General features: G+C 67.1%; 42 protein-coding genes (1 of these 42 running past the window's edge). 28 read left to right on the top strand and 14 right to left on the bottom strand.

The genetic code is table 11. From position 1 onward, the window contains the following. Positions 1-135 precede the first annotated feature (135 nt). The gene (locus BM172_RS00005; RefSeq protein WP_051548405.1) at positions 136-633 is read right to left on the bottom strand and encodes a lipocalin-like domain-containing protein; all 498 of its coding nucleotides are present in this window, start codon (positions 631-633) and stop codon (positions 136-138) included. A gap of 304 nt (positions 634-937) precedes the next feature. Here BM172_RS00005 and BM172_RS00010 point away from each other — a divergent pair, with 304 nt between their 5' ends. Beyond that, entirely contained in the window at positions 938-2,221 is a 1,284-nt protein-coding gene (locus BM172_RS00010) for a DUF4034 domain-containing protein (protein ID WP_177218757.1), read from the top strand. A 51-nt stretch (positions 2,222-2,272) separates the two neighbouring features. Here the strand turns inward: BM172_RS00010 and BM172_RS00015 are convergent, their stop codons facing one another. From BM172_RS00015 to BM172_RS00025, 3 genes are all read right to left on the bottom strand, one after another. Next, positions 2,273-3,259, bottom strand: a complete 987-nt coding sequence (locus BM172_RS00015) for a VOC family protein (RefSeq protein WP_026634081.1) — start codon at positions 3,257-3,259, stop codon at positions 2,273-2,275. A gap of 133 nt (positions 3,260-3,392) precedes the next feature. Beyond that, positions 3,393-4,328, bottom strand: a complete 936-nt coding sequence (locus BM172_RS00020) for a GlxA family transcriptional regulator (RefSeq protein ID WP_026634082.1) — start codon at positions 4,326-4,328, stop codon at positions 3,393-3,395. An 89-nt stretch (positions 4,329-4,417) separates the two neighbouring features. Beyond that, positions 4,418-4,879, bottom strand: a complete 462-nt coding sequence (locus tag BM172_RS00025; protein ID WP_197022834.1) for a RidA family protein — start codon at positions 4,877-4,879, stop codon at positions 4,418-4,420. A 202-nt stretch (positions 4,880-5,081) separates the two neighbouring features. Here BM172_RS00025 and BM172_RS00030 point away from each other — a divergent pair, with 202 nt between their 5' ends. The 5 genes from BM172_RS00030 to BM172_RS00050 all read left to right on the top strand — a co-directional run bounded on the left by BM172_RS00030 (position 5,082) and on the right by BM172_RS00050 (position 12,309). Further along, entirely contained in the window at positions 5,082-7,490 is a 2,409-nt protein-coding gene (locus tag BM172_RS00030; protein WP_090423512.1) for a DEAD/DEAH box helicase, read from the top strand. Beyond that, positions 7,487-8,311 carry a ribonuclease H-like domain-containing protein gene (locus BM172_RS00035; protein WP_026634084.1) on the top strand — a complete coding sequence of 275 codons (825 nt, stop codon included), beginning with the start codon at positions 7,487-7,489 and terminating at the stop codon, positions 8,309-8,311. Before BM172_RS00030 ends, BM172_RS00035 begins: the two co-directional genes overlap by 4 nt. Positions 8,312-8,496: 185 nt before the next feature. Then, a complete protein-coding gene (locus tag BM172_RS00040; RefSeq protein WP_026634085.1) occupies positions 8,497-9,513 on the top strand; it encodes a sterol desaturase family protein in 1,017 nt (338 codons plus the stop codon). Positions 9,514-9,572: 59 nt separating this feature from the next. Further along, positions 9,573-11,441 carry a glycoside hydrolase family 2 protein gene (locus BM172_RS00045; RefSeq protein WP_197022835.1) on the top strand — a complete coding sequence of 623 codons (1,869 nt, stop codon included), beginning with the start codon at positions 9,573-9,575 and terminating at the stop codon, positions 11,439-11,441. A gap of 103 nt (positions 11,442-11,544) precedes the next feature. After that, positions 11,545-12,309, top strand: a complete 765-nt coding sequence (locus tag BM172_RS00050; protein ID WP_026634087.1) for a class I SAM-dependent methyltransferase — start codon at positions 11,545-11,547, stop codon at positions 12,307-12,309. Here the strand turns inward: BM172_RS00050 and BM172_RS00055 are convergent. Then, positions 12,287-13,222, bottom strand: coding sequence for a DoxX family membrane protein (locus BM172_RS00055; RefSeq protein WP_197022836.1), 936 nt, complete (start codon positions 13,220-13,222; stop codon positions 12,287-12,289). The two genes, BM172_RS00050 and BM172_RS00055, sit on opposite strands and share 23 nt — an antisense overlap. Before the next feature lie 207 nt (positions 13,223-13,429). Next, the gene (locus BM172_RS00060; protein WP_051548406.1) at positions 13,430-14,758 is read right to left on the bottom strand and encodes an alginate lyase family protein; all 1,329 of its coding nucleotides are present in this window, start codon (positions 14,756-14,758) and stop codon (positions 13,430-13,432) included. 368 nt (positions 14,759-15,126) lie between these two features. Here BM172_RS00060 and BM172_RS00065 point away from each other — a divergent pair, with 368 nt between their 5' ends. The 9 genes from BM172_RS00065 to BM172_RS00100 all read left to right on the top strand — a co-directional run bounded on the left by BM172_RS00065 (position 15,127) and on the right by BM172_RS00100 (position 27,592). Further along, complete coding sequence (locus tag BM172_RS00065) at positions 15,127-16,380, top strand: efflux RND transporter periplasmic adaptor subunit (protein WP_026634088.1); 1,254 nt, start codon at positions 15,127-15,129, stop codon at positions 16,378-16,380. 89 nt (positions 16,381-16,469) lie between these two features. After that, on the top strand, positions 16,470-17,234 hold the full coding sequence (locus BM172_RS00070) for an ABC transporter ATP-binding protein (protein WP_035322754.1): 765 nt from the start codon (positions 16,470-16,472) through the stop codon (positions 17,232-17,234). Further along, on the top strand, positions 17,231-19,669 hold the full coding sequence (locus BM172_RS00075) for an ABC transporter permease (protein WP_026634090.1): 2,439 nt from the start codon (positions 17,231-17,233) through the stop codon (positions 19,667-19,669). The genes BM172_RS00070 and BM172_RS00075 overlap by 4 nt, the downstream gene beginning before the upstream one ends. Then, complete coding sequence (locus tag BM172_RS00080) at positions 19,670-22,126, top strand: ABC transporter permease (protein ID WP_026634091.1); 2,457 nt, start codon at positions 19,670-19,672, stop codon at positions 22,124-22,126. Between the two features lie 71 nt (positions 22,127-22,197). Beyond that, positions 22,198-23,589 (top strand): sigma-54-dependent transcriptional regulator, encoded by a 1,392-nt coding sequence (locus BM172_RS00085; protein ID WP_051548407.1) that lies wholly within the window; start codon positions 22,198-22,200, stop codon positions 23,587-23,589. Further along, entirely contained in the window at positions 23,579-24,949 is a 1,371-nt protein-coding gene (locus tag BM172_RS00090; protein WP_231504141.1) for a sensor histidine kinase, read from the top strand. Before BM172_RS00085 ends, BM172_RS00090 begins: the two co-directional genes overlap by 11 nt. 62 nt (positions 24,950-25,011) lie before the next feature. Then, the gene (locus tag BM172_RS21935; protein WP_143096400.1) at positions 25,012-25,311 is read left to right on the top strand and encodes a hypothetical protein; all 300 of its coding nucleotides are present in this window, start codon (positions 25,012-25,014) and stop codon (positions 25,309-25,311) included. A gap of 151 nt (positions 25,312-25,462) precedes the next feature. Beyond that, positions 25,463-25,957 (top strand): hypothetical protein, encoded by a 495-nt coding sequence (locus tag BM172_RS00095; RefSeq protein WP_035322875.1) that lies wholly within the window; start codon positions 25,463-25,465, stop codon positions 25,955-25,957. Between the two features lie 852 nt (positions 25,958-26,809). Then, complete coding sequence (locus tag BM172_RS00100; RefSeq protein WP_197022837.1) at positions 26,810-27,592, top strand: SDR family oxidoreductase; 783 nt, start codon at positions 26,810-26,812, stop codon at positions 27,590-27,592. 80 nt (positions 27,593-27,672) lie between these two features. Here the strand turns inward: BM172_RS00100 and BM172_RS00105 are convergent, their stop codons facing one another. Beyond that, on the bottom strand, positions 27,673-28,587 hold the full coding sequence (locus tag BM172_RS00105; RefSeq protein ID WP_035322757.1) for a LysR substrate-binding domain-containing protein: 915 nt from the start codon (positions 28,585-28,587) through the stop codon (positions 27,673-27,675). 228 nt (positions 28,588-28,815) lie between these two features. Between BM172_RS00105 and BM172_RS00110 the strand changes: the two genes are divergently transcribed. Continuing rightward, entirely contained in the window at positions 28,816-29,346 is a 531-nt protein-coding gene (locus tag BM172_RS00110) for a GlcG/HbpS family heme-binding protein (RefSeq protein ID WP_026634096.1), read from the top strand. 60 nt (positions 29,347-29,406) lie between these two features. On the opposite strand, the gene BM172_RS00115 is transcribed toward BM172_RS00110, so the two are convergent. Next, the gene (locus BM172_RS00115) at positions 29,407-30,438 is read right to left on the bottom strand and encodes a sialidase family protein (RefSeq protein ID WP_231504142.1); all 1,032 of its coding nucleotides are present in this window, start codon (positions 30,436-30,438) and stop codon (positions 29,407-29,409) included. Positions 30,439-30,584: 146 nt separating this feature from the next. Continuing rightward, positions 30,585-31,448 (bottom strand): DMT family transporter, encoded by an 864-nt coding sequence (locus BM172_RS00120; protein WP_026634098.1) that lies wholly within the window; start codon positions 31,446-31,448, stop codon positions 30,585-30,587. A gap of 121 nt (positions 31,449-31,569) precedes the next feature. On the opposite strand from BM172_RS00120, the gene BM172_RS00125 reads away from it, so the two are divergent. Next, positions 31,570-32,961, top strand: coding sequence for an aminotransferase-like domain-containing protein (locus tag BM172_RS00125; RefSeq protein WP_026634099.1), 1,392 nt, complete (start codon positions 31,570-31,572; stop codon positions 32,959-32,961). A gap of 54 nt (positions 32,962-33,015) precedes the next feature. Here the strand turns inward: BM172_RS00125 and BM172_RS00130 are convergent, their stop codons facing one another. The 3 genes from BM172_RS00130 to BM172_RS00140 form a co-directional block, all read right to left on the bottom strand. Next, positions 33,016-35,061, bottom strand: a complete 2,046-nt coding sequence (locus tag BM172_RS00130) for a M13 family metallopeptidase (protein WP_051548408.1) — start codon at positions 35,059-35,061, stop codon at positions 33,016-33,018. Positions 35,062-35,113: 52 nt separating this feature from the next. Then, a complete protein-coding gene (locus tag BM172_RS00135) occupies positions 35,114-35,593 on the bottom strand; it encodes a VOC family protein (protein ID WP_026634100.1) in 480 nt (159 codons plus the stop codon). Positions 35,594-35,740: 147 nt separating this feature from the next. After that, positions 35,741-37,333, bottom strand: a complete 1,593-nt coding sequence (locus tag BM172_RS00140) for an alpha/beta fold hydrolase (protein ID WP_177218758.1) — start codon at positions 37,331-37,333, stop codon at positions 35,741-35,743. Positions 37,334-37,505: 172 nt separating this feature from the next. Here BM172_RS00140 and BM172_RS00145 point away from each other — a divergent pair, with 172 nt between their 5' ends. After that, complete coding sequence (locus BM172_RS00145; RefSeq protein WP_197022838.1) at positions 37,506-37,958, top strand: RidA family protein; 453 nt, start codon at positions 37,506-37,508, stop codon at positions 37,956-37,958. Positions 37,959-37,969: 11 nt separating this feature from the next. On the opposite strand, the gene BM172_RS00150 is transcribed toward BM172_RS00145, so the two are convergent. Continuing rightward, positions 37,970-39,694: an IlvD/Edd family dehydratase gene (locus tag BM172_RS00150; protein WP_026634103.1), complete on the bottom strand. Its 1,725-nt coding sequence runs from the start codon at positions 39,692-39,694 to the stop codon at positions 37,970-37,972. Between the two features lie 329 nt (positions 39,695-40,023). Next, positions 40,024-40,962: a LysR family transcriptional regulator gene (locus tag BM172_RS00155; protein ID WP_026634104.1), complete on the bottom strand. Its 939-nt coding sequence runs from the start codon at positions 40,960-40,962 to the stop codon at positions 40,024-40,026. Between the two features lie 166 nt (positions 40,963-41,128). On the opposite strand from BM172_RS00155, the gene araD1 reads away from it, so the two are divergent. The 10 genes from araD1 to BM172_RS00205 all read left to right on the top strand — a co-directional run. Beyond that, the gene (araD1, locus tag BM172_RS00160) at positions 41,129-42,136 is read left to right on the top strand and encodes an AraD1 family protein (protein WP_026634105.1); all 1,008 of its coding nucleotides are present in this window, start codon (positions 41,129-41,131) and stop codon (positions 42,134-42,136) included. Between the two features lie 38 nt (positions 42,137-42,174). After that, the gene (locus BM172_RS00165) at positions 42,175-43,134 is read left to right on the top strand and encodes an ABC transporter substrate-binding protein (protein WP_026634106.1); all 960 of its coding nucleotides are present in this window, start codon (positions 42,175-42,177) and stop codon (positions 43,132-43,134) included. Then, entirely contained in the window at positions 43,134-44,651 is a 1,518-nt protein-coding gene (locus BM172_RS00170; protein WP_026634107.1) for a sugar ABC transporter ATP-binding protein, read from the top strand. The genes BM172_RS00165 and BM172_RS00170 overlap by 1 nt, the downstream gene beginning before the upstream one ends. Positions 44,652-44,657: 6 nt before the next feature. Next, positions 44,658-45,734: an ABC transporter permease gene (locus tag BM172_RS00175; protein WP_428844748.1), complete on the top strand. Its 1,077-nt coding sequence runs from the start codon at positions 44,658-44,660 to the stop codon at positions 45,732-45,734. Beyond that, positions 45,731-46,744, top strand: a complete 1,014-nt coding sequence (gene yjfF, locus BM172_RS00180) for a galactofuranose ABC transporter, permease protein YjfF (protein ID WP_026634109.1) — start codon at positions 45,731-45,733, stop codon at positions 46,742-46,744. The genes BM172_RS00175 and yjfF overlap by 4 nt, the downstream gene beginning before the upstream one ends. Next, complete coding sequence (locus tag BM172_RS00185) at positions 46,741-48,141, top strand: MFS transporter (protein WP_026634110.1); 1,401 nt, start codon at positions 46,741-46,743, stop codon at positions 48,139-48,141. Before yjfF ends, BM172_RS00185 begins: the two co-directional genes overlap by 4 nt. Beyond that, entirely contained in the window at positions 48,138-50,102 is a 1,965-nt protein-coding gene (locus BM172_RS00190) for a glycoside hydrolase family 127 protein (protein ID WP_026634111.1), read from the top strand. Before BM172_RS00185 ends, BM172_RS00190 begins: the two co-directional genes overlap by 4 nt. A gap of 258 nt (positions 50,103-50,360) precedes the next feature. After that, positions 50,361-53,135 carry a TonB-dependent receptor plug domain-containing protein gene (locus BM172_RS00195; protein ID WP_051548409.1) on the top strand — a complete coding sequence of 925 codons (2,775 nt, stop codon included), beginning with the start codon at positions 50,361-50,363 and terminating at the stop codon, positions 53,133-53,135. Continuing rightward, the gene (locus tag BM172_RS00200; RefSeq protein ID WP_177218759.1) at positions 53,135-57,451 is read left to right on the top strand and encodes an Ig-like domain-containing protein; all 4,317 of its coding nucleotides are present in this window, start codon (positions 53,135-53,137) and stop codon (positions 57,449-57,451) included. The genes BM172_RS00195 and BM172_RS00200 overlap by 1 nt, the downstream gene beginning before the upstream one ends. A gap of 4 nt (positions 57,452-57,455) precedes the next feature. Further along, positions 57,456-57,671, top strand: partial view of a family 43 glycosylhydrolase gene (locus BM172_RS00205; RefSeq protein ID WP_026634114.1) — the beginning only. The gene runs 1,368 nt beyond the window's last position; 216 of the gene's 1,584 nt are visible here — the first part of the coding sequence; the start codon lies at positions 57,456-57,458; its stop codon lies off the right edge, out of view.

Below are 57,671 nucleotides of genomic sequence, written 5' to 3' on the forward strand. Positions count from 1 at the left end.
GCCGGAATCCAGTGGCCGCGGTATTGGATGGTCGCGGATGGGCTTTCGCGGAAATCGAACCTGATCGTTACTGGATTCCGGCCTGCGCCGGAATGGCGGGTTTTGCGGGCGTACCGCCTGCCTCGGTTTTCTTTGTCAGCGCGGCATCCGCTTCCATCCGGTCAGCGGGATATCGCCGTTCGGGCGCGGCGGCACCTTGTAGCTCAGCTTGTCGCCGCTCAGCACATACGCGCGCACCTGGGTGCTGCCTTCCCAGTTCGGGAAGGTCGAGCCTTCGATATGGAAGGTCAGCGTGCCTTTCGCCGCATCCATCTCCACGGTGCCGTAGTGCGAGCTCGTGCCCATCAGGGCGGCGCGGATTTCCTCCGGCGTAGCCGTGCCCTTATCGCCGCCGGCGAACTTCGGCCTGGCGCGGTCGAAGATGAAGAGCGAGTAGTGGCCTTGATGGTCGATCTGGAGCAGCCCCTTGGGCGCATCGCCGTAGTCGTGCGCGCGGGTGCCATCGGCGTGTTGCACGTCGGCGAAATCGAGGGTCCAGCTGCCTTCGATGGCGGCGATGGATTCCTTGGCGTGGATAGCGCCGTGGGCCAGGAGGAGCAGGCTGGCGAGGAGCACGTTCTTTGACGGTTTCATGCGGGCATGGTCCTTGGGGAGGGCGTGCGACCAAGGGTAGGGCGCTGCCGCCGCCCGCGAAACGCGCCGGCGCCAATTTCAGCGATTGAAAAAGCGCATGATTAGTTTTTGCCGAGAGGAAATCTGCCGCATCGAATGCTCCGCGACGGCGCCAATAGCGTTACCCTAGGACGGACAGGGGCGACGAACCGTACGAAACCGACGGCTGCACGCGAGTTGCTGCGCGGTAAACAAGTCGGCGGGCGATAGGGAATCGCCAGGCATTTCATCCATGGAAAGGAGCAGGGATATGCGGTTGCTATGCTTGAACGTGCTGGCGATGGCCTCGATCGGAATGGCCATCCAGCCGGCACTGGCGGAAGGACTCGATGTAAAGCCCGTCACGCCAGCCGTATCGGCCACGGCAAAGCAAGCTTCGCCGTCGTTCTCCGATGCGGAAGTGCATGACTTTCTCGAAAAGGCGCATCGCGCGGAAACCATCAGCGACCCATTGAAGCGCTGCATCGCCTATCCCGATCCGCCGGGGAGCCACTGGTCCGCGGAGGCGACGCGAGCCTACTGCGTCTATCACATGCAGACGTTCGTGTCCTACGAGGACGCGAAGGCATGGGTCGAATCAGGTAAAGCGGCCAAACTCGACGCCTATCTGAGCGACGCCGCGAAGAAGCAACTGACCCGAAAAGAATCGGCAGGCTTGCTCGATCACATCTACTTTGGACATTTTTCCGACGCCTCGCCGGAAACGCGCGCCATGATCGACTCGTGGATGCGCCAGCGCCCGAAGAGCGCGTTCGCCCTGGCCGCCAGCGGCCGCTCTTATCTGGCGGCGGCGTGGCAGGCCCGCGGCACCGATTACGCCAGCAAGACGCCGCGCGAGAATTTCGAGCGCATGAATGCATGGCTCATGTTCGCCCGCAGGGACCTGGAACAAGCCATAGCGATCGATCCTCGGGTGTTTCCAGCCTATACGGCGATGATCAATATCGGCATGGCACAAGGCGATGACGAGTACGCCGGGCAGGCGGCCCGCAAGGGCCTGGCGTTGCAGCCGGCCAACTACTCCATCTACGGCCAGCTCATGGGGCTGGCCCAGCCGAGGTGGGGCGGCTCGCTCGACGAGATGAGCCGCATTACCGCGGAGGCGCAGACACATGCAAAAGATAACGGGTTATTGATGTTGCTGCTGCCATTGCGGGCCGCGTACGAGGCTAAACTCACCGATTGCAATTGCGCCGATCCGAACGCCTACCGCACGATCCTGGATCAGATGCCCGCCGGTGAGCTTCTCTCCGGAGCAGCCTATGCTGTCGATGCCGCCGACAGGAAGGACTTGGCGGTCGTGTACCAATCCGAAGTCATTCGCTTCTACCCCTGGGCAGATCTTGAGAAGGCGAAGCGGGTCCGCCACCTCATCGCGTTCGGGGAAAGGGCATGGGCCAGGATGGATGCCGACAAGTTGTCGACCCAGCCCTCATCCGGCCGGGACATCCTCAAGATATTGAATAACGACTACATGACCCTTGGCGATTTCGCAGCGGTGAAGAGAACCTTCCTGCGAATGGACGAATTGCGAGCCAAGGAGCAGTGAAGGACCCGCACCCGCTTGGATGCTCCCATGCGGGCGCCAGGATCCGCGGACTTACGAGCCCATGGCAGGACAGGGCGAAGCGCCTGCCTTCATCGCATGAAATTCGATCGACAATCCCAGATCGTCCACCGTAGGAGCGAGCACAGATTCGCCGGACAGCCCGCGATACGTCGCCAGCTTGCGCTCGTAACCACGCTCGACCCAGCGCTGCGCGCGTCCGAGATCGGTCACGCCGAAGCTCACGCCCAGGATGCGCGGGCCGGCCGCCATGGCCTGTGCGGCCAGGCCAGCGCCATCGGCTTGCAGTGCAAGCAGCGCTGTCGGTCCGACCGGAACACAGAAGCCTTTGGCGCCGAGTTCGGGCAGTTTCACCGGCACTGCGTGGCCGAAGCCCATCTTTTCCAGTTGCTGGCGATCGGCATCGGCATCGGCTGATACCAGCCAGATCGAGGTGAGTTCGCGCGCGCCGTTGGGATGCTCGCGCGTCACGCGGTGATCGCCGCTGTTGCCGGGATCGAACTGGTCGGGCGCGTAATCGGCCTTGTAGTCGATGAAAAAGGTATTGCTCGACAGCGGTGCCTTGTCGAAGGCGAACAGGCGCCAGCCGGGCTTGGCGCTGTCGGGGCCGGAGAAGAACGGCGTGACCGCGTAGTGCTTCGCCTGCAGCGAGCTGCGGATGGCGTCGAGCGCGGAGCTGCGGAAGCCGAACGCGCGCGAACCAGGGCCGCCCTTCAAGGCCTGCTGGTCTTCCTTCATGCCCGGATCGAATTTCGGATCGGGCCGGGTGATGCCGAGCACTTCGATAAAACTGCTGTCCGCCAAGCGCACGTAACGGTTGGCCACGCCGTCGGGATCGCGTCCGGGCCGCACCTGGAAGCCCAGTTTGACCGCCATCACCGATGTGACCTGGTCGATTCCGTGTCCCCACAGCAGGATGTGGTCGAGCCGCGTGGCGGTGGCCGGCGCGGGTGCTGCCGCCGCGGATGCTGCGAGACCCAGACCCAGCAGACAGGCCGAAACGAATGGAAGCGGGCGCATGCGTATCCTCATTGAAAGAGTGCATTGACCAGGCGGCGAGCCGGCCAGGGGACTTTGGTGCGGCCTTTTATGGGCGTTCCGGTCATTCCCTCGCAAGGACAATTTCCGGACAAAAACGGCCAGTCGGTCGCGCTCAGGCGCCCGCGCTGCGGCGCAGCGACTGCGGCGACATGCCGAAGCTGCGCACGAAGGCGCGGCGCATGCGGCTGGAATCGCCGAAGCCGGTCGAGGCGGCGATATGGTCGAGGTTGAGATGGCTGGTCTCGACGGCGACGCGCGCCGCCTCCAGCCGCAGGCCCTCGACCACTTTGGCCGGCGTCGCGCCGATCTCCGCCACGAAGGCGCGGGCGAAGTTGCGCGGGCTCATCGCGGCACGCTCGGCCAGGCGCTCGATGGTCATCGGTTCGGCCAGGCGCGTGCGCATCCAGCCGATCAGCTCGCCGAAGCGGCCGGTCTTGCCGCCTTGCTCGACCAGCACCGAATACTGCGACTGCCCCACGTGTCGCCGCTGGTGCACCACCAGCTGCTGCGCGACGCGGCGCGCGATGCCGGGGCCGAGGTCCTCCTCGACCAGGGCCAGCGCCAGGTCGATGCCGGCGGAGATGCCGGCCGAGGTCCACACATCGCCATCCCTGACGAACATCCGGTCGGCGTCCAGCCGCACGTCCGGATAGAGCCGCCGGAAACGCTCGGCGGCAGCCCAGTGCGTGGTTGCGCGCCGGCCATCCAGCAGCCCGGCCTGGGCCAGGAAGAACGCGCCGGAACACACGCCCGCCGCACGCCGCCAGGCATCGCCGCCGAGCAGTGCCGCGATGTCGGACTGACCGGCCTCGACCTGCGCCAGATTGCCGCCCGACACGATCACCGTATCGAACCGCCCCGGCCCGATCGGCGCGGCGGCCAGGGACACGCCCGACGAACTGCGCACCACGCCGCCGCCCGGGGCCAGCACGCTGAGCGCATAGCTGTCCGGCCGGAAACGCTCGGCCATCTCGAACACCGCGACCGGACCGGCGGCGTCGAGCAATTGGAATCCCGGGAAGACGACGATGGCGATTTCGCGTCGCATGGCGGCAGTCGCTTGGGCTGGCTTCAAGGCCGGGAAAGTGGCGCAAGGGTGCGGCAGGCGTCAAGCCGGAGGCCCGCCGCCCCGGTCCGTCATTTCGCGCGCTTGATCGCGACGCCGGTGATCTCGAAATGCGCCCCGGCCAGCAGCTTGCTGCTGCCCGTGAAGGTGCGCGCCGGGAAGCCGTTCTTGAAATAGGTGCGGTAGACCGAGTTGAAGGCCGGGAACAGGGTGATGTCCGTGCACAGCACGTCGATCTTGACCAGGTCGTCCATCGTCATGCCGGCGGCTTCGACAGTCCGCTTGAGATCGTCCATGGCGAGGCGGACTTCCGCTTCGGCCGACTTGGGCACCTGGTCGGTCTTCGCATCCACGCCGATGTACCCGGACAGATACAGGGTATCGCCGACCAGCACGGCATCGCTGAAGGGCAGGCCGGTCATGTCCGCCGGCGTGCGGCCGAGCACGATGTGCTTGCGGCCATCCTGCGCGAACGCGGGCAGGGCGGCCATCAGCAGGACGATCGAAGCGACCACGTGGGTACGGAGTTTCATCGCTGCATTCCTCGGGGAAAACCGGCGTAGGGGAAAACCGGCGTAGGTTGGGGTGAGCGCAGCGAACCCCAACGTGGCGTTCGCGATGCGAGGTCTGTTGGGGGTCGCGGCGCTCACCCCAACCTACGGCAATCCGGGGCGGGTCTCAATCCGTGAGACAGCGGGGCATTCGAATGCCAGCGCTTTCCCTGGAGGACATCCCATGCGCGCCCCACTGCCGGCCATCATCGCGGACGAGGACGACGGACGGCTGCTGCAGCTCAGCGGCGCGGAACTGGCCGGCCGGCTGGTCCAGCGCTATGGCGAGCGCGTCACCGGGCACTTCGTCATGGAGGGCAGGGACGGGCGTTACGTACCGCTGCCGGACGATCTGCCCGCACCGGTAGCCGCCGCGCTGCGAACCCGTGGCGTCGCGCGGCTCTACGAGCACCAGGGCCAGGCCTGGGCGGCGACGGCGCGCGGAGAACACATCGTGGTGGCCACGCCGACCGCGTCCGGCAAGTCGCTGTGTTTCACCCTGCCGGTGCTGACCTCGGTGATGACCGCCGGCAAGAAGGCGCTGTATCTGTTTCCGACCAAGGCGCTGGCGCAGGACCAGGTGGCCGAGCTGCTCGAGCTCAACGCCGCCGGCGAGCTCGGCGTGCGCGCCTTCACCTTCGACGGCGACACACCGGGCGATGCCCGCCAGGCGATCCGCCTGCACGGCGACGTGGTGGTCAGCAATCCGGACATGCTGCACCAGGCGATCCTGCCGCATCACACCAAGTGGGCGCAGTTCTTCGAGAACCTGCGCTATGTGGTGATCGACGAGGTGCATACCTATCGCGGCGTGTTCGGCTCCCACGTGGCCAATGTGCTGCGGCGCCTGCGCCGGGTCTGCGCGTTCTACGGGGTGACGCCGCAATTCATCCTGTGCTCGGCGACGATCGGCAATCCGGCGGAGCATGCCCGCGCGCTGATCGAGCAGCCGGTGACGCCGATCCTGGAAAGCGGTGCGCCGACAGGCCCCAAGCACGTGTTGCTGTGGAATCCGCCGGTGGTCAATGCGGATCTCGGCCTGCGTGCCTCGGCGCGCAGCCAGACCAACCGCATCGCGCGCACCGCCATCCGCGCCGGCCTGAAGACCCTGGTGTTCGCGCAGAGCCGGCTGATGGTCGAAGTGCTGACCAAATACCTCAAGGACGTATTCGACCACGACCCGCGCAAGCGGCCGCGCATCCGCGCCTATCGCGGCGGCTACCTGCCGACCGAACGCCGCCAGGCCGAGCGCGACATGCGCGCGGGGCAAGTCGACGGCATCGTCAGCACCTCGGCGCTGGAACTGGGGGTCGATATCGGCGCGCTGGACGTGACCATCCTCAACGGCTATCCGGGCTCGGTGGCGGCCACCTGGCAGCGCTTCGGCCGCGCCGGCCGCCGCCAGCAGCCGTCGCTGGGCATCCTGGTCGCCTCCAGCGAGCCGCTGGACCAGTACCTGGTGCGCCATCCGGAATACTTCCAGGACGCTTCGCCGGAGCATGCGCGGATCGCGCAGGACCAGCCGCTGATCCTGCTCGACCATATCCGCTGCGCGGCGTTCGAACTGCCGTTCCGTGCCGGCGACGCCTTCGGCGGGCAGCTGGTCGAGCCCTGGCTGGAAGTGCTCGCCGAAGAAGGCGTGCTGCATCGCGAAGGCGAGCGCTTCGAATGGATCGCCGACAGCTACCCGGCCAATGCGGTGTCGCTGCGCTCGGTGGCGGAAGGCAACTTCGTGGTGGTGGACCGCACCGGCGGGCGCCAGGCCATCATCGCCGAGGTCGACTACAGCGCGGCGCCGCTCACGCTCTACGAAGGCGCGATCCACATGGTGCAGTCGGTGCCTTACCAGGTCGAGCGCCTGGACTGGACCGGGCGCAAGGCCTACGTGACCCGCACCGAGGCCGACTACTACACGGATGCGATCGACTACACCAAGCTGAAAGTGCTGGACGGGTTCGACGTGTCGGTGTCGGGGCGCGGCGAGTGCCATCACGGCGAAGTGCACGTCGTGCGCCGCGTCGCCGGCTACAAGAAGATCCGCTACTACACGCACGAGAACATCGGCTACGGCAATGTCAACCTGCCGGACAGCGAGTTGCATACGACGGCGGTGTGGTGGGCATTGGCGCAACGCACGCTGGACGAGGCATTCGAACGACGCCAGGATGCGCTGGATGGCTTCCTGGCCGCGGCGACCGCGCTGCATACCGTGGCCACGGTGGCGGTGATGGCCGAAGGGCGCGATCTGCAGAAGGCCGTGGGCAGCGGCGACGGTGCCTGGTTCGCGACGCCGGACAGTTCGGGGCATGCGCGGGTGCGCACCGGTTGGGGCGATGAAGGCGTGGACCCGCACGCGCCATTCATCCCGACGCTTTATCTCTACGACGCTTTTCCCGGCGGCGTCGGCCTGAGCGCGCCGCTGTTCGACCGTCGCGCCGAACTGGTCGATCGCGCACGCCAACTGATCGGACAATGTGACTGCCGGCTGGGTTGTCCTGCCTGCGTGGGCCCGGTGCTGGCCTCCGACGAAACGGCGGCGCGCTCGATGAAGGAGCTCGGCACCGCGGTGCTCGATCTGCTGGCCGATCTATGACGGACCTTGCCGCCCGCCTGCGCCGGCTGCGCGGCCAGGCAGGTATCGCCGTTGGCGCTGCCGCGACCATGGCACCCGCGCCGCGCGTGCCTGTCGATCTCGCGCGCCTGCTCGCGGTGCGCCGGCCTGGATCGATGCGTCAGCGCAGCGGCACGCTCGCGCCGACGGGCCTCGGCCGCGAACTGGCGCCGGGTTTGTGGCTTGCGGAGGAAACGACGGATTGGCCACCGCTGCCATCCTGTTTCGACGCATCGTTCGCCAAGCTGTCCGAGCCGATCGATCCCGAGGATTTGCTGTTCCTCGATACGGAGACGACCGGGCTCGCCGGCGGTACCGGCACGCGCGCTTTCATGATCGGCGTGGCGCGCTGGAAGGGGCGGCAGTTCGTGCTGAGCCAGTTGACCATCACCACGCTGGCCGGCGAGGCGGCGATGCTCGAGCAACTGCGCGCATGGGTCGGGCCGGCGACTGTGCTGGGCACTTACAACGGCAAGAGCTATGACGCGCCGCTGCTGGCCACGCGCTTCCGTCTTGCGCAGCAGGCCAGCCCGCTGCAAGGCCTCAGGCATATCGACCTGCTGCATCCGGTGCGCCGGCGCTGGCGTGCGCAGTGGCCCAACTGCAAGCTCGCCACCGCCGAGCGGCAACTGCTTGGCGTGGTGCGCGAGGACGATCTTCCGGGTGCGCAGGCGCCGGCAGCGTGGCTGCGCTTCCTTCGCGCGGGCGATCCGGTGGATCTCTATCGGGTGCTGAAGCACAACGCGCAGGATCTGCGCAGTCTGGCCGGCGTGCTCAACCACATCATTGCGCTGCCACCGTAGGTTGGGGTGAGCGCAGCGAACCCCAACGTGGTGGTCACGTGTGAGGCTTGTTGGGGTTCGCCTGTGGCTCACCCCAACCTACGGCAGTGCTTGTGTGATGATTTGGATCGTGACAAATTGCGCGGGGCAAGAGGGCCCCGGCCCCCGCATAGCGATCCCGAAGCCGTCACCGAAGAGGGGCAGCAATGGATATCCTCACTTGGCTGCACCGCCAGTTGTCCGACTTTTTCGGCCTGGAGCCTTTGCTGAAGCTGTTCGCCGCCGGTGACTACCGAGCCTTGCTCAGCGTGGAAGGTTTCGCCGGACTGCTCGCCCCGATCATCCCGCTGCTGCTGATCTTCGAGTTGCTGCGCGGCGTCCTCCTGCGTCGCACGCGGCGCGAGGATTACCAGGTCCCGCTGCTGGTGATGGTGCTGAACCGCTTTATCGGCAGCTTTCTTACCATCGCCATGGTCGGTTTCTGCATCGGCCTGTTCAACCGGTTCGCGCCGTTCCAGGCGGGACTCACCTGGTACGGACTGCTTTACGGCTACCTGGTGTGGGAGCTGGCGCACTTCGTCTACCACTTCCTGGCGCACAAGGTGCGGCTGCTGTGGTGCCTGCATTCGACGCACCACGCGCCGGTGGCGATGAATCTTTCCGTCAACTATGCGCACATCTTCCTGGAAGCCCCTTACGCGGACTTCGTGCGCACCAGCATCTGCATGCTGCTGGGCGTCAGTCCGCCGCTGCTGGTCCTGATCATGATCATCGACGGCTTCTGGGGGCAGCTGATCCACCTGGGCGAGCACGTCCTGCCCGAGGGGAAGCTCGGGGCGCTGCACCGGGTGCTGCTGACGCCTTCGCACCATCGCGTGCACCACGCGCGCAACGTGCTCTACATGGACACCAATTTCTGCAACCTGCTGCCGATCTGGGATCGCGTGTTCGGCACCTACATGGAGGCGCAGAAACAGGTACGGATCGAATACGGCATCACCCGCCCCGTGAAGCGCTTCAGCGTGATCGACGCGTATCTGGGCGAGTTCTGGCTGCTCGGGCGCGACGTATGGCGCGCGCCCGGACTGCACAACAAGCTGCTCTACCTGGTGATGCCGCCGGGCTGGAGTCACGACGGCGATCACCATACCGCCAAGGCGGCCAAGGCGGCGCTGCAGGCAGAACAGGGGACAGCGGTGCTGGTCGTGGAGAAGCAGGCTTAGCCACGACCAGTGCAACGGCGGCGCACGACGCCGCCATTACATCGAGGAGGGAAGTGCGGATGACGGGCAGCATCGCAAGACGGCGCGCGCGCGCCTGGGTGAGCATGTGCATCGCCATGAGCATGGCCGCGACGGCGCTGGCGGCGCCGGACCAGGAAAAAACCTGGAGCGGCAAGCAGGCGCCGCTGGCCACGCCATGGACGGCCGAGGTCTCTCCCGGCAACGCCTTGCCCGAGTACCCGCGTCCGCAACTGGCGCGCCCGTCGCTGGAGCATCCGCAATGGATGAGCCTCAACGGACTATGGCAGTACGCCGCGGACGACGGGCGGGGCAAGCCGCCGTTCGGCCAGGCGTTGAAGGAGCAGGTGCTGGTGCCGTATCCGATCGAGTCGGTGCTCTCGGGCGTGCAGAAGCATGCGGACTACATGTTCTATCGCCGGACGGTGGAGATCCCCGCCGCCTTCATCGCAAACGGCCAGCATGTGCGCCTCAACTTCGGCGCGGTGAGCCATGCGGCGACGGTGTACGTCAATGGCACCCAGGTGGCGCAGCACACCGGCGGCTATACGTCCTTCGGCGCGGATATCACAAAGGCGCTGCGGCCGAAGGGGCCGCAGGAAATCGTCGTCGCCGTGCATGCGCCGGTGGATGCCGTCAACATCATGGTCGGCAAGCAGCGGCTGAAGCCTGACGGCATCTTCTATACCGCGGCCTCCGGCATCTGGCAGTCGGTATGGCTGGAGCCGGTGCCCGCCACCAGCCTGGCGCAGCTGAACTTTACCTCGGCGCGCAGCCTGGATGCGTTCACCGTCAGTGCGAAGCTGCATGGGGGCAACGGCGATGCCATCCTGCATGTCACCGCCTACGCGGATGGCAAGGCGGCCGGCGAGGCCAGCGGACCGGCCGGGCAGCCGTTGCGCCTGGCCATCGCGCATCCGCACCTGTGGAGCCCGCAGGATCCTTTCCTGTACACCTTCAAGGCCACGCTCACGCAGGGCGACCAGCGCGACGAAGCGACCAGCTACGCCGGCCTGCGCAGCATCGCCGTGGAGAAGGTGGGCGGGCGCAACCGCATCGTGCTCAACGGCAAGCCGACCTTCCTGCTGGCCACGCTGGACCAGGGCTACTGGCCGGACGGCATCCATACCGCGCCCACCGACGCGGCGCTCAAGTTCGACATCCAGAAGACCCGGGACCTGGGCTTCAACACCATCCGCAAGCACATCAAGGTGGAACCGGCGCGCTGGTACTACTGGGCCGACCGCATCGGCCTGATGGTGTGGCAGGACATGCCGGCGCTGCCGACCGACCGCAACGACAAGCTCAGTGCCGCCGACAAGGCCAGTTTCCGCGCCGACGTCTCGGCGATCGTCGAGCAGCTCGCCGGCACCACCTCGATCATCGGCTGGATTCCGTTCAACGAAGGCTGGGGCCAGTGGAGCATCCCGGCCGCCGCCGAGCTGGCGAAGCAGATCAAGCAGCTCGATCCCTCGCGCCTGGTCGACGCGCGCAGCGGCGCCAACTGCTGCGACATGAAGGGCGATCCGCATGCCGGCGACGTCTACGACGTGCATGACTATCAAGGCCCCGGCCTGCCCAGCCCTGATGCGGAGCGCGCCGCCATCGACGGCGAGCATGGCGGGCTCACCCTGGGCGTTCCCGGCCACGTCTGGCCGAACACCGCGATCAATCCCTACGGCGCGGTGAAGGACCGCGATGCGCTCAATGACGGCTACGTCGCCAACACCGCGGTGCTGCGCGACAAGGGCGTGCCGAAGGGCATGTCCGGCAGCGTCTATACGCAGATCACCGACGTCGAGGGCGAGCACAATGGCCTGTACACCTACGACCGCAAGGTCGAGAAGGTGGACGAGGCGAAGGTGCGCGCGATCAACGAGGCGACGATACGCGCGGGTGCACAGCCTTGAAGATGGCGCGGTGGTGGGTACGGAGGGCGCGATATCCTGTGCGCCACGCCGTGCCGCCACCGCAGGTTCAACCGCCGCAGTGAGGCCGCACAGGATCTCCGCCATGTCCTTCCATCGCGCTGACTTCTACGACGCCGAGCTGCGGCGCCATCATGGGCATTTCCGGGCCGCGCTCGATATTGCTCCGGGCGATCGCGTGCTCGATATCGGCTGCGGCGCAGGCCAGTCGACCCGGGACGCCGCACGCGCCGCCAGCGACGGCAGTGTGCTCGGCGTGGATGTGTCGGAAGAGCTGCTCCAGGTCGCCCGCGAACGCACCGCGCAGGATGGCCTGCGCAATATCGCGTTCGAACTGGGCGACGCACAGACCCATGCTTTTCCCGGTGCGCATTTCGACCTGTGCATCAGCCGGTTCGGTACGATGTTTTTCGCCGATCCGGTCGCCGCGTTCGCCAACATCGGCCGGTCGCTGCGGCCTGGCGCCCGCCTTGTGCTGATGCTGTGGCAGGCGCGGGAGCGCAACGAATGGGCCACCGCCATTCAGGACGCGCTGGCACCGGGCAGCGCGCCAGCCGCGGCGGCGGCGTTTTCGCTCGCCGATCCGGCGGTCGCCACCGATCTCCTGAAAGCGACCGGCTTTGCGTCGATCACCTTTACCGACGTCCACGAACCGGTCTTCTATGGCCCGACGGTCGATGCGGCGTACGAAGCCGTCGTCGGGCTGTTCGTCGGCAAGGATGCGCCCGCCGGTGCCGACACCGACAAGACGCTGCAGCGATTGCATGCCCTGGTCGAGGCTCACCTGGCCCAGGACGGCGTGTGGTTCGATTCGCGCGCCTGGATCGTCACGGCGCACAAGGCGGCGTAGCCGGTGTTTTCCATGCCGGCGAACGGGTGTCCAGCCAGGGCACACCGCTGTAGGACTCCGCCACGACCCAGGCACCGCCCGTAATGACGGCCGAAATCAAAAATGCGGTCAGCGCGGTACGGTCCACCGGCATGGCGAACAATTTGGGCGCCCATACCAGCAGCGTGATCACGCCCAGCATGCATGCTTCGAGGCTTGCCGCCAGGCGGGGAAAGACGCCGAACAGCAAGCCCAGGCACGCGGCGATGCTGCCGGCGCCGGTGAGATAGGCCCAGCTCAGCGGCGAGGGCAGCCAGGCAGGGACGAGCTCTACGGTCTGCGGGCTGTAGAAGAAGTGGGACAGGCCGATCATCGGCAAGGACAGGGCGAACAGCACGCGAGCGTTGCGAATGCCCTTGGCGCCCGCGAGGAGAGCCCCGTTACCCGCCAGCCTTGCATGGAGCACCCAGGCGCCGGCCAGGATCACCGCGATCTCGCCGAAGCCCAGCCAGGTCGCTTCCATCTGCGGCACCATCACCACGGCAGGGAGCTTCAGCAGCAGCGCCCACAACGCCATATAGATGAAGAGCATCACGGCAGCGGGCTGGGCGAATGCACGAAACAACAGGCCGAGTCCGGTTCCCAGCTCGATCACGGCAAACGCATACGCCAGCAGTTGTTCGCCCGGCATGTGCTCGATGGGAATGCGCTGCCACACCAGGGCGACGTCCCCATAGACCAGCCCGATGACGCCGAGTGCAGCCATGGCGATGGCGAAAGTGACATAGGCCGGGCTCAAGAGCGTGGCATTCGTGTCGGCCGCTGCCGTCACCTTGCCGGAGAACGCATTGCCGCCGGCGTGAATCGATCGCTGCATACCTGTCTCCCCGTGGTGCGCGTCGATGACGCGGAAAGATGGCAGGCCCGGCTGCACCGGCCCGCCCTGGCCGGGTTATAGGCGCAGAGGGCTTGGCGTTATAGAGCCAATTGGCGCGGTTTTATGGTGTCGCCAGCGTCAATGTGGTGGCGAGCATATTCAAATCAAAGATTTACGCTGCCATAAAAAGAATGCCGGGCCTGTTTCAGCCCGGCATTCGATCCACAAGGGGAGCCTCGAACCGACTCCCCTACGGTGCTTCGCTCATTGCTGGAAGGAGCAGGTCTTGACCACCCCGGCCAGCGGATCGCTGAACACGGCATTCGAGCAACTGATCGACTGGCCGACAGCGACTTCGCGGTAATGCCAGACGCCACGCGCGCCATACGCCACCAGGCCCGTGCCGCTCGTAACCTTGCACGCCGCGCCCTCTTTGGCGCACACGGCAAAACCGTTCGGCGCGCCGCCGGTACCCCTGGGATTGAGCAGGCGGATGGCGTCCTGGGTAAACAGCAAAGTGCCGAATCCATTGTTGTCGGCATAGGGCGTGCGTCTCTCCGGCTGCAGATGCAGCGCGACCTGGCGCGTGTAGGGCGCGGACAGATCCTTGCGGCGCGCGTAATGGTTGTAGACCATTTCGTAGATCGGGCGGAATGCCCCGCGCTGATCGCTCGAAATGGTGTTGTGGCGGTACTTGCCGGTGGTATCGACCATCGGCACGAACGGCACCGTGTTGCCCAGGTTGTAGGAGGCGACATATTCGAAGCCGGCCAGCAGGCGGTTGTTCTGCGCGGCATAGAGATCGAAACCCTGCGCCCATGCCACTTCGGCCACCTCGGCGAGATTGCCGATGCCCAGCTGCGTATGCGCCTGGTCGCGCCCGCTCTCCTGCGTCTCGCCGCTGGTGTTGATCACATAATTGGTCAGGGCGCCGTCGGACGAGCCGTTGTAGTAGTAATCGAGCGAACGGTTGAACAGGCCCCAGTCGTCGGTGAACACGCCGATCGCCATCATGGCCTTCATGCAGCTGGAATCCCAATTGCCGTTCGCATAAGGCGCGAAATCCTTGATCACCGGATAGAACACATTGCGGAACATCGCTTCCGCGGCGGCGATGTCGTGCGCCGACCAGCCGGCCTTGGTATAGCGGATCAGTTCCGCCGCCGCCGCGAACTTGAAACCGTTCAAGCCGGCCGCCAGCGGCGCATCGTGCCCCTCGATGGACTTCAGGGTGCCCGACCACGCGTTGAGGATGCCAATGGCCTTCGTGGCATAGCGGGCATCGCCGCTCAAGGCCCACATCAGCGACTGCTGGTAGGCGGCGTTGGCGTCGTCGTTGAACTCGCCCATGCATTGCGCGGGCGTATCGCGTACCACCTTCGCGCAGTGGCCGCCGCGGATCTGATAGGTGAGGGACGAATAGTGGTCGTTCTTCAGCGCCAGGTATCCGGCGGACCACGGCGCCTGCTGCAGATGTGCCTTGATGCGCGCGAGATCTTCGCTGGTGTGCATGACGCCCGGATGGGCGAATGCAGCGGTCACGCCCGTGGTGGTGGCCGGCACCGGGGCCGCGGGTTCGGCCGCATGGGCCATGCCACAAGTCGCCGCCGCCATGACCAGAGAGGCGAGGATTCGAAGGGGAGGGAATGCTTTCGGGAGCATGTCGACTGTCCGCGTGAGGGGAAGAGCCTATGTGCTGCAGGTTACGGCGCCCGTCACGGTCATGACGGGGCGGCGAGGTGTCATTTGAGGCCGGGCCTGCAAGCACAAGACGTCCATCACCTTGTGGGGCCGGGTGCCGGCACAGGCCGTGTGAAATACCGGCGTCCGTTCGCGGACGCCTCGATCCGGCAGCGGACAGCGCCGCGCCGCGTCCGGCTTGGGTGGTGCGCGCCGGGCCCTGATCCACAAGGTTTTTCGGGGCGATGACCCATTGGCACACCGCTTGCCATACGCCTTGCATGGATATCGCAAACCCGATCTATGGCATCCGCAGACGCCGCCGCCTGAAGCTGCTGGGCAGCGGCGCGGCAATGGCAGCCGTCGGGTTGGCCGCGCTGGTGTGGCGACTGGGCCCGGCCTTGCCGCTGGCCGAGCGCGGCAGCCTGTGGATCGATACCGTGCAGCAGGGCGACATGCTGCGCGAGGTGCGCGCCACCGGCAGCCTGGCGCCGCGCGAGATCCGCTGGCTGGCCGCCGCCACCCCGGCCCAGGTGGAACAGATCCTGGTCTGGCCGGGCACGCCGGTGCAGCCGGATACGGTACTGATGCAGCTGTCCGATCCGACCGTGGAAGACGCCTTGCGCAATGCGCAGGCGCAAGTTGCTGCGGCCCAGGCCGAGGTGGCGGCCAGGCGCGCCGAGCTGGAATCGCAACTGCTCGACCAGCGATCCGCACTGGCGCAGGCGCAATCGGACTACGCCTCGGCCAAGATCAAGGCCGATACGGATGCCATCGCGATCGAGCAGCACCTGATCCCACGCGTGCAGTTCGAGCAGGGCAGGATCGCCCTGAAGCAGCTGCAGGAGCGCACCCGGATCGAGCAGCAGCGCGTGGCCGCCTTCGTCGCCAGCATGCGGGCCCAGATCGAAGCGAAAGAAGCAGCGCTGGCACAGCAGCGCAGCAATCTCCAGCTGCGCCAGCGCCAGGCCGATGCGCTGCAGGTGAAGGCCGGCATCGCCGGCGTCCTGCAAGAGGTGGCCGTGCAGGAGGGCGCCCAGGTGGCCGCCGGCGCCAACCTCGCGCGCGTCGCCAAGCCCGACGTGCTGATCGCCCGATTGCTGGTGCCGGAGGTGCAGGCCAAAGACGTGGCGCTGGGCATGCCGGTCAGCGTGGACACGCACAACGGCCTGGTCGAAGGCAAGGTCGAGCGCATCGATCCGGCCGTGCGCAACGGCAGCGTGCAGGTGGACGTGGTGTTGGCCGGCAGGCTTCCGCCCGGCGCGCGGCCCGATCTCTCCGTGGATGGCCGTATCCGCATCACCGAACTGCATCACGTGCTGTCGGTAGGCCGTCCCGCGCTGGCCAAGGACGACGGCGACCTCAGCCTGTTCCGCCTCGATCCCGACGGCAACACCGCCACGCGCGTGCCGGTACGCATCGGTGTCGCCTCGGTGGATCGCGTCGAGGTTTTGCGCGGCCTGAAGGCCGGCGACCAGCTGATCCTTTCCGACACCAGCCAGTGGGACAAGTACGACCGCATCAAACTGAAGTGAATCTCGACATCCGACTCTATCATCCGGCCCTCCGGGCCACCTTCTCCTGGAAGGAGAGGGAAACCGAAACTCCCAGCGTGGATCCAGCCATGACCGACACCGCCAACGTGATCACCCTGCGCGACCTGCGCAAGGTATTCCAGACCGATGAAGTGGAGACCCATGCGCTCAGCGATGTGCATCTGAGCATCGCGCGCGGCGAGTACGTTTCCATCTCCGGCCCTTCTGGTTGCGGCAAGACCACTTTGCTGTCGATCCTGGGACTGCTCGATACCGCCACTTCCGGCAGCTTCGTGCTGAACGGCCACGACGTCGCCACGCTCAACGCCGCGCAGCGCGCGCGCATCCGCAATGCGGAGATCGGCTTCATCTTCCAGGCTTTCAACCTGATCGGCGACCTTTCGGTGCAGGAGAACGTGGAACTGCCGCTCACCTACCGCAGCAGCATCGGCGCGGCCGAACGCCGCGCGCGCGTGCAGGAGGCGCTGGAGCGCGTGGGTATGGCCCATCGCATGCGCCATTATCCGGCGCAGCTTTCCGGCGGCCAGCAGCAGCGCGTGGCGGTGGCGCGCGCGCTGGTGGGGCGGCCGGCGATCCTGCTGGCCGACGAACCCACCGGCAACCTTGATTCGCGCAACGGCGAGGCGGTGATGTCGCTGCTGGACGAACTGCACAAGGGCGGCGCCACCATCTGCATGGTCACCCACGATGCGCGCTATGCGGAGCTGGCGCAGCGCAAGGTGCGCCTGTTCGACGGGCGCGTGGTCGACGAGGAAACGTTCGACCGTCTGCGGCGCGAGGACGAATCGCGGCTGGAGGCGCTGATCGGCCAGCGCATCGAGGTCGGCGCATGAACGTCTGGCTGGCCGAGCTGTGGCGTGCATGGCGCGCCAGCCTGCGCCGGCCCGGGTTCCTGTTGCTGGCGGCCGGCGTGCTGGCCCTGGGCATCGGCGCCTGCGCGGTGGCCTTCGTGCTGGTCGAGCAGGTGCTGCTCAAGCCCTTGCCGCTGTCGCAGCCGGAGCAGTTGATGGCGGCGGGCAAGCTGCGCCAGGGCTGGCCGCCGCGGATCTCCACGCGGCAGTACGCGGCGCTGCAGAAGCTGGATGGCGTGCAGTCGATCGGCCTGATGGCGTTCGCCACGCCGACCGTCAACATCATGAGCCGAGGCATGCCGCAGCGCGCGGCGGTGACCTATGCCGACCCGGGCCTGCTGCCCACGCTCGGCTTGCAACCGCAGCTCGGGCGCAACTTCATCGCGGGCGAGGAAGATTCGCGCGGGGCGCAGATCGTCATGCTCTCCCATGATTTCTGGGAGAGGCAATATGCCGGCGATCCGTCCGCCATCGGCCAGATCCTGAAAGTCGAAGGCACGCCGCACACGATCGTCGGCGTGCTGCCCGAAGCGTTGTCCCTGTCCAGTTACGGCGGCGACATCATGCTGCCGGCCGACCTGGGTCCCGATACCGCGGGCGACCAGCATCTCTATATCGCGGTCGTCCGCCTCGCCGCCGGCGCCAGTCCCGCCGCGGTGAACGCGCAGGTCGCGGCGCGGCTGCGGGCGGAGGCCGAGAGTTCCGGTACGGATCCCGCCCATCGTGCGCGTTTCGGCGTCCTCGGCTATCAGGCTTCGCTGCATGTGGGGGGCGCCCTCGTGCTGGTGCTGTTCCAAGCCGGTGCGCTGCTGGTGCTGCTGATCGCCGTCGTCAACGAGGCCAACCTGCTGTTCCTGCGCGCACTGGCGCTGCAGCGCGATACCGCCGTGCGCAGCGCCCTGGGTGCGCGGCATTGGCATCTTGCCTCGCCCTTGCTGGCCGAAGGCCTGCTGGTCAGCCTGTTCGGCACCGGGCTGGGCGCCTTGCTGGCCATGCTCGGCATCGCGATCGTGCGCAGCATCATTCCGCCCCAGCTCACCGGCGGCGAGCTGCACCTGGGCGTGCAAACCCTGTTGTTGATGCTGCTGGTGTCGCTGCTGGTGACGCTGGGCTCCGCGCTGCTCGGCATCTGGCGCGCACGCGCCATGGTGTCGTTCAACGACCTGCGCGAGGGCGGTCGCAGCGGCGGTACGCAACAGCAGGGGCGGCTCAATCGCGTGCTGGTGACGGCGCAGGTGATGCTGACGGCCGTACTGCTGTGCGCCTGCGGGATCTTCCTGCAGCAGGCCTGGAAGAATGCCCATCTTCAATGGGGCTTCGACGGCGCCAATGTGGCGACGCTGGCGCTGGCGCCCGTACAGGCCGACTACCCCGATGTGCGGTCGGTCAGTGCGTTGTCGCAGCGCCTGGTCGAGCGCATGCGCCAACTGCCGGGCGTGCTCGGCGCGGCCGCCAGCACCAGTTTGCCGGTGAATGATTTCTTCGGAACCTTCGGCACGCCGGCCCATGCGCCGGGCAACGAAGTGATAACCGTTCTGTATCGCGCCGTAGGAACGGACTATTTCCGCCTGTTCGGCATCCGCGCGCAGCGCGGACGCCTGTTCAGCACGGAGGACCGGCGCGGCAGCGAAGCCGTGGCGATCATCAGCCGAGCCATGGCCGAACGGCAGTACGGCGGCAACGCGCTGGGACAGCAGGTGCAGATGGACGACGCGGCTCATCCGGGCAGGCCGTGGACGGCGCGCATCGTGGGCGTGGTGGACGACACCTACCCCCGCTCGGACCGGGCCGGCGATCCACCCCCGACGGAGCTGTACGTGCCGCTGGAGCAAATGCCCGACGCGCTCCTGGCGAGCCTGCGCGTCAACGGCTCGATGCAATTTGCGCTGCGCGTGCGCGGCGATGTCTCCGGCTACGCCAAGGCCTTGCGCGAACTGGTCGCCACGGTGGCGCCGGAGCAGCCGATCGACGACGTGCGCAGCATGCGCTCGATCGTCGAGGAGAACATGAGCGGCTCGATGACCGGTATCTGGATCTGCGGCGTGCTGGCGGCGATGGCCTTGCTGCTCGCTGCCGCAGGCTTGTATGCCGTGATGTCGGTCGCGGTGACGGCGCGCGAGCACGAGCTGGGCGTGCGCGCCGCGCTGGGCGCGTCGCCGGTGCGCCTGGCGGCCGCGGTGCTGCGCGGCGGCATGGTCCAGGTGGCGGCCGGCCTGGCTTCGGGGCTGCTGCTGGCGGCGGCCTTTCCGCGCCTGTTCGCGGCCTCGTTCGCACAGCTCGGTACGGACGTATCGATCGGCCCATGGGTGGCGGGCGGCGTCTGCGCGGTACTGCTGACTTTCGGACTGCTTGCCTGCTTGATGCCAGCCGTTCGCGCTGGCCGGGTCCAACCGATGCGCGTATTGCAGGGGGACTGAATGAATATCTTGCTCATCGAAATTTGGCGCGCATGGCGCTCCAGCCTGCGCCGTCCCGGCTTCCTGTTGCTGGCGGCCGGCGTGCTGGCGCTGGGCGTGGGCGCGACCAGCGCCGTCTTCACCCTGATCGACACGGTGTTGCTGCGCTCCGTGCCGTATGCCGAGCCGCATCGGCTGGTGGCGTTGGGGCCGATGGCGCAGGGTTACGTATGGAACATCTCGCCGCAGCAATACCAGCAGCTGGCCGGCCTGCCGGGCATCGGCTCGATGGGCATCTTCACCAACACGCCCGCCGCCACCAATATCGCCGGCTTCGGCGGGCCGGTGCAGGTAACGGCCATGGAGTTCGATCGCAGCCTGCTGCCCACGCTGCGCGTGAAGCCGTTGCTGGGACGCAACTTCGTCGCGCAGGAAGACCAGCCGAACGGTCCGCGGGCCGTGCTGCTCTATCACGGCTTCTGGCTGAGCCGCTTCGGCGGCAATCCGGCAGTGATCGGCCAGACCATGGAAGTGGAGGGCGTGGCGCGCACCATCGTCGGCGTCCTGCCGGCGGACTTCAACCTGAGGCCGGCCGCGATTGCCTTGCCCATGGCCATCCGGCCGAACACGAAGTCCGACGGCGGCAACTACACCGCGGTAGCGAGGCTGGCGCCGGGCGCCACCACGGAGGCATTGGCCGCGCAGGTGAATACCCGGCTGCATGCGTTCTATGTGGCCCAGGGCGATGCCGTGTACAGCAGCGACCTCTGGCTGCGCACACAATTCGGTGCGCAGGACTTCGGCATGGCGGAGTATCAAGACCAGCGGGACATGGCACTGATGTGGCTGGCCTGCGCCACGCTGCTGTTGCTGATCGCACTGGTCAACCTCACTAACCTGATGATGCTGCGTTCCATAGGACGCCACCACGACGCCTCCGTGCGCGGGGCCCTTGGCGCGTCGCCGTGGCGGGTGGCGCTGCCTGCGGCGGCCGAGGGCGTGCTGATCGGCCTGGTCGGCATCCTGCTCGGCCAGGCGCTGGCTGCCCTGGGCCTGCTGGCCTTGCGCACCTGGGCGCCGGCCGGCGACTTGATGGCAGCACTGGCGCGCACCGGCGGCACGAATCTCGACGGAACTTCGTGGGCATTGGCGGTGGCGGTCGGACTGTTCGGTGCGCTCGCCGCGACCTTGCTGAGCTGGCGGCATGGGCGAGCGACGCGGTCCATGGAAAACCTGCGCGACGGCGGCCGTGGCGGCTTCGGCCGACGCAGCGGCCGGCTGGGGCGCGCGCTGGTGATCGCGCAGGTGGCGCTGGCTTCCCTGCTGTTGTGCGCGACGGGCATCTTTCTGCGCAGCTTGCTCGACAACGCCAGGGTGGACCTGGGTTTCGATGCGCGCGGCGTGCTCATCTTCGATCTGGCGCCGGTCAAGGCGACCTATCCGGACGCGGCCTCGGTGCAGGCCTTGTCGCAGCAGGTCGTCGATCGGCTGCGCCTGATCCCAGGCGTGCGCCAGGCCGCCGCTGGCACCAATCCGCCGACCGGCGATTTCACCCAGCAATGGAACATGGGCGCGCTGCATCTGCCGGGCGGCGAGGAGTTCGCCGCACAGCTGCACGCCGCCGATCCGGACTTCTTCGGCGTGTTCGGCATACGCCTGCTGCAAGGCCGCGTGTTCACCGACGGCGACCGGCGCGGCAGCGAAACCGTCGCCATCGTCAACCAGAAGTTTGCCGAGCTGCATTATCACGGCCACGCCTTGGGCCAGACCATCCAGCGCCTGTCGGGCCCGGACATGGTCTCGGCACGCATTGTGGGCGTGGTCGCCAGCACTTATCAGATGGGCCCGGAAGACCCGCGTGGAGCGACGCCGGTCCTGTACCTGCCGATGGCGCAGATCCCCGAGGACGTGCTGCGCTCGTTCCGCATCTACGAACCGTTGCGCTTCGCCGTCAAGGTAGAAGGGGCGCCCGAAAATTATCGCGCGGCGGTGCAGCGGGCCGTGGCCGAAGTGGCGCCGCGCCAGCCGATCGATCACATAAGCAGCATGGCGTCGATCGTGCGCAACACCACCGTCGGCGCCGAGTTCAACCTCATGCTGATCGGCCTGCTCGGCACCCTGGCGCTGCTGCTGGCGGGCGTGGGCATGTATGCGGTGATGACGGTGGCGGTCGTCGCGCGCGAACACGAATTCGGCGTGCGCGCGGCGCTGGGCGCATCGCCGCGGCGCCTGCTGTGGCTGGTGCTGCGCGGCGGCATGCTGCAGATCGTGCTTGGCCTGTCGGCGGGCATCGTATTGGGCGCGGCCGGCTCGGGCCTGCTGCGTGCGGTGCTGGAGCAATTGGGGCGCAGCGTGCTCGATCCGTGGGCGATGCTTGCCGCCTGCACCGTACTGGTGACTGCCGGCGTACTGGCCTGCCTGTCGCCGGCGTGGCGCGCGGCCAGGGTGGCGCCAGTGCGCGCCTTGAAGGGCGAGTGACTTCGGCGGCGGGCCACAGGCCTTCGCCTTCGACGACGATGGATCGCTACACTGAAGGAATGAGCAAAGACATGTCGCGCGAATCGACACCCACCATCCTGCTGGCCGACGATCAGGCCGATGTGCGCGAAGCCTTGCGCCTGTTGCTGAAAGCCGAGGGCATCGCCAGCGTGGGCGTGGCCGATCCGGCCGCCGCGCTGGAAGCGGTGCGCAAGCGCGAGTTCGCCTGCGCCCTGATCGACTGCAATTACTCGCGCGACACCACGTCGGGCGAGGAGGGGCTGGATCTGCTCGAGCGCCTGCGCCAGCTCGCGCCGGAGCTGCCGGTGGTGGCGATGACGGCGTGGGGCAACGTGCCGCTGACGGTGGCCGCCATGCGCCAGGGCGCTGCCGATTTCATCGAGAAGCCGTGGGACAACGCGCGGCTGCTCAGTGTGCTGCGCACGCAGATCGCGCTGGCCGAGGGGATGCGCCGGCAGCGCCGGCTGGAAGCGGAAAACAGCCTGCTGCGGGGGGATGCGGGCGAGACCTTCATGGCCGAATCGCCGGCGATGCGCCGCGTGCTCGCCCTGATCGAACGCATCGCGCCCAGCGACGCCAATGTGCTGGTGCTGGGCGAGAACGGCACCGGCAAGGGCGTGGTCGCCCAGCTGCTGCACCAGCGCTCGGCGCGCGCGGAACGCTCGCTGGTCAAGGTGAACATGGGCGGCATCGCCGAAAGCGTGTTCGAGTCGGAGATGTTCGGCCATGTGCGCGGCGCCTATACCGACGCCAAGAGCGAGCGCATCGGCCGCTTCGAACTGGCCGACGGCGGCACGCTGTTCCTCGACGAGGTCGGCAACGTGCCGGCGGCACAGCAGCCGAAGCTGCTGCGCGTACTGGAGGACGGCGAGTTCGAGCGGCTGGGTTCCTCGCGGACGCAGAAGGTGGACGTGCGGCTGGTGTCGGCCACCAATGCTGACCTTGCCGCCGACGTGGCAGCGGGCCGTTTCCGCAAGGATCTGCTGTATCGCCTCAATACGCTGGAAGTGCGCCTGCCGCCGCTGCGCGATCGTGCGGAAGACATCCTGCCGCTCGCACGCGCCTTTCTCGCCCGCAGCGCGCAACGCTATGGGCGCCAGGGTTTGCGACTGGCGTCTTCGGCCGAGCGCGCCCTGGCCGGCTGGCGCTGGCCCGGCAACGTGCGTGAGCTGCAGCACCTGATGGAGCGCGCCGCGCTGCTGGCCGAGCATGACGAAGTGGGTGCATCCGCGCTGGCCTTCGGCGAGGCCGCGGCACAGCCGCCGGCGGACCTGGACGGCATGACGCTGGAGCAGGCCGAGGCGCATCTGGTGCAGCGCGCGCTGGAGCGCTACGACGGCAATCTGCAGCGCGCCGCCGATGCGCTGGGCATCACCCGCCAGTCGCTCTACCGGCGGCTGGACAAGCACGACCTGCGCGACGCGGCCATCGATGCCGAGTGAACACGCCGCGCAGCGCGCCAGCCGCATGCCGCGCTTCGAGCAGCGCGTGCTGCTCGGCAGCGTGCTGGTGGCGCTGCCTGCACTGCTGGCAGCGCTGACGCTGGTCCTGGTGCGCTGGGAGGAACCGCGGCGCTGGGCCTGCATCGCCATCGCCATCGTCGCCACCGCATGGCTGGCGCGCTGGCAGTACCGGCGCGTGGTGTTTCCGCTGTACACGCTGTCGGGGCTGCTGGAAGCGCTGCGCCAGGGCGACTACAGCCTGCGCGGCGTGCAGGGCGGCGTGCTGGGCGACGCAATCTACGACATCAATGCCTTGGCCGAGCGGCTGCAACGCGAGCGGCTGGAATTCGAGGAATCCTCATACCTGCTCGGCAAGACGCTGGCGGCGCTGGACAGTGCGGTCTTCGTGTTCGACGACGGCCATCGATTGCGCCTGCTCAATCCGGCCGCGCAGCGCCTGCTGGATGCCGAGCGTCACCAGCTGTTCGGCCTGAGCGCCGCAGAGCTCGGCCTGGCCTCGCTGCTGGAAGGACCGGCTGCGCGGGTGCTCACGCATGTCTTTCCGGGCCGCAACGGGCGTTTCGAGATCCGCCATGCGCCGCTGCGCAGCGGCGGCCGCGGCGGCCAGCTGCTGGTGGTCAACGACGTCAGCCGCGTGCTGCGCGAAGAGGAGCGCGCCGCGTGGCAGCGCCTGCTCAGGGTGCTGGGCCACGAGGTGAACAACTCGCTCGCGCCGATCCAGTCGATGGCAGGCACGCTGGCCACCCTGGCTGCGCGCGAGCCGCTGCCCGAAGACTGGCGCGAGGATTTCCGCGGCGGGCTGGAACTGATCGGCCACCGCGCCGAGGCGCTCGGGCGCTTCCTCTCCAGCTACAGCAAGCTGGCGCGCCTGCCACCGCCGCAGCCGCGTGCCGTGGAGCTCTCCACGCTGGTGGCCAAGGTGGCGAAGCTGGAGCAGCGGCTGGCGGTCAGCGTCGAAGCCGGCGAGCCCTTGAGTCTGCAGGCCGATCCCGATCAGCTCGAGCAGGCGCTGATCAATCTGCTGCGCAATGCCGTGGAGGCGACGCTGCCGCATGGCGGCGTACGGCTGCGCTGGAAGCAGGATGGCGAGCGCGCCTGCATCGAGGTAGAGGACGACGGTCCCGGTCCGCCGCCCAGCGACAATCTGTTCGTTCCGTTCTTCACCACCAAGCCCGGCGGCTCCGGAATCGGCCTGGCACTGGCGCGGCAGATCGCCGAGGCGCACGAGGGCGGGGTGGCGCTGCTTGCGCGCGAGGATGCGCGTGGCGCGGTCGCACGGCTGTGGTTGCCGGTGAGGTCGCCGGCGGGCACTGCAGACCCTGGCGACAGCGTCGAGTAAGCATTTATCGACGGCGGATGGGCGGGTATTTCGCCGCTGATTATCGAGAGCAGGGTGCGCGCATGGCGGCGGACTATTCCTGGCGTCTCGATATGCGGATTATTCACGCCATTTCCACACAGTTGCGTGATAGCTTCGAAAAGCTATCGGGGAATCCAGGAATTCATTTCAGTCGGCCAGGATCGGCCTCAGCTGCGTTGCGTCATGGCGCCGGATTTTCCGGCGCTTCATTGGCATTTTTATTGGCTGGCTTGACTCTCTGGCTTCGTGCCGGCGTGTTTCCACGTGCCTTTTTCCCAGCAATCGGGCGGCGGTTCGATTGGCGGCGGGTCTTGTGCGTCCATTTTCAGATGGACGAATGAGGCGGTCGGTACGCCGTGCTTTTTAATAATCGAATCTCAGCGAAATAAATGCCGTCCACTGCATCTCTTCAACAAGGAAGGAATCCATATGCGCATTAAAACTCTCCGTCTGGGTTGTCTGTCGGTGTGCGGCGCGCTGTCGCTGGCTGCCATGTCGTATGCGGGTGCCGCGTTCGCGGCGCCGGTCACCGGAACGGCCAAGGTCAGGCTGACCCAGGTGTTCGCCACGCTGCAGAACGGGCAGCCCGATACCAAGCCCGAAGATATCGCCGCCTGCCGCAAGCAGGTGTCGTCGCCGAACTCCCGCTATCTCGGCATCACCGTCAGCACGCGTTATTCGGTCGATCCGCAATCGCTGATCATGAGCGCCGAATCGACGCTGCCGTCGCCGCACGCCACGCAGCCGCTGGTACTCACCATCAAGCTGTCGCCGCTGGGCATCGCGGGCCAGTACGCATTCGGCGCGTTCCGCCCGACGGCGTTGCCGGACACCTATGTGCTGTTCTCGATGGGAACCGACTTCAAGGGAGCGAAGTCGCAGATCCTGGTGCTCAACGAGGGCAAGGAATACAACTGCCTGGTCACCAGCGACCCGAAGCCGTTCGAAGGCGGCTTGAGCGCGAAGCTCGGGGCCGACCAGAAGTAAGGATAGCGGCCGCACGCGCGCTTCATGGCGCCTGCAGACAGAAGGCGCGCCATGCATTCGCATGGCGCGCCCGCTTAAGGCCGGCCCGTACCCGCCCTGCCTTCGATGCCAGCGGCGATGCTGGTCGAGGAACTTCAATGCAAGGGCTGACACCTCGTCGCTCTTCGTATCCATGGCGAAGTGGCCTGCCTCGAGGACATGGATTTCCGCGCCCTTGACATCCTGTCGGTGAGCCAACGCCCCTCGACGGTAAAGGATGGATCGTACTTGCCCCCCAGGACAAGCAGCGGCGGCGGCTGCTCGCGCAGGTAGGCCTGCCATGTGGGGTAGGCAGCCACGTTGGTGCGATAGTCGTAGAACAGGTCTTCCGTGGCAGAGGAAGGCCGACTCGTCGGTCCAGGCATCGGGATCGTACTGCTCCGGATGGGGATCGTTGCCGAGATGCCGCTGCCTGGCGACCTCGGGCGAAATGAGGTTGGCGCGGAGCTTTTCGACATGCGCGCCGCGATTCGCCCAATACCGCCGTCGCGTTTCCCACAGGGAGCCAAGCCCCGCCTCGTGCGACACCGCGTTCTGCACGATGATGGCGTCGACACGCCGGTCGCGCCGACACACTGCTGATCTGGCGCGAAAGCTATGACGTTCCTGCCTTCAGGAACCTGCAGGCGGAGCTTGGCGCCGAACGGTGAAATCGACGCCAGCCAGATACGGTGCCGATTCGGCAGCAGGGATTTCACCAGCTTCCGGTTAAGTGCTGTCCGCGATATCCGTATTCACCGGAGCCATGCCCGAACACATCATGTGCCGCAAGCAGGTACGGCCGAAACGCCACGGCGCCGCGACCGATGACTTGTGGCCACGCTGTTTTCCCTTTCTCTGGAATCGAACATGAAACTCAAGAACAAGGTTGCCTTCATCACGGGCGGCACGTCGGGCATCGGGCTGGAAACGGCAAAGCTGTTCCGCGCCGAAGGTGCCCAGGTGGTCATCGTGGGCTCCAACGCAGAACGCCTGGCCGAGGCTGGCAAGGAGTTGGGCGGAGAAGTGCTGCTGGTGTCGGCGGATCTGCGCAAGGTGGAGGATATCGAGCATGCAGTAGAGCAGGCGAGGGCGGCCTTCGGCCGCATCGACATCGTGTTCGCCAATGCCGGCGCCAGCACCGTGGCTCCGCTGGAAGCCATCACGCCGGCCTATGTCGAAGAAAACGTGGCACTGAACTTCGCCGGCGTCCTCTTCACGATCCAGAAGACCGCGCCGCTGGTGCCCAAGGGCGGCAGCATCATCGTCACCACCTCGTTCCTCAACACGGTAGGCAAGCCCGGCCTGTCCGTGCTCGCGGCAACGAAGGCGGCTGCACGTTCGCTGGTCCGCACGCTGGGCGCGGAGCTCGCGCCGCGTGGGATTCGGGTCAATGCGGTCAGCCCGGGCACGATCGCCACGCCGTTCTACAGCAAGATCGGCCTGACCGATGCACAGCTGACGGAGGTCGCCGCCGCCTTGACGGAGCAGGTCGGGCTGAAGCGCTTTGGCGATCCGGCCGAGGTGGCCAAGGCCGTGCTGTTCCTTGCCAGCAATGACTCCTCGTATACCACCGGCGTGGAACTGGTCGTCGACGGCGGCCTGACGCAGTTCTAATCCGCGTGGCGCTTCGCCGCGGCAGGCCCGGCGAAACAGCAGCGAAGGCGGCCGCCGCATGGCCGCCTTCGCCGCGTTTTTCATGGCGTCTTGCCGAAATGCGCCAGCGATTCACGCAGCCTCGGCGCCGCGAAATCGATGAAGCGGCGCAGCTTCATGGGCATGACGTTGCGCGAGACATGAACCATGTGCACCGGCACCGGCTCGACCTCGAACTGGCTGAGAATGACCCGAAGCCTGCCCGCGGCGACCGCCTCGGCGACGTCATGCTCCAGCAGCAGGGTGGGGCCGAGGCCTGCGACGCACGCATCAGTGGCGGAATCCGGCGCAGTCACTTCAAGCCGCGGATTGACCGCAACGATGGTCGGCTCGTTCGAGCCAGGCATCCGGAAACGCCAGGGCGAGAGATACGGACTGTTGAAAACTACGCATGGCACCCTGGCCAGATCTTCCGGGTGCTGCGGAACGCCATGCGTGGCCAGGAACCCGGGGCTGGCGCAAACCACCGCACGCAGCGCGCCCACCCGCGTCGCCACCAACGAGCTGTCCGGAAGCTTCCCGATCCGCACCGCCAGATCCACGCGTGCATCGATCAGGTCGATATTGCGATCCGACTGGATCAGGCTCACCTTGATCGCCGGGAACTGCGCCAGGAACGCATTGATCACCGGCAGCACGTGCAGCCGGCCGAACTGCACCGGTGTGGTGATGACCAGCTCCCCGCGCGGCGTGGTGAACTCGCCCTTGGCGTCGCGCTCCTGCTCGTCGACCTGGTCGAGAATGCGGCGCGCGGCGGCGACATACGCCGTCCCTGCATCGGTCAAGGCCAATTTGCGGGTGGTGCGGATCAGCAATCGCGTACCGAGCGCATCCTCCAGCTGGGTGACATTGCGCGTCAGCGTGGAGACGGGAATCTGCAAGGCCCTGGCTGCGGCGGAGAGACTTCCCCGGTCGACGGCGGCCAGCAGCATGGTCATGACTTCGAGACGGTCCATGGGCACACCATGCCTGATCGGTGACGCGAGTCTATAGGCATTGCTGGCGAGCAAGAAGCAAGCATTGGACGCCGATCATCTGCTCGAATTTCGCGAAGCTGTTCTCCACCATCGATACGTAGTGCGAGGACATCCACCGCACTAACGTTTTGTTGGAGCAGCCGCACCGTCGCTCGCCTTGTATCGGTGAGCATCGCCGACCTGACCACTTTCCTGTGAGAGATTGAAATGCCGAAAATAAAAATCAGCGCCGCTCTTGGCGCTGCCATGACGATTGCGATGACCTGTCCTGCGCCAGCCCGGGCGCAGGTCTCGATGAGTGGCTACGTGCTGCCGATGAATCTGGCACTGGAAGGAGCGCTCGAAGCGGAGCGTGCTTGCAGCGCGCAAGGCTACCGGGTGACGGTTACGGTGGTCGACGTGGCGGGCACGCCTCAAATCGTGCTGCGCGGCGATCACGCGACGATACACACGAAGGATTCCGCCTACCGCAAGGCCTACACCGCCGTCACGATGGGCCCGATTTTTCACTTGGATCGCACGAGCCAGTTCCTTGAGCTGCTCGGGAAATATCCAAGCCTGGCAGCTCAGTCACTGGCGTCGACCCCCAATGTCACCACCTTGCCGGGTGGTATGGCGGTCAAGCGCGGCGACGAGATCGTGGCCGGCATCGGGGTGGGTGGCTCGCCGGGCGGCGACAAGGATGAGGTATGTGCGCAAGCCGGCGTGGCGAAGATTGTCGAAAAGCTGCAGTACTAGGTAATAAGGACGGGGCGACCAAAGCAGAAATGGCATCTGCCACCAGTGACGACAGATGCCTCAAGCGATCGGTCGTGGCGCGCTCAGTTTTCGCGGATCGATCACGATATGCCTGATCCGCTGCCGCTTCCACGTATAGACCACATGCACCAGGCCGTCGGCGGTCTGGATAACCGCCGGGTACGAGAACTCGGCGCCCGGCGTGTCCTCCAGGTCGAGCACCTTGCGCCAATGCTCGCCATCGTTGGAAACCGCGATCGATAGCTGGCCACGGCCATCCCACCACTGCGCACCGTGCAAGGTGGGGTTGTAGACGATCAGCGAACGGCCATCCGCGAGCACTACCGCGTCGATGCCCGAGTTGGGATTGGGCAGGTCCAGCAGGCGCAGCGGCGCCCAGCTTCGGCCGCCATCGCGGGACCATGTGCTGAAGATCTTGTCCTGCTTGCTGCGCCCGATCGCCTGCAGAGATCCGTCGCGATGCAGCAGCAACGATGGCTGGATGGCTTCGATGGGCTGCTCGCCCATCGGCGGCGCGACGAGCTGCCAACTGGCGCCGTCATCGGTGGAGCGCTCGAAGTGCACGGCCCAATGCTCGCCCTCGGTGCTGGACGGACTGACGATGGTGCCGTCGGCCAGCTGCACCGGCTTGTTCTTGATCGGCCCGAGCACGCCATCGGGAAGCCGCCGGGGTGCCGACCAATGCGCGCCATCGTCATCGGAGGTCTTGAGCATGCCCCACCAGTGCTGCGGGTCGGGGCCGGCCTTGTAAAAAAGCATCAGCTTGCCGCCGCGGCTGCGGAACAACACCGGATTCCAGGTCGGAACACGCGTCCCACCCGCCTGCACGCCATTGGCGACCTCGACCGGAGCCGACCATTGCCCGGCCCGCTGCCGCGATATCCAGATGCCTACGCCAGGATCGCGCTCCTGCTTGCCGCCGAACCATGCGGCGACCAGTCCGGACGGCGTCTGCACCAGCGTTGCCGCATGACTTTGCGGCGTGGTCTGCACGGCGCCGACGAATTCGCTCGTGCGAATGGCCGGTGGCGTGGAAGGGGAGGCGGCCTGCATGGGCGATGCGAACAACATGCACACCAATCCAGTCAGGACCATGCCAACCCGTAAAACCCATGTGCTTTCCATCAAAAAACTCGACTCGAAGGGCGCAGGAAGATGTCGCCCGGCATGATGCCGGCCAAGTGCCGGAGTATGCGATATCGATACGGCGCATGCGCCTACCTGGCGTACCTCTTCGCGCCGGCGACGCAGACCACGGCGCCGAGCGTCACTACCAGCATCGTCCAGCTCACCTTTTCGTGGAGCAGCAGGGCGGCCAGGCCAAGGCCCATGAAGGGCTGAAAAAGCTGGAGCTGCCCGACCGCCGCGATACCTCCCTGCGCCAGGCCGCGGTACCAGAACACGAAGCCGATCAGCATGCTGAAAAGCGAGACATAACCCAGCCCGATCCAGGCGGGCATGCGCGCATGGCTCAGGGAGGCGGGCATGGTCAGCACGGTCACCAGCAACATCACCGGCAGCGACAGCACCAGCGCCCAGCTGATCACCTGCCAGCCGCCGAGGGTGCGGGAAAGGCGTGCGCCTTCCGCATAGCCCAGGCCGCACACGACGATGGCGGACAGCATCAGCAGATCGCCCTGCAGCGACGCCTCGACGCCACCCATCAAGGCATAGCCGACGACGAAGGCGCTGCCGAGGGCGGAGAACAGCCAGAACGCCGGCCGGGGGCGCTCACCACCGCGCAGCACGGCGAAGACTGCCGTACACAGCGGCAGCAAGCCGACGAAGATGATCGAATGCGCCGAGGTGACATGCCGCAGGGCCAGGGCGGTCAGCAGCGGGAAACCGATCACCACCCCCAGCGCGGTCAGCGCGAGGGAAGGCACATCCGCGGCCTTCGGGCGCGGCTGCCGGAGCAGCAGCAGAAACGCAAGGGCAAGCAGCGCGGCAATGGTCGCGCGTGCGCAGGTCAGGAAGGTCGGATCGAAATCCGCGACCGCGGCGCGCGTGGCCGGCAAGGATCCGGCGAAGATCGCCACGCCGATAAAGCCGTTGATCCAGCCGTTCGTTGTTTTTTCCATCGATGAATCCTTCGGTCGTCGACATGGATGGGACATCGACAGGCCTCGGCCCTGCCAGTCACAATCAACAACAATCGACAAGAACTGTTATGGCTTTCTATCCATGACAGTTGGAGGGGCCATGGAACGAAGCGGAACGCGGATCAAGGCCGTGATGGCGGAAATCCGCTCACGAATCGCCTCGCGGATCTACATGCCGGGCACCCGGCTGCCATCCGTTCGCGCACAGGCGCGGGCCATGCAGCTCTCGGTCTCCACGGTGCTGGAGGCCTATGAGCGCCTGGCGGCCGAGGGAATCATCGCTTCCCGTCGAGGGTCGGGCTTCTACGTGACCGGGCCAGCCGCTCCGCTTGCGCTGACCGAGATCGGCCCGCGGCTCGACCGGGAAGTCGACCCGCTGTGGGTTTCGCGCCAGTCCCTGGAAGCGAATGCCTCCGTACTCAAGCCGGGATGCGGCTGGCTCCCTCCCGCCTGGCTGTACGAAGCGGGCATGCGCCGCGCCCTGCGCTCGCTGGCCAGGGCGGATGCACTGGAGTTGACGGAATACGCCACGCCACTGGGGCATCCGGGGCTGCGCCAATATCTCTCCCGGCGCATGGCCGTCTCCGGCATCGAGGCTGTGCCCGAGCGGATCCTGCTGACGGAGTCGGGGACCCAGGCGATCGACCTGATCTGCCGGTTCCTGCTCGAGCCGGGCGACACCGTCCTGCTCGACGATCCGTGCTATTTCAATTTTCACGCCTTGCTCAAGGCGCATCGCGTGCAGGTCATCGGCGTGCCGTATTCGCCGAACGGGCCGGATATGGAGAAATTCGATGCCGCCCTGCGGGAACACTCGCCTCGTCTCTACATCACCAATTCGGGCATCCACAATCCGACCGGCGCGGCACTCTCGCCGGTCACGGCCCATCGATTGCTGAAGCTTGCCGACAGCTCGGACCTGGTCATCGTCGAGGACGACATCTTTGCCGATTTCGAGCTCAGCCCCGCGCCGCGCCTGGCCGCCTTCGACGGGCTGGCGCGAGTGATCCATATCGGCAGCTTCTCCAAGACGATCTCGGCCTCGTTGCGCTGCGGCTATATCGCCGCGCGAGGCGACTGGATCGAAAGTCTTGCCGACTTGAAGATCGCCACCTCGTTCGGCGGCGGGCGCCTGGCTGCCGATGTCGCGCTCAGGGCATTGACCGACAGCGGTTATCGCCGGCACATGGAAACGGTCCGGCTGCGCCTGGCCGAAGCGATGGACAAAACGGTGGCCCGGCTCAAGGCCATCGGCATCGAGCCGTGGCTGCTTCCGCCGGCGGGCATGTTCCTCTGGTGCCGGCTGCCGCATGACATGGATGCCGCGGCCATCGCGCGAACATGCCTGGCCGATGGCGTCGTGCTCGCGCCGGGCAACGCCTTCAGTCAATCGCTCAGTGCCCGCGACTTCCTGCGCTTCAACGTGTCGCAGTCGACGGATCGGCGAGTCTTCGACGTCCTGGCGCGGGCGCTTGCCAGCGCACAGGCGTAAGCGTGCGGATTCGATAGAACGCGATGTCACGGATGGCGCGCGCCGGCCAGGCGCTCACCATATGCGCACCTGTTCACCGTCTGGCCGCAGCATGGCATCGCCCGCCTTGCACTGAAACGCCTGTGCAAACGCCGGTACGTTGCCGAGCGTGCCGACGATGCGCTCATGCGGCGGGGCGTGCGGATTGCTCGCCAGGTAGACCAGGGTCTGCTGTTCGCGCATGCGGGCGCGCCAGATCCGCGCGAAGGCGAGGAAGAAGCGCTGGTCCTGGGTATAGCCGTCGATGCGGCGACCAGCCTCGGCGGGGTTGGCCTTGAGCGCGGCTTGCAGGGCGTCGTAGGCGATGTGCACACCGCCCAGATCCGCGATGTTCTCGCCCAGGGTGAGGCGGCCATTGATGTGGACATCGGGATGGCCCGGCAGCGGCGCATAGGCGCCGAACTGGCGCACCAGCGCCTCGGCGCGATCGTTGAAGCGGGCATTGTCCTGCGGCGTCCACCAGTCGGCCTGGTTGCCTTGTCCGTCGAACTGGCGGCCGGCATCGTCGAAGCCATGCGTGGCTTCATGGCCGATGGCGGCGCCGATGCCGCCGTAGTTGATGGCGTCGTCGCCGTCCGGGTAGAAGAACGGCGGCTGCAGAATCGCGGCCGGAAAAGTGATGCTGTTGTCCTGCGCGCGGTAGAACGCATCGACCGTCTGCGGCAACACGCTCCAGCGGGCGCGGTCGGTCGGCTTGCCGATGCGCGCCATCGCGTCGCGGTGATTGAAGCGCGCCAGCGCACGCACGTTCGCGTAGTAACCGGTTGGAGACAGGTCCAGGCCGGACCAGTCGCGCCAGCGATCGGGATAGCCGACCTTCGGCACGAAGGCCTGCCACTTGGCCAGGGCGCGCGCCTTGGTGGCATCGCTCATCCAGTCCAGCGCCTCGATGCGCGCCTTGAGCGCCGCCAGCAGCCGCGTGACCAGGGCCTGCGCGCGCCGCTTGGCCTCAGGGGAAAACGTGCGCGCGACATAGAGCTGGCCCATCGCCTCGCCCATCTGCGCATTGACGGTGCCGAGCACACGCTGCCAGCGGGGCTTGTCCTGCTGCTGGCCGGTGAGTGCGCGTCCATGGAAGTCGAAGGCGGCATCCTGCAACGCCTGCGCGAGGTAGGGCGCCGCATCGTCCAGCGCGTGGAAACGCAGATAGGCCTGCCACTGCGCCAGCGGCGCGGTGGCCAGCAGGCGATCGAAGCCGGCGAAGAATGCAGGTGGCGCGAGCGAGAACTCGGCACGCGCGGGCAGGCCTTGCGCGGCGAGGAACGGCGTCCAGTGGAAGTGCGGCGTGAGGCGGTCCGCTTCGACCGCGCGCATCGCATGGAACTGATTCGCCGGCTGTCGAGCCTCCACTGGCGAAGGCGTCACCTTGGCCAGCGCGGCCTCCAGCGCCAGCGCACCATCCGCGGATTGTTCGGGCGCGGCATCGCCCGCCAGGCGGAGCAGGCGGATCACATAGGCGCGGTAGGCGTCGCGCTCTCGCGCATAACGCGCATCGACGTAATAGTCGCGGCTGGGCAAGCCCAGCGCGGCGGGCGACGCGGCCCCGATCTGCCGCCGCGCATCGCGAAAATCGCCCTGTACATCGAAGGCGAACACGAACGGCTGGCCGTCGGAAGCCGCGCGGACCAGGAAGTTCGCCGTGTCTTCGGGTGTCTTCAGCCGGGCGATGGCATCAAGGGTAGGTCGAAGCGGCGCCAGACTGGCGCGCTCGATCGCCGCGGCATCCATGCCCGAACGATAGAGCAGGCCGAGCTGACGCCTGGCGACATCGCCATCAGCCGGGTTCGACGCGCCGGCCGCCTGCTCAGCGATGTCGTGCTGCACGCGCAGGCTCTCCAGCGCGAGCTGGTCGAACACGCCCCAGCGCACTTCGTCCGCGGGAATCGGATGCGCCGCCAGCCAGCGCGCGTTGACGAAGCGATCGAAATCCGCGCACGGCGCTGTCGAGCGTTCCAGTTCGGACGTATCGAAGGAAGTCGTCTCGGTAGCGGATATCGATGCGGTGAAGAAGGCGATGCTGGCGAACGCGAGGATGAAAAGCGGGCGGCGCGGGAAAAGCATGCATGTTCCTTTGGCGTGAATCTGTTCGACGGCGATGGCTGCGGGGCGCCGGTCAGCCGCGCCGCGCGGCCTCGATCGCGGCGATGTCGATCTTGCCCATCGTCATCATGGCGTCGAACGCGCGCTTGGCCGCAGCAGGATCCGGATCGGTGACGGCCGCGATCAGGGCTCGCGGAGTGATCTGCCAGGAAAGGCCCCACTTGTCCTTGCACCAGCCGCAGGCGCTGGGGCTGCCGCCGTTGTCGATGATGGCGTCCCACAGGCGGTCGGTTTCGGCCTGGTCGTCGGTCGCGACCTGGAACGAGAACGCCTCGTTGTGCTTGAACATGGGGCCGCCGTTCAAGCCCAGGCAGGGGATGCCCATGACCGTGAACTCCACCGTCAGGACATTGCCCTGCTTGCCGTCCGGGTAATCGCCCGGCGCATGATGGACGGCGCCCACGGCGCTGTCCGGGAACGTCTTGGCGTAGAAGGTCGCGGCCTCCAGGGCGGCGCCGTCGTACCACAGGCAGATGGTGTTCTTGCTGGTCATGCGGATTCTCCTGGTTCGGGCTGCTTCGAGGGTGGGAAGGATGCCTTCCTTACCTGCGACGAACGAAGCGGGCAGGAATCGACATCGCCCTTGCCAGGCCATACCCGGCATCGTCATTGGAGATGTCGAGCCAGGGTACGAATGCAGCTACGGCAAATCCTTGAGCCGTTGCTCGGCCGCGGCCTTCAGCTGCTGCCGCGCCGACCCGTCCACCGACGGATCGCGGTCGAGCAAGGCCAACTCCTGCTTCGAGGCCTCCCGCGCCCTGTCCTTTTGCCCGAGGGCCAGATACCCGTCCGCCAGGCTGTCCTGCGCATTGGCCGATGTGGGATGCGACCAGGCGACCAGATCGAACAGCACCAGCGCGATCTCGGGGCGCTTCGCCTTCAATTCGTCGTACGCCCGATTATTGAAGGCATCCTGGTCGACGCAACGTTCCAGCGGCTCGCCCGCGCAAGCGGCCTGGTACATCGGCTTGAGCGCCGCTGCCTTGCCTTGCTGCGCCAGCGCGATCACGTCCGTGAGGCCGGGCGGTACGGGCAGGGCGTTTTCATGGCGTGATGAAGCGACTGTTCCGGACTTCAACAGGCCAGCCAGCTGCGTGGCAGCAGCGGCATCGCCCTGGACGTGTTCGTCAAGGAAGGCGAGCACGACCCGGGCCGACAGCTCATAGCCTTGCCGCGCCGTCGCGCGGGTCCAGCCGGTGCCGTTGTATTCGGCCTTGGTTGGCAGATGCATCGCGTCTGCCGTCATGGAGAACGAAGTGAAATCGCTGTGGTGCATCAGATTGAGCTGCACATAGGTGCGATCGGCATAGCGCATGCTGTCGATCGGCGCGAAATTCAGGTCCGCCGACTGCATGCCTTGCCGTCGGCGCAGGTCGAGCAGCGCATACCGCGACGCCTTCGGATCGAACCCGTTCGCACCGGTGAGCGCGGTTTCGTTTCCCTTGAACGCGTAGGTGCCGTCCATCGCCACCACGGCCGTGACATTGCCGTTGCGCTGCCCCAGCAACACCGCCTGGATCGCGCCAAGACTGTGACCGGCGACGCCGATATGGTCGCAATCGACATCCTTAGCCTGGCAGAGCGTGGCGATGGCGAATTCCAGGTCGCGTACCCCGGCTTCCGTATTGGCATGGGTGCGGGCAGGCGCCATCTCATCGACGTCATGCCCCAGCAAGGACACGCTGGCGACCGCGTAGCCGTGGCTCGCCAGATATTCGGCAAGCACCACGTTGACGTTGATGTCGGCGCTGAGGCCTCCGGCCAGGAGCACCAGGGGATGTCGCTCAGGCGTTGGCTTGGCATCGAGGTGGCCAGCCATGGGCATGCCGACGAGCTGCTTTGTAGCTTCGGCGGTGAAGGGTTCGCCGATGCTGTCGCGGTTGCGCAGCAACATTTCGTCGTTCAAAGTGGAGAACGCCGCCGGCGCGCGTTGCTCGACATAGTCCCCCAGGCGCATGGGTCCGGATCGGGTCGGAGCCGCCGGATACCAGACGTTGATCTGGATCGGCCGGCCGTTTCGGTCCGGTGTAAATGTGCCGTCCAGCGCGCGGGTCTGAATCCAGGTCCGGCTCCGGTCGACCTTAAATAGGCGGCGGAAGCCGACCGTGTCCTGGCCTGGGGCAAGTGTTCCCCATAGGGGCGGTGCAGCGGCCTGGGCACCATCGGCCATCGCCGCGCCGCAGACAGTGCTCAACAGCCAGGCCGTTGCGATACTCCAGCAGATCGCCCTCATGATCCTCTCCCCCGCGAATCGTTGTCCCGAGGTCAACCCAGGTTCCCAGCGAAGTCTTTCACCGGGGCGGGCAGGGCGGGCGTGCCGGAAGTAGGTGGGACCAACGGCAGGGTTGGACACCCGGGGAACCTGGGTCATTCGCCTGGCTTTGCGCCGGCGGCTGCAACATCAGATGGACAAGTCGGCAAGACAGCTCGTCATCAACCACATAGAAGGCCACCGATCCATGACGCTCGAATGCATCAACCCGAAGGATCTGCCCACACCGCAAACGTATACGCAAGTCATCGTCGCGACAGGCACGAGGATGGTATTCGTCGCTGGCCAGGAGCCTGAAGACATCCACGGCAAACTCGTCGGCCAGGGCGATCTGGCGGCCCAGGCGCGCCAGGTGTTCGCCAACCTCGGCCGCGCGCTCGCAGCCGCGGGAGCCGAGCCCAGGCATGTCGCGAGAATCACGATCTATGTCGTCGACTACCGGCGCGACGAACACCTGTCGATCATCGAGGCAGCCCGGGTGGCACTGTTCGGAGATCACAAGCCGGTCGACACGCTGGTCGGCGTGGTGGCGCTATCGCCCGGTTATCTGATCGAGGTCGATGCGATCGCGGTGGTCGACGGTTGAGAACGGCGCCGTCAGTGCGAGTCGCCGGCCACATCCGAACCGCTGCCGCCGACCAGGATGTCCAGGTCGGCGCCCAGGTGTGCCTGCTGCACGTGGTCGACGTAAAGCTTCGCCCATCCGCGCTCGGGCGGCGGCGGCGCTTTCCATGCGGCGCGGCGCCGCGCCAGTTCATCGTCGGCGAGGTCCAGGTGCAGGCGTCGGCCGGGCACATCCAGCTCGATGAAGTCGCCGTCGCGCACCAGCGCGAGGTTGCCGCCGGCAGCGGCCTCCGGTGAGGCGTGCAGCACTACGGTGCCATAGGCGGTGCCGCTCATGCGCGCATCGGAAATACGCACGATGTCCGTGATGCCGCGGCGCAGCAGCTTGGGCGGCAGCGGCATGTTGCCGACCTCGGCCATGCCCGGATAGCCGCGCGGGCCGCAGTTCTTCAGCACCATCACGCAGGTCTCGTCGATGTCCAGGGCTTCGTCGTCGATGCGTGCCTTGAAGTCGTCGATGTTCTCGAACACCACCGCGCGGCCACGATGCTGCAGCAGGTGCGCAGAAGCGGCAGAAGGCTTGATCACCGCGCCGTCGGGGGCGAGGTTGCCACGCAGCACGGCGATGCCGGCCTCGCGCTTGAGCGGCTCCTCGATCGGCCGGATCACATCGCGGTTCCAGCACGGCGCGGTGGCGATGTTGTCGCCCAGGGTGCGGCCGTTCGCGGTCAAGGCGCCCAGGTGCAGATGCGGGGCGATCTCGCGCAACACCGCCGGCAGGCCGCCGGCATAGTAGAAATCTTCCATCAGGTAATCGCCTGACGGCTTGAGGTTGACCAGGCAGGGCAGGTGGGAGCCGAGCCGGTCCCAGTCGTCCAGCGCCAGTTCGACGCCGAGGCGGCCGGCCAGCGCCAGCAGATGGATCACCGCATTGGTCGAGCCGCCGATGGCCGCATTGGCGCGGATGGCGTTTTCGAACGCGGCGCGGGTGAGGATCTTCGACATGCGCAGATCTTCATGCACCATCTCGACGATGCGCCGGCCCGACAGGTGGGCCAGGCGGAAGCGCCGTGAATCCACGGCCGGGATCGCCGCGTTTTCCGGCAGCGAAAGGCCCAGGGCCTCGACCATGCTGGCCATGGTCGAGGCGGTGCCCATGGTCATGCAGCTGCCCTTGGAGCGCTGCATGCAGGCTTCGGCCTCGACGAATTCCTCTTGCGCCAGCTCGCCGGCACGCACCATTTCCGACATGCGGATCACGCCGGTGCCCGAACCGATCGGCTGGCCGCGCCAGTTGCCCGACAGCGATGGCCCGCCGGACAGGCCGATGGTCGGCAGGTTCACGCTGGCCGCGCCCATCATCAGCGCGGGCGTGGTCTTGTCGCAGCCCATCAGCAGCACCACGCCATCGATGGGATTGGCGCGGATGGATTCTTCGACGTCCATGCTGGCCAGGTTGCGGAACAGCATCGCGGTGGGGCGCATCTGGGTTTCGCCCAGCGACATCACCGGGAATTCCAGCGGGAAGCCGCCGGCCTCGTAGACGCCGCGCTTGACGTGCTCGGCCAGCTCGCGGAAGGAGCTGTTGCACGGCGTCAGTTCCGACCAGGTATTGCAGATGCCGATGACCGGGCGGCCGTCGAACATATCGTTGGGCAGGCCCAGGCCCTTGAGCCAACTGCGGTAATAAAACCCCTGCTTGCCTTCGCGGCCGAACCATTCCTGACTGCGCCTGAGCGGCTTCTTGGGAGAGCCCATGGTTGGCGTGGGAATCCTTGCTGTAGGGCGGGCGGCAACGCGCTGCGGCGCGGGCCGGGTGGCTTTACGGCATCGATCCTACTGGGCGTAGCGATATTGCAAAAATAACAATATTCACTAATTCGATATGGATAAATGTATCGATGACGGCGTCGGGAAATGCGGCGACGTTGAGCCCCTCTCCCCTCGGGAGAGGGGTTGGGGTGAGGGTACGGGCGAAGCGCAAGAGTGATGTGCACCGCTCCGCCCGCACCCTCATCCGGCTGCCGCCACCTTCTCCCGGAGGGAGAAGGGCTCGCCCTGGGAGAATGAGGGAAGGCTTCCCTTCGTCAGGCGTAAACCTCCTCCGCCACCTCATTCAAGGCCTGCAGCACCGTCTTCGCCCCGGGCGACAGCAGCCAGTCGGTGCGGGTGATGATGCCGAACGAATCCATCTTGCAGGACAGCTCCAGCGGCACGATCTGCACCATGCCGTGCTCGGCGTAGTGCCGGGCGACGTCCTGGGGCACCACCGCCAGGTAATCGCTCTCCTGCAGCATCTTGGTCAGGAACAGCAGGGCGGCGGTCCCGATCACGCGCTGCGGCACCTGCAGCCCGGCACTGCGGAACATCAGCTCGAAACGGTGGCGCAGCACGCTGCCTTCCGGCGGCACGATCCAGGCCGCCCGGGCCAGGTCGTCCAGGTCGGGGGCCGGCAGCGCGAAGATCGGATGCCCCGGCCGGGCGATGGCGCAGACCTGTTCCTCGGCCAGCGCCTGGTAATGCAGATGGCGGTCGTCGTGCCCGGCGAACAAACGCCCCACCATCAGGTCGAGCCGGTTCTGCTCCAGCCGCTCCAGCAGCACGTCGCTGCTTTCCACCAGCAGCGAGACCCGCAGGTCCGGATGCGCCTGCGAGATCCGCGCCAGCGCCTTGGGCAGCAGGCTGACCGCCGCGCCGGCGATCGCACCGATGGCCACCGCGCCGGCGCGTCCGGCTTTCAGGGCTTCGATCTCGGTGCCGGCCGCGCTCAGGCCGGCGAGGGCGATGCGCGCGTGGCGAATCATGCTTTCCCCGTACCAGGACGGCCGCATGCCGCGCGGCAGCCGCTCGAACAGCGACACGCCCAGCATGTCCTCCAGGTCCTTCAGCAGCTTGGAGGCCGCCGGCTGGGACATGTTCAGCACCTCGGCGGCGCGGTGGATGTTGCCTTCTTCCTCGATCGCGATCAGCAGCATCAGCTGGCGGGTCTTCAAGCGTGCGCGGACAAACCAGGGCGTGGGGCGCATGACCGGTTTTCGATAATGGATTTCATATAGGTTACGACGAAATTTCTATTTGTCGTATATCGATTTCACATGCACTCTCCAAAGGGTTACGGCCTGTCGCGCCTGATGCGCCGGGGAGCGCGCTGGCGGCTGGGGCCAACTTTTCCATCGGCGGGGATGCGACACGATGCGCCTGATCCAGCTGCTTGACGATTCCGATGCCACGCGGGTGGGTGTGGTCGATGCGCAGGGCTTGCAGGTTCGTGTGCTGGACGGCGTGGATTCGAGCTATGCCCTGGCCACCCGCGCCATCGAGGGCGGGCGCAGCCTGCAGGCGCAGGCGGAGCTGCAGGGCGGTGAGGTCCGGCTCGATTACGCATCACTGCTGGCGAGCGGACGCATACTCACTCCTCTGCATCATCCGGACCCGGCGCACTGCCGCGTCACCGGCACCGGCCTGACCCATCTGGGCAGCGCCGCCGCGCGCGATGCCATGCACCAGAACCTCAAGCAAAAGGCCGAAGCCGGCGCGCTGACCGACTCGATGCGGATGTTCCAGTGGGGCGTGGAAGGCGGCATACCCAAGGGCGATGCGCCGGGCGCACAGCCGGAGTGGTTCTACAAAGGCGACGGCAGCATCGTGATGGCGCCGGGCGAGGCCTTGCCCTCGCCGGACTTCGCGCTGGACGGCGGCGAGGAGCCGGAGCTGGTCGGCCTGTACCTGATCGGGCCGGATGGCACGCCGCACCGCCTGGGCTTTGCCATCGGCAATGAATTCTCCGACCACGTCACCGAGCGCCAGAACTATCTCTACCTGGCGCATTCGAAGCTGCGCGCCTGCGCGGTCGGGCCGGAGCTGCGCGTGGGCGAACTGCCGCAGGATCTGCGCGGCACCAGCCGCATCCGTCGCGGCGACGGCGTGCTGTGGGAAAAGCCGTTCCTCACCGGCGAGGCCAACATGTGCCACGCGCTGGCCAACCTGGAATACCACCATTTCAAGTACGCGGCGCACCGCCGTCCGGGCGACGTGCACCTGCATTTCTTCGGCACCGCCACGCTGAGCTTCGCCGACGAGGTGCGCGTGCAGCCCGGCGACGTCTTCGAAATCGACCTGCCGGCCCTGGGCGCGCCGCTGCGCAATCCGCTGCGCAGCGCGGCGGCCGGCTTCGCGCTGCATGGGGTACGTCCGCTGTGAGCCGGGGCGGCCGCGGCTGCAACCGAACAGGAGGCTTCATGAAGAACGCATGCGTGCTGCTCGCCATGCTGGCGATCGCGCTTGCCGGCTGCTCGCGCGACGCGGGCAAGCAGGTCGGGCAGGTCACCGTCGGCTTCAGCCAGGTCGGCGCCGAAAGCGAGTGGCGCACGGCCAATACCGCTTCGGTGAAATCGGCGCTGGTTGCGCCGGGCTTCGACCTGAAGTTCTCCGATGCGCAGCAGAAGCAGGAGAACCAGATCAAGGCGCTGCGCTCCTTCATCGCGCAGCGCGTCGACGTGATCGCCTTCTCGCCGGTAGTCGAATCCGGCTGGGAGCCGGTGCTGCGCGAAGCCAAGGCGGCCGGCATCCCGGTGGTGCTGACCGATCGCGCGGTGAAGGTGTCCGACGCATCGCTGTACGCGAGCCTGATCGGCTCGGATTTCATCGAGGAAGGCCGCAAGGCCGGCCGCTGGCTGCTGCAGGACAGCACCGGCAAGCCCGGCCCGATCCGCGTGGTCGAGCTGCAGGGCACGGTCGGCTCGGCGCCGGCGATCGACCGCATGAAGGGCTTCCACGAGGTCATCGATACCGACCCGCGCTTCAAGCTGGTGCGCTCGCAGAGCGGCGACTTCACCCGCGCCAAGGGCAAGGAAGTGATGGAAGCCTTCCTCAAGGCCGAAGGCGGCCATATCGACGTGCTGTTCGCGCATAACGACGACATGGCGATCGGCGCGATCCAGGCGATCGAAGAGGCCGGCCTGACCCCGGGCAAGGACATCCGCATCGTCTCCATCGACGGCGTGCGCGGCGCGTTCGAGGCGATGAAGGCGGGCAAGCTCAACGCCACCATCGAATGCAATCCGCTGTTCGGCGCGCAGCTGGCGCAGCTGATCCGCGACGTCCACGCCGGCAAGCCGGTGCCGAAGCGGATCGTGGTCGAGGAAGGCGTGTTCACCCAGGACCAGGCCGCGGCGGCCTTGCCGGGGCGCAAGTACTGATGACGCCAGTGTCGCCCGCCGCTCGCCCCGTGGTGCTGCAGGCGCGCGGCCTGGGCAAGCGCTTCGGCGCCACGCTGGCGCTCGACGGGGTCGACCTCGCCCTGCGTGCCGGCGAAGTGCACGCACTAATGGGGCAGAACGGCGCCGGCAAATCCACCCTGATCAAGCTGCTGACCGGCGTGGAGCGCCCCGATCGCGGCAGCGTCGAGCTCGACGGACGCGTCATCGCGCCGTCGACTCCGATGGAGGCGCAGCGCGATGGCATCGGCACGGTCTACCAGGAGGTGAACCTGTGCCCGAACCTGTCGGTGGCCGAGAACCTGTACGCCGGGCGCTATCCGCGCCGGCGCCGGTTGCGCATGATCGATTGGCGGCAGGTGCGCGATGGCGCGCGTTCGCTGCTGCGCCAGCTCCATCTGGAGCTCGACGTCGATGCGCCGCTGGGCAGCTATCCGGTGGCGATCCGCCAGATGGTGGCGATCGCCCGCGCGCTGGGCGTTTCGGCGCGCGTGCTGATCCTGGACGAACCGACCTCCAGCCTGGACGAAGGAGAGGTGAGGGAGCTGTTCCGGGTGATCGCGCAATTGCGCGAGCGCGGCATGGCGATCCTGTTCGTCACGCATTTCCTGGATCAGGTCTACGCCGTCAGCGACCGCATCACGGTGCTGCGCGACGGCTGCCGCGTCGGCGAATACGCCGTGGCCGACTTGCCGCCGGCCGCGCTGGTGAACGCCATGGTGGGACGCGACCTGCCGACCGTGGCCGGTGCCGACGCGGAGCGGGCGCCGCCGCCCGACGCGCCGCCGGCCATCGACGCGCAGGGCCTGGGCTGCCGCGGCAAGCTGCATCCGGTCGACCTACAGGTGCGCCGCGGCGAAATGCTCGGCCTGGGCGGCCTGCTGGGTTCGGGGCGCACCGAACTGGCGCGGCTGCTGTTCGGGCTGGATCGCGCCGAACGCGGCGAGCTGCGCATCGGCGGCGAGCGCGTGGAGCTGAAGCATCCGGCGGACGCCGTGGTGCGCGGACTGGCGCTGTGTCCGGAAGAGCGCAAGACCGACGGCATCGTCGCCGAACTGTCGGTGCGCGAGAACATCGTGCTGGCGCTGCAGGCGCGCCAGGGTTGGCGCGGCATGTCCCGCGCCAGGCAGGACGAACTGGCCCGGCAGCTGGTGCAGGCGCTGGGCATCAAGGCGGCCGATATCGAAACGCCGGTCGGCCTGCTGTCCGGCGGCAACCAGCAGAAAGTCATGCTGGCGCGCTGGCTGGTCACCGAGCCGCGGCTGCTGATCCTGGACGAGCCCACCCGCGGCATCGACGTGGCCGCCAAGCAGGAGCTGATGGCTGAAGTGACGCGCCGCGCCCACGCCGGCATGGCCGTGCTGTTCATCTCGGCCGAGACCGGGGAGCTGACGCGCTGGTGCGACCGCATCGCGGTGATGCGCGAACGGCGCAAGGCCGGCGAACTGCCGGGCGGCAGCACCGAAGCGCGCGTGCTCGCGATGATCGCCGGAGACTGAGCAGGCATGGCCGAGACCACCGGAACCATGGCGGCTTCATCGGCGATCAGCTCGCGCTGGGGCCGCGGCCTGCGCCGCTGCCTGGCCCATCCGCTGCTGTGGCCGCTGCTGACGCTGATCCTGCTGCTGGCGGGCAACGGCCTGTTCAATCCGGGCTTCCTGGCCTTGCAATGGCGCGACGGGCATCTGTACGGCAACCTCATCGACATCGCCCACCGCGCCGCGCCGCTGGCCCTGGTATCGCTGGGCATGACCCTGGTGATCGCGCTGCGCGGACTGGATATTTCCGTCGGCGCGGTGCTGGCGATCGCGGCCACCGTCGCCGCATGGACAATCGGACACGTATCGAACGATGGCCTGCTGCCGCTGTGGCTGGCGATCGCGGCGGCGCTGGCCGCGGGCGCGCTGTGCGGCCTGTGGAACGGCTGGCTGGTGGTGGGCGCCGGCATGCAGCCGATCGTGGCGACCTTGATCCTGATGGTGGCCGGGCGCGGTATCGCGCAGTCGATCAGCGGCGGACAGATCCTCACGCTGTACTACGCGCCGTATTCGTTCCTGGGCAACGGCTTCGTGCTCGGCCTGCCGTTTTCGCTGTTCGTGGTCGCCGCCGTCTTCGCGCTGTTGCAGCTGGCCCTGCGCAAGACCGCGCTGGGCCTGTTCGTGCGCGCCATCGGCCATAACCCGCAGGCGGCGCATGTGGCCGGCGTGCGGGCCAGGGCGATCACCCTGGGCGCCTATGTGTTCTGCGGCATCGCGGCGGCGCTGGCCGGCCTGCTGGTCAGTTCCAACGTCAACAGCGCCGATGCCAACAATGCCGGCCTGCTGCTGGAACTGGACGCGATCCTGGCGGTGGCGCTGGGCGGCAGCCTGCTCGGCGGCGGCCGCTTCAGCCTGGCGGGCAGCCTGCTGGGCGCGCTGATCATCCAGGCGCTCACCACCACGATCTATGCGATCGGCGTGCCGCCGCAGGTGAACCTGGCAGTGAAGGCGGTGCTGGTGTTCGCGGTGATGCTGCTGCAGTCGCCGCTCTGCCGCGGCCAGCTGCGCGCGCTGCTGCGCTTGCGCGCGGAGCGGCGCGCATGAATGCCGTCGCTCCCGCCGCGACATCTGCCGCCGCCGGCCGCCGGCCGTGGTGGCGTCGCCGCGCGCAGGTCCCGCTGCTGGTGACGCTGGTCCTGTTCGTCGCCATGGCGGGCGCCGGCGGCGTGCTCTATCACGGCTTCCTGACTCCGCAGGTGTTCCTCAATCTGCTGATCGACAATGCCTTCCTGTGCATCGTCGCGGTCGGCATGACCTTCGTGATCCTGGCCGGCGGCATCGATCTCTCGGTCGGTGCGGTGGTGGCGTTCAGCACCGTGCTGCTGGCGGAGCTGGTACAGCGGCATGGCTGGCCGCCGCTTGCGGCCATCGCCCTGGTGCTGGCCGTGGGCACCGGCTTCGGTGCAGGCATGGGCGTGCTGATCCAGCGCTTCCGCCTGCAGCCCTTCGTGGTGACGCTGGCCGGCATGTTCCTCGCGCGCGGCGTGGCGACGCTGATCAGCGTGGATTCGATCGACATCGACCAGCCGTGGCTGGCATCGGTCGCCAACCTGCGCCTTCCGCTCGGCGGCGGCAGCATGCTGTCGGTCGGCGCGCTGGTGGCGCTGGCCGTGGTCGCCGCGGGCGCGCTGCTGGCCGGTGCCAGCTCGTTCGGCCGCACGGTGTACGCCATCGGCGGCAGCGAGTCGTCGGCGCGCCTGATGGGCCTGCCGGTGGATGCGACCGTGGTGCGGGTCTATGCGCTGAGCGGCTTCTGCGCGGCGCTGGCCGGCGTGGTGTACACGCTCTATATGCTGTCCGGCTACAGCCAGCACGCGCTGGGCCTGGAGCTGGACGCGATCGCCGCCGTGGTGATCGGCGGCACCGTGCTGGCCGGCGGCAGCGGCTATGTACTGGGCACGCTGCTCGGCGTGCTGGTGCTGGGACTGATCCAGACCTTGATCGTGTTCGACGGCGAGCTGAGCTCCTGGTGGACGCGCATCGTCATCGGCGCGCTGCTGCTGGCGTTCTGCCTGCTGCAGCGCCTGTTCCGCAGAAAGGAGATCAAGCCATGACGATCGCGCTCGAGTCGTCGCCGGCCCGCGCCGCCGCCATGGCGGACCGGCTGACCCTGCGCGAGAAGGTGGGCTACGGGCTGGGCGATGCCGGCGGCAACGTGGTCATCGTGCTGGCCATGAATTTCCTGAACTTCTTCTACACCGACGTGTACGGCATCAGCCCCGCGACGGTGGGCCTGATGTTCCTGGCGGTGCGCATCTTCGATGCCTTTGCCGATCCCGTGATGGGCATCCTGGCCGATCACACCCGCAGCCGCTGGGGACGCTACCGACCGTGGCAGCTGTGGGTAGCGCTGCCGCTGGGCGTCGCGGTGGTGCTGGCGTTCACCGTGCCGCCGCTGCAGGGCGATGCGCGCATCGCCTGGGCCTGCGTGACCTATCTGCTGCTGTCGCTGGGCTATACCGCGATCAATGTGCCGTACTGCGCAATGATCAATGCGATGACCGTTTCGCGGCGCGAGGTGGTGTCCTGCCAGTCGTGGCGGTTCGCGCTGTGCGGCGCGGCGGCGCTGCTGGTGTCGACGGCGCTGCCCTGGCTGGTCGAGCAATGGAGCGGCGCGGGCGGCCCGGCGCGCGGCTACCAGCGGGGCGCGGCGGCGATGTGCGCGGTCGCGGCGGCGATGTTCCTGTGCTGCTTCCTGTGGGTGCGCGAGCGCGTTCCGCTGCGCAACGAGGCGTTCTCGCTGCGCCGGCTGGCGGACGGCCTGCGCCGCAACGACCAGCTGCAGCTGATGCTGGTGATGTCCTTCCTGCTGATCACCATTCTCAACGTGCGCGGCGGCGGCTATCTGTACTTCATCACCTACGTGCTCAGGGGCGATGCGCGCTACGCGTCGCTGTTCTTCGGCGCCGTGGCGCTGGCGGCCATCCTCGGCGCCTTGCTGGTCGGCCCCTTGTCGCGCTGGCTGGATACGGTGCGCTTCTACCGCTACGTGAACCTGGCGCTGGCGGCGGTATCGGCCTCGATGTGGTTCATTCCTGGCGGCGCGGATGCGCAGTTGGCCTGGCTGCTGGCGATGTTCGGCAGCGGCGTGGTGCTGGGCCTGTGCCTGCCGCTGCATTTCTCGGTGATGGCCTTCGCCGACGACTACGGCCAGTGGAAGACCGGCGTGCGCTCGTCCGGCATGAACTTCGCGTTCAACCTGGTCTTCATCAAGCTGGCCTGGGCTTCCGGCGCCGGCATCATCGCGCTGGTGCTGTACCTGGTGCGCTACCAGGCCGGCGTCGCCCAGACGGTCACCGCGCTGGGCGGCATCACCGCGATCCAGACCCTGATTCCCGCGGCCATCCACCTGCTGCTCGCTTTCACCCTCGGTTTCTGCCGCCTGGACGACGCGACCATGAAGCGCGTCAGCCAAGACCTGCAACAACGCCACACGGATCGCCCCGGATGACCCCAGTCCCGTCCAATGCCACGGAGCTCGCGCTCCAGCGCATCCGCCTGACCTCGCCGTTCTGGGCGAGATACCAGGCGCTGGTTCGCGAAGTGGTGGTGCCCTATCAATGGGAGGCGCTGAACGATCGCCTCCCGGATGCGGAGCCCAGCCATGCGATCGCCAATCTGCGCATCGCGGCGGGCCGGGAGCAGGGCGCGTTCCAGGGCATGGTTTTCCAGGACAGCGATGTCTACAAATGGCTGGAGGCGGTCGCCTACCTGCTGTGCCGCGAACCGGACGAAGCGCTCGAGCGCGCCGCCGACGAGGTGATCGAGCTGATCGCCGCCGCGCAGCAGCCCGACGGCTATCTCAATACCTACTTCATCGCGAAGGCACCGGCTGAGCGTTGGACCAACCTGACCGAATGCCACGAGCTGTATTGCGCCGGGCATCTGTTCGAGGCCGGCGTGGCCTATGTGCAGGCGACCGGCAAGCGCCGCCTGCTGGAGGTGTGCTGCCGCTTCGCCGATCACATCGATACCGTGTTCGGGCCCGCGCCGGACCAGCTGCACGGTTATCCGGGGCACCCGGAAGTGGAACTGGCCCTGCTGCGCCTGCACGAGACGACCGGCGAGCCGCGCTATCGGTCGCTGGCGCAGTACTTCATCGAGCAGCGCGGCACCTGGCCGCATTTCTACGACATCGAATACGAACGGCGCGGCCGCACGTCGTTCTGGGACAACCATGGCCGCGACTGGATGGTGCGCGACAAGGCCTACAGCCAGGCGCACCTGCCCATCGTCGAGCAGACCGCCGCTACCGGGCATGCGGTGCGCTTCGCCTATCTGCTGACCGGTGTCGCGCATCTGGCCCGCCTGAGCGGCGACGAGGCCAAGCGCGAGGCCTGCCTGCGCCTGTGGGACGACATGGCGCAACGGCAGATGTATGTCACCGGCGGCATCGGCGCGCAGGGCTGGGGCGAGTCGTTCACCAGCGCCTACGACCTGCCCAACGACAGCGCCTATACCGAGAGCTGCGCCTCGATCGGCCTGATGATGTTCGCCAGCCGCATGCTGCAGATGGAAGGCGACGGGCGCTACGCCGATGCGATGGAGCGCGCGCTGTACAACACCGTGCTGGCCGGGATGTCGCTGGACGGCACGCGCTTCTTCTACGTCAATCCGCTGGAGACGGTGCCGCGGGTCATGCCGGGCAGTCACGTCTACGATCACGTCAAGCCGGTGCGCCAGCGCTGGTTCGCCTGCGCCTGCTGTCCGCCGAATATCGCGCGCCTGCTGGCGTCGATCGGCCGCTACGTCTATACGCAGCGCGACGATGCGCTGTACGTCAACCTGTACCTGGGCAGCGAGGCCGAGTTCGAGCGGAACGGCGCGCATTTCAAGCTGCGCCAGCGCGGCGACTATCCGTGGGACGAGCGCATCGAACTGGACGTGCTCGCCGATGCGCCGTTCGCCACCACGCTGGCGCTGCGCCTGCCGGAGTGGTGCGCACAGCCGCAGTTGCAGGTCAACGGCGAGGCGGTGCAGATCGATGCCGACAAGGGCTATGCGCGCCTCACGCGCCGCTGGCATCCCGGCGACTGCATCGTGCTGGAACTGCCGATGCCGGTGCGTCGTGTCAGCGCCCACCCGTCGCTGCGCCAGGCGGCCGGCAAGGTCGCGTTGCAGCGCGGGCCGCTGGTCTATTGCCTGGAGCAGGTCGACAACGGCCCGGATCTGCACCAGCTGGTCTTGCCGGCCGATGCCGTGTTCCGCGTGCTGCCGGGCGAAGGTGTGCTCGGCGGCAAGCAGGTGATCCAGGTCGAGGGCGTGCGCCGGCTGCCCGCCGGCGGCGACGCACTGTATCGCTACGACGCCGGCACGCCCGCGCAGCAGCGCCAGGCGCTGGCGTTCGTGCCGTATTTCTGCTGGGCCAACCGCGGCGAGGGAGAGATGCGCGTGTGGGTAGACACCTGTTGAGCGTTTAGCGCCGCGGCGCCGTTGAAGCGGCCCGCGGGCGCATGAGCTGAAAAGCAACAAACCATGGCGTGTCCAGGCCGGGGAGGCATGGACGGCGCGGGGTGAGTCATGGCCGTCGCCAGGCGGCGGCCGTAGCGGCGGGGGGTTGGGGCCTCGCCGGAGCGGACCGGAACGACGTCGTTCCGGCCGTGCGTCGAGCTGCATCCATTCACAAGAGGGGAGCCATCCATGTCGCCGAATCGAAAGGGGGAGTCCATCATGTCGCCGAGCCGCGTCCATTCATCCGTCCGCTCCATCCGAGGTCCGTCGGGCCGGCCGCTGGCACTGGCCGTCGCCCTGGCGCTGGCCGCGACGCCGTTGTGGGCGCAGGACGCCGCGCCGGATACCAGCGCCGACAAGAACGCGGACAAGAAAGCCAAGACGCTCGAAAGCGTCGTCGTCACCGGCTCGCACATCCGGCGCGTCGACGTGGAGACGGCCAGTCCCGTGATCACCATCGACCGGCAGCGCATCGAGGACACCGGCAAGGCCACCATCGGCGACCTGCTGCAGGACATGCCGGTGATGGCCGGCTTCCAGGCCAATACCTCGATCAACAGCGGCTTCAGCCACGGCCGCGCGCTGGTCTCGCTGCGCGGCCTGGGACCGGAGCGCACGCTGGTGCTGCTCAACGGCCACCGCATGACCGGACCGGCCAGCAGCGTCGCCGCCGCGCCGGGCGTGGACGTCAATTCCATCCCGGCGTCGATGGTCGACCATATCGAGATCCTGACCGCCGGCGCCTCGGCGATCTACGGCTCGGACGCCATCGCCGGCGTGGTCAACATCATCCTCAAGGATGGCTATGACGGCGGCGCGCTGGAAGCCGGCTACGGCATCAGCAGCCATGGCGACGACATGCGCCGCAACTACAACGCGGAGTGGGGCAAGACCTGGGACAAGGGCAGCCTGATGGTGGCGGCCGGCCGCAGTTCGCAAAATGCCTTCTACAACGCCGACCGCGATTTCGCCGCGCACCAGCTCAGCTACAACAACGGCGTGATCGGCTACATGACCGGCAGCAACACGCGCGCCGTGCTGGCGAACGGCTCGGTGGTGTCGCCCAACAGCGGCGTCGGCCCGGGGATGCTTACGCCTGCCGACTTCCACACTTTCGGCAGCGCCGCCGGCGACCGCTACAACTATTACTCCACCCAGTACATGGTCACGCCGGGCGACCGCACCAATCTTTCGCTGCGCGGCACCTACAACGTGACCGGCACCACCCAGGCCTACGTGGACCTGATGTGGACGCGCAGCAAGACCACCTCGCACCTGCAGCCGTATGGCATCGACCCGGGCAGCACCGGCGCCGACATCAGCCTGAACCCGTACAACCCGTTCGGCACCGCTCTCACCGGCTATTACCTGCGCTCGCCGATCTTCACCCGCCGCTATGTGTCATCGATGACGCAGCTCAATACCGTGGCCGGCCTGCGCGGCGTGTTCGGCGATTCGAGCTGGCACTGGGACGTCAACGCCGGCTATGCCCGCTACAAGGACAGCCTGGTGCGCTACGGCTTCGCGGTGACGTCGCAGCTGGCCAAGGTGTTCGAAACAGCCAATGTGTTCAATCCGAACGATCCGGCCACCATCGCCGCGCTGCGTTCGACCCTGCTGCCGGTCGACCTGATGGACCAGAGCACCACCAAGAGCTTCAGCTTCGGCACCAACGGCACGCTGTTCACGCTGCCGGCCGGCGAGGTGAAGAGCGCCTTCGGCTTCGACTACCGCCGCAACGATTTCAAGCAGGGCACGCACAGCGTGGTGGCCGCGGCGGACGATTTCGGCGCCTGCGACTACATGGACGGCTGCATCATGCGGCAGGGACATGCCGAGTCGATCAAGGAGGTCTACGCCGAAATGCTGGTGCCGATCCTCAGCGATCTGCCGCTGGCGCATTCGCTGAACTTGAATATCGGCAGCCGCTATTCCAAGTACAGCGCCTGGGGCAACACCACCAACAGCTCGCTGGCGCTGGAGTGGCGCCCGGTTTCCGACCTGCTGGTGCGCGGCACCGCGGCGCAGGTGTTCCGCGCGCCGGCACTGGGCGACCTGTACGGCTCGCCGTACCAGGGCATCAACGACGTGGGCACGTATTCCGATCCGTGCGAAGGCTATACCGGCGGAGCTGGGCCGGGCGGCTGCCAGAACGTACCGACCGACGGCAGCTTCACCAACAAGGGCGCCATGACGGTCTACGTCACCGGCAGCGCCAATGCGCACTTCAACCTGAAGCCGGAATCCGGCCACTCCTACGACCTGGGCGCGGTCTACGATCCGGACTGGCTGCCCGGCTTCTCGGCCAACCTGGACGCGTGGCGGGTCGAGATGAACAACATGATCTCCGGCACCGACTACACCTATGTGCTGGAGCAGTGCTACAAGGGCAGCGCGGCGTTCTGCTCGCTGGTCTCGCGCGACAGCACCGGACAGTTGCGCAGCGTGACCGTCCCCTACGCGATCAATTACGACAAGATCGAGATCAAGGGCTACGACATGGGCCTGAACTACCAGCGTGATGCGGGGCGCTGGGGTCGCTTCCAGTTCGGCCTGGATGCCACGCTGATGTCCAGGTACCGCATCGACGGCGAAAACCACAACTATGTGGGCGAAACCTCCAGCCAGGGCAACCTGCCGCGCCTGCGCGCCAACTTCAATGTCGGCTGGGATTACCGCGACTGGCATGCCGGCTGGACGGCCCGCTATGTCGGCAGCAGCACCGTCGGCAGTGCTTACGAGAACTATTGTTTCAATACCGATGCGAGCGGCAATTGCGTTTATTTCAACGTACCCGCCTATGTCATCCACAATCTTTCGGTGAACCGCAAGTTCCCCAAGTGGCATGTCACGGCATCGCTCGGTGTGGATAACGTCTTCGACAAGAAGCCGCCGATCTACTACGGCTACTACTCCAATGCCTCCAATACCGACGCCTCCACTTACGATACGGTTGGGCGTTATTACTGGGCGAAGTTGCGATGGGAGTTTTGATGGAAGGCACGACCCGCGGCATCCGCCGGGAAGACCGGCGGATGCCGCGGGTTGCGGATGGCGGCGCCGTCATGGCGCTGCTGCTTTCGCTGGCCTCGCTCGTTGCGCCGTCCGGCGCAACGGCGCAGGAACAGCGCAATGCGGATATCGGCTATCCGCGCTTCAAGGGCGATCCGCAGCCGGTGCCGGCGACCGGCGTGGCGTTCTCGCCCGGCGGCTATCTGGCCAAAGTCTTCGCGGGTGACCTGGCGCACGGCGCCGGCAGCGAACCGGGCAAGGATTTCTGGATCGACCGCCTGCTGGCGCGCACAGGCACCGGCGGCGGTTTCGGCGACAGCAACAACTGGCTGTTCACCCGCGGCCGCGCCGCCTACATGTACACGCACAAGCCGGAGGAGCCCGGCTTCGTCGGCGATGCCGCCTATGGCTTCAAGACCGGGCACGACGCGCTGTTCCGCCTGCAGGCCGAACTCGACGGCAAACCGCTGTCGCTCAAGGAGGTCGCTACCGCAAGGCGCCAGACGCCGAGCTACTTCACCACTGTGTTCGAAGACGCCACGGCAGGCGTGCGACTGCGGCTGGTCAAGTTCATCACGCAGGAGAACGTGGCGGTGGCCGAGGCCACGCTGTCCTCGCTCGATGGCCGCGCGCATGCGCTCACGCTGAAGGCCGCCTCGCCGATGGCGACGCATGCCGACGGCGACGAACTGGTCGGCGCGTTCCAGGCGCATAACGACATCACCACCGTATTTCCCCGCCTGTCCGGCGACGGCTTCGCGGTCGAGGGCGGGGCGCTGGCGCGCCGCGTGCAGGTGCCGGCCAGGGGCGAGGCGCCGGCCGTGAAGCTGCAGCTGGGCCTGGTGACGCGCGAGCTGCCGCCCTCGCTTGCCGAGTACGGCAGCATCAAGGGCCAGTCGCCAGGGCAGGCTTATCGCGACCACGTCACGGCATACAACCGCTGGTGGGCCGACAACATTCCCTATCTGAATACCCCCGAAGCCAATATCGACAAGACGCTGTTCTATCGATGGTGGCTGCTGCGCTTCAACTTCCTCGATGCCGGCGTGCCCGGCAACGACTACCAGTTCCCGGTGGCGATCGAAGGCGTGCTCGGCTACGACAACGCCATCGTGCTGACCACCGGCATGTTCATCGACGACCTGAAATACCTGCGCGATCCGCTCTATGCGTACGGCTCATGGATCGGCGCGGGCGAGGTCGCCGGTGGCGGCAAATATGTCGACAATCCCGGTTCGCCGGAGCATTGGTCGAGTTCGTACGCCCAGTACCTCACCGCGGCGGCATGGCGTTCCTACCAGGTCCACGGCGGCCCGGCGGCGATCGCCGGCAAGCTGGCGCACTATGGCCGCGACGACGTGCTCGGCCTGCTCAAGGCCTACGACCGCAACGGCAACGGCCTGATCGAATACGACTGGGCCGCGATGACCGGCAACGACGCCGACGCGGTGTCGTTCGATTGGGCCAAAGCCCACGGCCAGCCGCGCATGGACCGTACCGAGAGCGCCTACGTCTATGCCAATACGCTGGCCGCGGCGGACGCGGCGCAGCTGTCCGGCGATTCCGCCACTGCCCGGCAAATGAAAGACGTGGCGACACGCATACGCCAATCCGTACTGTCCACGCTGTGGGTGGACGCCAGCGATCGTCCCGATGCGATGGGCCTGAAAGGCAACCTGCTCAAGCAGCGCCAGAGCGACGCGCCCGGACTGGCGGTGGACTGGAAGGAAACCAACAACTATTACCCCTTCAGCGTCGGCCTGATGCCCAGGCAGGGCGATCCGGACTACAGCGCCAAGTATGTCGAGGCCTTGCGCCTGTTCGCCGACGCTGCGCAATACCCGGTGTTCCCGTTCTATACCGCCAACCAGGCCGACCAGCAGGCGCGCGGGGATGAAGGCAGCAACAACTTCTCGGTGATCAACGCCACGGTGATGTTCCGCCTGCTGGCCTCGGCACTGCGCGATTATCCCAGCCCGTACCTGGACGCGCAGTGGTACCGCAAGCTGCTGTACTGGAATGCCTGGGCGCACGACATCGACGGCGACAATCGCTACCCGGACCAGAACGAGTTCTGGGCCAAGGGCAATGCGGCCGACGGCGGCAGCATCGGCTACCGCTCGTGGATCCATCACACCCAGCTGGGCGCCACCAACTTCACCATGATCGAGGACGCGATGGGCTTGCGTCCGCGCAGCGACGGCAGGATCGAGCTGTATCCGATCGATATCGGCTGGAGCCATTTCGCCGCCGACAATCTGCGCTACCACGGCCACGACCTGTCGCTGTTCTGGGACAAGGACGGCGGACACTATGGCGGCGACGTGCCCAAGGGTTACTCGGTCTTTATCGACGGCAAGCGCGCGTTTACCGTCGATCGCCTGGCCCATGTGCTGTACGACCCGGCCAGCGGCCGCGTCGAGGCCTTGCCCGATGCGATCAACCCGTCCGCCGCGCGGGTGGTCGCCGCCCAGCGCTTCGGAGTGGAGCGGGTGGAGCAGGTGCCGCTCAAGGCCGGCGCACGCATGGCCGAGGTGTTGACGAAGGCCGGTGTCGATCTTTCGTTGCCGGCCGGTGCATCCGACCTTGCCCTGGGCGCCGAGGTCACTGCGAGTTTTTCCGCGGCCGGCTTCGCGCCGGAGGCTGCCGTCGACGGCAGCACCGCGAACGAGCCGTTCTGGGGGACAGCCGGTTCGCCGTCGGCCAGCGACTGGATCGCGCTGGATTTCGGCGCGCCGCGGACGTTCGACGACGTGCGCCTGTACTTCTATCGCAGCTCTTCGCCCACCGGCGAGCAGCATGGCCTTCCGTCAGGCACCCGTGCCGGCTATGCGCCGCCGTGGATGTATGTGCTGCAGTACTTCGACGGCCACGACTGGAAGAACGTGGCAGGCCAGGTACGTGACATGCCGCTGGCGCAAGGCAACGACAACCGCGTGCGCTTTCCGGCGATCACGGCGCAGCGGTTGCGCGTACAGGTGACGCATGCCGGCGCGCAGCGTACCGGCATCAAGGAGATCCAGGTCTATGCCAGCGATGCGCGCGTGCCCCGGGCGCCCGCCAACCTCGCACCCGCGGTCGAAGCCTGGCAGGAAGACGGCCGCACGCGCCCCGGCACCGTGCGCGTATCGGGCCGGGTCGGCGACGATGCGCTGCCGCAGGGCAGGCTGAGCGTGCACTGGTCCATGCTCAAGGGCCCGCAAGGCGGCGATGCGATTTTCGAGGATGGCCATGCGCTGGCGACCTCCGTGCGCTTCACCCAGCCAGGCGACTACACGCTGCGTTTGATTGCGGACGACGGTGCGCTGCAGGGACATGCCGACGTACGCGTGACCGCGCCGGTACAAGCTGCCGCAGGCGCGCGGGAAGTGCAGGGCGACGCGGTCGCCACGGCGCAGTACACCGCCGGGCATCATCGCCTGCAGGCGCTCAACGATGGCTTCGTGCCGCCGCCCGACAGCGAGCCGGCCGCGGATCGCCGCTGGGGCAGCTGGGGACGCGAGCAGCCGGCAACGGTGTGGCTGCAATACGAGTGGCGCCATCCGGTGCGCATCGTGTCCAGCGCACTGTATTTCTGGGACGACCAGCCCGAGGGCGGCGTGGCCCTGCCGCCGTCGTGGCGGCTGCAATATCGCCGGGATGGGCAATGGATCGATATCCAGCCTACGTCCGGTTATCCGGTGGCCGACAAAGGGCAAGCCAGCCAGGCACGGTTCGCGCCGGTGAGCACCACGGCCTTGCGCGCGGTGATCGCCACCGCCGCGAAGAACGGCGGGCATGCGGCGCTGGGTGTGGATGAGTGGCAGGTGATGGCCGAGCCACCCGAACGGCTGGAGTCCATCGACATGCGAACCGGCATCGGCGAGCCGCCGCAGCTGCCCGCCACCGTCACCGCGTGGTATGCGGACCAGCGCAGCGCCGAGACGGGCGTGAGCTGGCCGGCTATCGATGCCTCGCGCCTGAGCGGCGAAGGCCGCATCGAGATCCACGGCATGGCCGATGGCGGCGCGCCGGTGGCCGCCACGATCTGGGTGCGGGCGAGCGAGCCGGGGCAGGTCAATACCGTCGATGCGTTGGCGGACGTCGTCGGCAATGTCGGCGAAGCGCCGGCGCTGCCAGCTTTCGCCACGGTGCAATACAACGATGGATCGCGCGAACGCCGGCCGATCGCATGGCGGCAGGTCGCGGCGGCCGACTACGCAAAGGCAGGCCGCGTCGTCGCAACCGGCGAAGTGGCCGGCCGCGGCAACAGCGGCCGCCTGCCGGTCAAGGTCCAGATCGTGTTGAAGGCGGATTGAGCGCATGCGCCTGATGCCGCAACGATGGAGCATGCTCGGCGGCTGCCTGCTGGCGGCGAGCCTGGGCCTGGCCGCGCAGACCGTGCCACCGCGCCGGATCCATGCCGCGGGCAATCCGATCATGGCCGACGGTACGTACTACTCGGCCGATCCCGCGCCGCTGGTCGCCGACGGCAAGCTGTACATCCTGGCCGGTCGCGACGAAGCACCGCCCGACGTC

The sequence above is a fragment of the Dyella marensis genome, assembly GCF_900112865.1.
Lineage (GTDB): Bacteria > Pseudomonadota > Gammaproteobacteria > Xanthomonadales > Rhodanobacteraceae > Dyella_D > Dyella_D marensis_A.

Excerpts from the sequence above, each read along its gene's own strand:
- BM172_RS00005 (WP_051548405.1), bottom strand. The coding sequence starts at position 633 with ATGAAACCGTCAAAGAACGTGCTCCTCGCCAGCCTGCTCCTCCTGGCC.
- BM172_RS00015 (WP_026634081.1), bottom strand. The coding sequence starts at position 3,259 with ATGCGCCCGCTTCCATTCGTTTCGGCCTGTCTGCTGGGTCTGGGTCTC.
- BM172_RS00020 (WP_026634082.1), bottom strand. The coding sequence starts at position 4,328 with ATGCGACGCGAAATCGCCATCGTCGTCTTCCCGGGATTCCAATTGCTC.
- BM172_RS00025 (WP_197022834.1), bottom strand. The coding sequence starts at position 4,879 with ATGAAACTCCGTACCCACGTGGTCGCTTCGATCGTCCTGCTGATGGCC.
- BM172_RS00030 (WP_090423512.1), top strand. The coding sequence starts at position 5,082 with ATGCGCGCCCCACTGCCGGCCATCATCGCGGACGAGGACGACGGACGG.
- BM172_RS00035 (WP_026634084.1), top strand. The coding sequence starts at position 7,487 with ATGACGGACCTTGCCGCCCGCCTGCGCCGGCTGCGCGGCCAGGCAGGT.
- BM172_RS00040 (WP_026634085.1), top strand. The coding sequence starts at position 8,497 with ATGGATATCCTCACTTGGCTGCACCGCCAGTTGTCCGACTTTTTCGGC.
- BM172_RS00045 (WP_197022835.1), top strand. The coding sequence starts at position 9,573 with ATGACGGGCAGCATCGCAAGACGGCGCGCGCGCGCCTGGGTGAGCATG.
- BM172_RS00050 (WP_026634087.1), top strand. The coding sequence starts at position 11,545 with ATGTCCTTCCATCGCGCTGACTTCTACGACGCCGAGCTGCGGCGCCAT.
- BM172_RS00060 (WP_051548406.1), bottom strand. The coding sequence starts at position 14,758 with ATGGCCCATGCGGCCGAACCCGCGGCCCCGGTGCCGGCCACCACCACG.
- BM172_RS00065 (WP_026634088.1), top strand. The coding sequence starts at position 15,127 with ATGGATATCGCAAACCCGATCTATGGCATCCGCAGACGCCGCCGCCTG.
- BM172_RS00070 (WP_035322754.1), top strand. The coding sequence starts at position 16,470 with ATGACCGACACCGCCAACGTGATCACCCTGCGCGACCTGCGCAAGGTA.
- BM172_RS00075 (WP_026634090.1), top strand. The coding sequence starts at position 17,231 with ATGAACGTCTGGCTGGCCGAGCTGTGGCGTGCATGGCGCGCCAGCCTG.
- BM172_RS00080 (WP_026634091.1), top strand. The coding sequence starts at position 19,670 with ATGAATATCTTGCTCATCGAAATTTGGCGCGCATGGCGCTCCAGCCTG.
- BM172_RS00085 (WP_051548407.1), top strand. The coding sequence starts at position 22,198 with ATGTCGCGCGAATCGACACCCACCATCCTGCTGGCCGACGATCAGGCC.
- BM172_RS00090 (WP_231504141.1), top strand. The coding sequence starts at position 23,579 with ATGCCGAGTGAACACGCCGCGCAGCGCGCCAGCCGCATGCCGCGCTTC.
- BM172_RS21935 (WP_143096400.1), top strand. The coding sequence starts at position 25,012 with ATGGCGGCGGACTATTCCTGGCGTCTCGATATGCGGATTATTCACGCC.
- BM172_RS00095 (WP_035322875.1), top strand. The coding sequence starts at position 25,463 with ATGTCGTATGCGGGTGCCGCGTTCGCGGCGCCGGTCACCGGAACGGCC.
- BM172_RS00105 (WP_035322757.1), bottom strand. The coding sequence starts at position 28,587 with ATGGACCGTCTCGAAGTCATGACCATGCTGCTGGCCGCCGTCGACCGG.
- BM172_RS00110 (WP_026634096.1), top strand. The coding sequence starts at position 28,816 with ATGCCGAAAATAAAAATCAGCGCCGCTCTTGGCGCTGCCATGACGATT.
- BM172_RS00115 (WP_231504142.1), bottom strand. The coding sequence starts at position 30,438 with ATGTTGTTCGCATCGCCCATGCAGGCCGCCTCCCCTTCCACGCCACCG.
- BM172_RS00120 (WP_026634098.1), bottom strand. The coding sequence starts at position 31,448 with ATGGAAAAAACAACGAACGGCTGGATCAACGGCTTTATCGGCGTGGCG.
- BM172_RS00125 (WP_026634099.1), top strand. The coding sequence starts at position 31,570 with ATGGAACGAAGCGGAACGCGGATCAAGGCCGTGATGGCGGAAATCCGC.
- BM172_RS00130 (WP_051548408.1), bottom strand. The coding sequence starts at position 35,061 with ATGCTTTTCCCGCGCCGCCCGCTTTTCATCCTCGCGTTCGCCAGCATC.
- BM172_RS00135 (WP_026634100.1), bottom strand. The coding sequence starts at position 35,593 with ATGACCAGCAAGAACACCATCTGCCTGTGGTACGACGGCGCCGCCCTG.
- BM172_RS00140 (WP_177218758.1), bottom strand. The coding sequence starts at position 37,333 with ATGAGGGCGATCTGCTGGAGTATCGCAACGGCCTGGCTGTTGAGCACT.
- BM172_RS00145 (WP_197022838.1), top strand. The coding sequence starts at position 37,506 with ATGGACAAGTCGGCAAGACAGCTCGTCATCAACCACATAGAAGGCCAC.
- BM172_RS00150 (WP_026634103.1), bottom strand. The coding sequence starts at position 39,694 with ATGGGCTCTCCCAAGAAGCCGCTCAGGCGCAGTCAGGAATGGTTCGGC.
- BM172_RS00155 (WP_026634104.1), bottom strand. The coding sequence starts at position 40,962 with ATGCGCCCCACGCCCTGGTTTGTCCGCGCACGCTTGAAGACCCGCCAG.
- araD1 (WP_026634105.1), top strand. The coding sequence starts at position 41,129 with ATGCGCCTGATCCAGCTGCTTGACGATTCCGATGCCACGCGGGTGGGT.
- BM172_RS00165 (WP_026634106.1), top strand. The coding sequence starts at position 42,175 with ATGAAGAACGCATGCGTGCTGCTCGCCATGCTGGCGATCGCGCTTGCC.
- BM172_RS00170 (WP_026634107.1), top strand. The coding sequence starts at position 43,134 with ATGACGCCAGTGTCGCCCGCCGCTCGCCCCGTGGTGCTGCAGGCGCGC.
- BM172_RS00175 (WP_428844748.1), top strand. The coding sequence starts at position 44,658 with ATGGCCGAGACCACCGGAACCATGGCGGCTTCATCGGCGATCAGCTCG.
- yjfF (WP_026634109.1), top strand. The coding sequence starts at position 45,731 with ATGAATGCCGTCGCTCCCGCCGCGACATCTGCCGCCGCCGGCCGCCGG.
- BM172_RS00185 (WP_026634110.1), top strand. The coding sequence starts at position 46,741 with ATGACGATCGCGCTCGAGTCGTCGCCGGCCCGCGCCGCCGCCATGGCG.
- BM172_RS00190 (WP_026634111.1), top strand. The coding sequence starts at position 48,138 with ATGACCCCAGTCCCGTCCAATGCCACGGAGCTCGCGCTCCAGCGCATC.
- BM172_RS00195 (WP_051548409.1), top strand. The coding sequence starts at position 50,361 with ATGTCGCCGAGCCGCGTCCATTCATCCGTCCGCTCCATCCGAGGTCCG.
- BM172_RS00200 (WP_177218759.1), top strand. The coding sequence starts at position 53,135 with ATGGAAGGCACGACCCGCGGCATCCGCCGGGAAGACCGGCGGATGCCG.